Source organism: Delftia sp. CH05, assembly GCF_009827015.1.
Lineage (GTDB): Bacteria > Pseudomonadota > Gammaproteobacteria > Burkholderiales > Burkholderiaceae_C > Comamonas > Comamonas tsuruhatensis.
Map to the genome: position 1 here is coordinate 1 of NZ_WUMG01000010.1, position 53,348 is coordinate 53,348.

Annotated in this window: 60 protein-coding genes (1 of these 60 running past the window's edge); 27 read left to right on the plus strand and 33 right to left on the minus strand. The window is 68.4% G+C overall.

The genetic code is table 11. From position 1 onward, the window contains the following. A partial coding sequence (locus GRX31_RS10495) for a transposase (RefSeq protein WP_160852539.1) occupies positions 1-227 on the minus strand: 227 nt, incomplete at its 3' end. Between the two features lie 288 nt (positions 228-515). Between GRX31_RS10495 and GRX31_RS10500 the strand changes: the two genes are divergently transcribed. From GRX31_RS10500 to GRX31_RS10540, 9 genes are all read left to right on the plus strand, one after another. Further along, entirely contained in the window at positions 516-761 is a 246-nt protein-coding gene (locus tag GRX31_RS10500; protein WP_016453068.1) for a DUF6364 family protein, read from the plus strand. Further along, positions 758-1,195, plus strand: coding sequence for a TA system VapC family ribonuclease toxin (locus GRX31_RS10505; protein ID WP_016453067.1), 438 nt, complete (start codon positions 758-760; stop codon positions 1,193-1,195). The genes GRX31_RS10500 and GRX31_RS10505 overlap by 4 nt, the downstream gene beginning before the upstream one ends. Positions 1,196-1,224: 29 nt before the next feature. Further along, positions 1,225-1,881 carry an aspartate/glutamate racemase family protein gene (locus GRX31_RS10510; RefSeq protein WP_047327134.1) on the plus strand — a complete coding sequence of 219 codons (657 nt, stop codon included), beginning with the start codon at positions 1,225-1,227 and terminating at the stop codon, positions 1,879-1,881. 63 nt (positions 1,882-1,944) lie between these two features. Continuing rightward, positions 1,945-2,514, plus strand: a complete 570-nt coding sequence (gene cobO / locus GRX31_RS10515; RefSeq protein WP_013803210.1) for a cob(I)yrinic acid a,c-diamide adenosyltransferase — start codon at positions 1,945-1,947, stop codon at positions 2,512-2,514. 39 nt (positions 2,515-2,553) lie between these two features. Then, a complete protein-coding gene (bluB, locus tag GRX31_RS10520; RefSeq protein WP_047472489.1) occupies positions 2,554-3,261 on the plus strand; it encodes a 5,6-dimethylbenzimidazole synthase in 708 nt (235 codons plus the stop codon). Continuing rightward, the gene (cbiB, locus tag GRX31_RS10525) at positions 3,258-4,340 is read left to right on the plus strand and encodes an adenosylcobinamide-phosphate synthase CbiB (RefSeq protein WP_160852541.1); all 1,083 of its coding nucleotides are present in this window, start codon (positions 3,258-3,260) and stop codon (positions 4,338-4,340) included. Before bluB ends, cbiB begins: the two co-directional genes overlap by 4 nt. Next, positions 4,337-5,380 (plus strand): aminotransferase class I/II-fold pyridoxal phosphate-dependent enzyme, encoded by a 1,044-nt coding sequence (locus GRX31_RS10530; protein WP_160852543.1) that lies wholly within the window; start codon positions 4,337-4,339, stop codon positions 5,378-5,380. Before cbiB ends, GRX31_RS10530 begins: the two co-directional genes overlap by 4 nt. Then, positions 5,367-6,872: a cobyric acid synthase gene (locus tag GRX31_RS10535; protein WP_160852545.1), complete on the plus strand. Its 1,506-nt coding sequence runs from the start codon at positions 5,367-5,369 to the stop codon at positions 6,870-6,872. Before GRX31_RS10530 ends, GRX31_RS10535 begins: the two co-directional genes overlap by 14 nt. 142 nt (positions 6,873-7,014) lie before the next feature. Further along, the gene (locus GRX31_RS10540) at positions 7,015-7,446 is read left to right on the plus strand and encodes a hypothetical protein (RefSeq protein WP_160852547.1); all 432 of its coding nucleotides are present in this window, start codon (positions 7,015-7,017) and stop codon (positions 7,444-7,446) included. Between the two features lie 94 nt (positions 7,447-7,540). On the opposite strand, the gene GRX31_RS10545 is transcribed toward GRX31_RS10540, so the two are convergent. Continuing rightward, entirely contained in the window at positions 7,541-7,951 is a 411-nt protein-coding gene (locus tag GRX31_RS10545) for a type II toxin-antitoxin system VapC family toxin (RefSeq protein ID WP_017406564.1), read from the minus strand. Beyond that, a complete protein-coding gene (locus GRX31_RS10550) occupies positions 7,948-8,217 on the minus strand; it encodes a type II toxin-antitoxin system Phd/YefM family antitoxin (protein ID WP_160852549.1) in 270 nt (89 codons plus the stop codon). Before GRX31_RS10550 ends, GRX31_RS10545 begins: the two co-directional genes overlap by 4 nt. 230 nt (positions 8,218-8,447) lie before the next feature. Here GRX31_RS10550 and GRX31_RS10555 point away from each other — a divergent pair, with 230 nt between their 5' ends. Beyond that, the gene (locus tag GRX31_RS10555) at positions 8,448-8,819 is read left to right on the plus strand and encodes a hypothetical protein (RefSeq protein WP_016445227.1); all 372 of its coding nucleotides are present in this window, start codon (positions 8,448-8,450) and stop codon (positions 8,817-8,819) included. 18 nt (positions 8,820-8,837) lie between these two features. On the opposite strand, the gene GRX31_RS10560 is transcribed toward GRX31_RS10555, so the two are convergent. From GRX31_RS10560 to GRX31_RS10590, 7 genes are all read right to left on the minus strand, one after another. After that, positions 8,838-10,715 (minus strand): TRAP transporter large permease, encoded by a 1,878-nt coding sequence (locus tag GRX31_RS10560; RefSeq protein WP_160852551.1) that lies wholly within the window; start codon positions 10,713-10,715, stop codon positions 8,838-8,840. After that, on the minus strand, positions 10,712-11,728 hold the full coding sequence (locus GRX31_RS10565; RefSeq protein ID WP_160852553.1) for a TRAP transporter substrate-binding protein: 1,017 nt from the start codon (positions 11,726-11,728) through the stop codon (positions 10,712-10,714). Before GRX31_RS10565 ends, GRX31_RS10560 begins: the two co-directional genes overlap by 4 nt. A 61-nt stretch (positions 11,729-11,789) precedes the next feature. Beyond that, the gene (locus GRX31_RS10570; protein WP_160852555.1) at positions 11,790-13,466 is read right to left on the minus strand and encodes an acyl-CoA synthetase; all 1,677 of its coding nucleotides are present in this window, start codon (positions 13,464-13,466) and stop codon (positions 11,790-11,792) included. Next, on the minus strand, positions 13,463-14,629 hold the full coding sequence (locus GRX31_RS10575; RefSeq protein ID WP_016453058.1) for an acetyl-CoA acetyltransferase: 1,167 nt from the start codon (positions 14,627-14,629) through the stop codon (positions 13,463-13,465). The genes GRX31_RS10570 and GRX31_RS10575 overlap by 4 nt, the downstream gene beginning before the upstream one ends. A gap of 28 nt (positions 14,630-14,657) precedes the next feature. Continuing rightward, positions 14,658-15,503, minus strand: coding sequence for an SDR family NAD(P)-dependent oxidoreductase (locus GRX31_RS10580; RefSeq protein WP_160852557.1), 846 nt, complete (start codon positions 15,501-15,503; stop codon positions 14,658-14,660). Next, positions 15,500-15,928, minus strand: coding sequence for a PPC domain-containing DNA-binding protein (locus GRX31_RS10585; RefSeq protein ID WP_017406556.1), 429 nt, complete (start codon positions 15,926-15,928; stop codon positions 15,500-15,502). Before GRX31_RS10585 ends, GRX31_RS10580 begins: the two co-directional genes overlap by 4 nt. Beyond that, positions 15,921-16,475 carry a PCC domain-containing protein gene (locus GRX31_RS10590; protein WP_016453055.1) on the minus strand — a complete coding sequence of 185 codons (555 nt, stop codon included), beginning with the start codon at positions 16,473-16,475 and terminating at the stop codon, positions 15,921-15,923. Before GRX31_RS10590 ends, GRX31_RS10585 begins: the two co-directional genes overlap by 8 nt. Before the next feature lie 143 nt (positions 16,476-16,618). On the opposite strand from GRX31_RS10590, the gene GRX31_RS10595 reads away from it, so the two are divergent. After that, on the plus strand, positions 16,619-17,530 hold the full coding sequence (locus GRX31_RS10595) for a LysR family transcriptional regulator (RefSeq protein WP_047327144.1): 912 nt from the start codon (positions 16,619-16,621) through the stop codon (positions 17,528-17,530). Here GRX31_RS10595 and otnI read toward each other — a convergent pair. The 10 genes from otnI to GRX31_RS10650 all read right to left on the minus strand — a co-directional run bounded on the left by otnI (position 17,490) and on the right by GRX31_RS10650 (position 26,823). After that, positions 17,490-18,287: a 2-oxo-tetronate isomerase gene (gene otnI, locus GRX31_RS10600; RefSeq protein ID WP_160852559.1), complete on the minus strand. Its 798-nt coding sequence runs from the start codon at positions 18,285-18,287 to the stop codon at positions 17,490-17,492. The genes GRX31_RS10595 and otnI overlap by 41 nt on opposite strands. Positions 18,288-18,322: 35 nt before the next feature. Continuing rightward, positions 18,323-19,606, minus strand: a complete 1,284-nt coding sequence (otnK, locus tag GRX31_RS10605) for a 3-oxo-tetronate kinase (protein ID WP_160852561.1) — start codon at positions 19,604-19,606, stop codon at positions 18,323-18,325. Continuing rightward, positions 19,603-20,523, minus strand: a complete 921-nt coding sequence (gene ltnD / locus GRX31_RS10610) for an L-threonate dehydrogenase (RefSeq protein WP_160852563.1) — start codon at positions 20,521-20,523, stop codon at positions 19,603-19,605. The genes otnK and ltnD overlap by 4 nt, the downstream gene beginning before the upstream one ends. Next, positions 20,520-21,503 (minus strand): D-erythronate dehydrogenase, encoded by a 984-nt coding sequence (gene denD / locus GRX31_RS10615; RefSeq protein WP_160852565.1) that lies wholly within the window; start codon positions 21,501-21,503, stop codon positions 20,520-20,522. The genes ltnD and denD overlap by 4 nt, the downstream gene beginning before the upstream one ends. A 43-nt stretch (positions 21,504-21,546) precedes the next feature. Then, the gene (locus tag GRX31_RS10620) at positions 21,547-22,878 is read right to left on the minus strand and encodes an MFS transporter (RefSeq protein ID WP_160852567.1); all 1,332 of its coding nucleotides are present in this window, start codon (positions 22,876-22,878) and stop codon (positions 21,547-21,549) included. Positions 22,879-23,004: 126 nt separating this feature from the next. Continuing rightward, positions 23,005-23,643: a 3-oxo-tetronate 4-phosphate decarboxylase gene (gene otnC, locus GRX31_RS10625; RefSeq protein ID WP_046988822.1), complete on the minus strand. Its 639-nt coding sequence runs from the start codon at positions 23,641-23,643 to the stop codon at positions 23,005-23,007. Positions 23,644-23,789: 146 nt separating this feature from the next. Further along, positions 23,790-24,557, minus strand: a complete 768-nt coding sequence (locus GRX31_RS10630) for a FadR/GntR family transcriptional regulator (RefSeq protein ID WP_126311813.1) — start codon at positions 24,555-24,557, stop codon at positions 23,790-23,792. Positions 24,558-24,635: 78 nt separating this feature from the next. After that, positions 24,636-25,277, minus strand: a complete 642-nt coding sequence (locus GRX31_RS10635) for a phage tail protein (protein WP_160852569.1) — start codon at positions 25,275-25,277, stop codon at positions 24,636-24,638. 37 nt (positions 25,278-25,314) lie between these two features. Next, positions 25,315-25,815, minus strand: a complete 501-nt coding sequence (locus GRX31_RS10640) for a DUF7151 family protein (RefSeq protein WP_047217678.1) — start codon at positions 25,813-25,815, stop codon at positions 25,315-25,317. Positions 25,816-26,616: 801 nt separating this feature from the next. Next, positions 26,617-26,823: a hypothetical protein gene (locus GRX31_RS10650; RefSeq protein WP_133072888.1), complete on the minus strand. Its 207-nt coding sequence runs from the start codon at positions 26,821-26,823 to the stop codon at positions 26,617-26,619. Here GRX31_RS10650 and cobT point away from each other — a divergent pair. Continuing rightward, positions 26,822-27,928 carry a nicotinate-nucleotide--dimethylbenzimidazole phosphoribosyltransferase gene (cobT, locus tag GRX31_RS10655; RefSeq protein WP_016445237.1) on the plus strand — a complete coding sequence of 369 codons (1,107 nt, stop codon included), beginning with the start codon at positions 26,822-26,824 and terminating at the stop codon, positions 27,926-27,928. The two genes, GRX31_RS10650 and cobT, sit on opposite strands and share 2 nt — an antisense overlap. A gap of 20 nt (positions 27,929-27,948) precedes the next feature. Here the strand turns inward: cobT and pdxR are convergent, their stop codons facing one another. Continuing rightward, a complete protein-coding gene (gene pdxR / locus GRX31_RS10660) occupies positions 27,949-29,412 on the minus strand; it encodes a MocR-like pyridoxine biosynthesis transcription factor PdxR (RefSeq protein ID WP_160852571.1) in 1,464 nt (487 codons plus the stop codon). Positions 29,413-29,517: 105 nt separating this feature from the next. On the opposite strand from pdxR, the gene GRX31_RS10665 reads away from it, so the two are divergent. After that, a complete protein-coding gene (locus GRX31_RS10665; RefSeq protein WP_160852573.1) occupies positions 29,518-30,264 on the plus strand; it encodes a GNAT family N-acetyltransferase in 747 nt (248 codons plus the stop codon). On the opposite strand, the gene GRX31_RS10670 is transcribed toward GRX31_RS10665, so the two are convergent. Beyond that, positions 30,240-31,145 (minus strand): LysR family transcriptional regulator, encoded by a 906-nt coding sequence (locus GRX31_RS10670; protein WP_174538880.1) that lies wholly within the window; start codon positions 31,143-31,145, stop codon positions 30,240-30,242. The two genes, GRX31_RS10665 and GRX31_RS10670, sit on opposite strands and share 25 nt — an antisense overlap. A gap of 143 nt (positions 31,146-31,288) precedes the next feature. Here GRX31_RS10670 and GRX31_RS10675 point away from each other — a divergent pair, with 143 nt between their 5' ends. Beyond that, entirely contained in the window at positions 31,289-32,296 is a 1,008-nt protein-coding gene (locus GRX31_RS10675) for a tripartite tricarboxylate transporter substrate binding protein (RefSeq protein ID WP_160852575.1), read from the plus strand. A gap of 12 nt (positions 32,297-32,308) precedes the next feature. On the opposite strand, the gene GRX31_RS10680 is transcribed toward GRX31_RS10675, so the two are convergent. Continuing rightward, entirely contained in the window at positions 32,309-33,079 is a 771-nt protein-coding gene (locus GRX31_RS10680) for a helix-turn-helix transcriptional regulator (RefSeq protein WP_160852727.1), read from the minus strand. Between the two features lie 187 nt (positions 33,080-33,266). On the opposite strand from GRX31_RS10680, the gene GRX31_RS10685 reads away from it, so the two are divergent. Beyond that, on the plus strand, positions 33,267-33,755 hold the full coding sequence (locus tag GRX31_RS10685) for a DUF3237 domain-containing protein (protein WP_016453040.1): 489 nt from the start codon (positions 33,267-33,269) through the stop codon (positions 33,753-33,755). 46 nt (positions 33,756-33,801) lie between these two features. Continuing rightward, positions 33,802-34,809, plus strand: a complete 1,008-nt coding sequence (locus tag GRX31_RS10690) for a Bug family tripartite tricarboxylate transporter substrate binding protein (RefSeq protein WP_160852577.1) — start codon at positions 33,802-33,804, stop codon at positions 34,807-34,809. Between the two features lie 3 nt (positions 34,810-34,812). On the opposite strand, the gene nth is transcribed toward GRX31_RS10690, so the two are convergent. After that, complete coding sequence (nth, locus tag GRX31_RS10695) at positions 34,813-35,466, minus strand: endonuclease III (protein ID WP_016445245.1); 654 nt, start codon at positions 35,464-35,466, stop codon at positions 34,813-34,815. A 210-nt stretch (positions 35,467-35,676) separates the two neighbouring features. On the opposite strand from nth, the gene GRX31_RS10700 reads away from it, so the two are divergent. Beyond that, positions 35,677-36,747 carry a PDDEXK nuclease domain-containing protein gene (locus GRX31_RS10700; protein ID WP_016445246.1) on the plus strand — a complete coding sequence of 357 codons (1,071 nt, stop codon included), beginning with the start codon at positions 35,677-35,679 and terminating at the stop codon, positions 36,745-36,747. Positions 36,748-36,809: 62 nt separating this feature from the next. Here GRX31_RS10700 and GRX31_RS10705 read toward each other — a convergent pair whose 3' ends face one another. Then, a complete protein-coding gene (locus GRX31_RS10705; protein ID WP_016445247.1) occupies positions 36,810-37,718 on the minus strand; it encodes a LysR family transcriptional regulator in 909 nt (302 codons plus the stop codon). Positions 37,719-37,834: 116 nt separating this feature from the next. Between GRX31_RS10705 and GRX31_RS10710 the strand changes: the two genes are divergently transcribed. From GRX31_RS10710 to GRX31_RS10725, 4 genes are all read left to right on the plus strand, one after another. Then, the gene (locus tag GRX31_RS10710; protein ID WP_160852579.1) at positions 37,835-39,322 is read left to right on the plus strand and encodes an amidase; all 1,488 of its coding nucleotides are present in this window, start codon (positions 37,835-37,837) and stop codon (positions 39,320-39,322) included. Between the two features lie 73 nt (positions 39,323-39,395). Then, entirely contained in the window at positions 39,396-40,382 is a 987-nt protein-coding gene (locus GRX31_RS10715) for a Bug family tripartite tricarboxylate transporter substrate binding protein (RefSeq protein WP_046240333.1), read from the plus strand. A 179-nt stretch (positions 40,383-40,561) separates the two neighbouring features. Beyond that, positions 40,562-41,758: an aminotransferase-like domain-containing protein gene (locus GRX31_RS10720; RefSeq protein WP_160852581.1), complete on the plus strand. Its 1,197-nt coding sequence runs from the start codon at positions 40,562-40,564 to the stop codon at positions 41,756-41,758. Beyond that, on the plus strand, positions 41,755-42,012 hold the full coding sequence (locus tag GRX31_RS10725) for a SlyX family protein (protein ID WP_160852583.1): 258 nt from the start codon (positions 41,755-41,757) through the stop codon (positions 42,010-42,012). The genes GRX31_RS10720 and GRX31_RS10725 overlap by 4 nt, the downstream gene beginning before the upstream one ends. Before the next feature lie 52 nt (positions 42,013-42,064). Here the strand turns inward: GRX31_RS10725 and GRX31_RS10730 are convergent, their stop codons facing one another. The 3 genes from GRX31_RS10730 to GRX31_RS10740 form a co-directional block, all read right to left on the minus strand. Continuing rightward, positions 42,065-42,199 (minus strand): DUF3149 domain-containing protein, encoded by a 135-nt coding sequence (locus tag GRX31_RS10730; protein WP_016445252.1) that lies wholly within the window; start codon positions 42,197-42,199, stop codon positions 42,065-42,067. A 208-nt stretch (positions 42,200-42,407) separates the two neighbouring features. Further along, on the minus strand, positions 42,408-43,835 hold the full coding sequence (locus tag GRX31_RS10735) for a M20 family metallopeptidase (protein ID WP_160852585.1): 1,428 nt from the start codon (positions 43,833-43,835) through the stop codon (positions 42,408-42,410). Next, the gene (locus tag GRX31_RS10740) at positions 43,832-44,860 is read right to left on the minus strand and encodes a tripartite tricarboxylate transporter substrate binding protein BugE (protein WP_047217661.1); all 1,029 of its coding nucleotides are present in this window, start codon (positions 44,858-44,860) and stop codon (positions 43,832-43,834) included. The genes GRX31_RS10735 and GRX31_RS10740 overlap by 4 nt, the downstream gene beginning before the upstream one ends. 189 nt (positions 44,861-45,049) lie before the next feature. On the opposite strand from GRX31_RS10740, the gene GRX31_RS10745 reads away from it, so the two are divergent. Both GRX31_RS10745 and GRX31_RS10750 read left to right on the plus strand, forming a co-directional pair. After that, entirely contained in the window at positions 45,050-46,039 is a 990-nt protein-coding gene (locus GRX31_RS10745) for a LysR family transcriptional regulator (RefSeq protein WP_070081001.1), read from the plus strand. A gap of 109 nt (positions 46,040-46,148) precedes the next feature. Continuing rightward, positions 46,149-46,697 (plus strand): DUF2721 domain-containing protein, encoded by a 549-nt coding sequence (locus tag GRX31_RS10750; protein WP_016445256.1) that lies wholly within the window; start codon positions 46,149-46,151, stop codon positions 46,695-46,697. Positions 46,698-46,728: 31 nt separating this feature from the next. On the opposite strand, the gene GRX31_RS10755 is transcribed toward GRX31_RS10750, so the two are convergent. Beyond that, positions 46,729-47,634: an HTH-type transcriptional regulator ArgP gene (locus tag GRX31_RS10755; protein WP_017404434.1), complete on the minus strand. Its 906-nt coding sequence runs from the start codon at positions 47,632-47,634 to the stop codon at positions 46,729-46,731. A gap of 71 nt (positions 47,635-47,705) precedes the next feature. On the opposite strand from GRX31_RS10755, the gene GRX31_RS10760 reads away from it, so the two are divergent. Further along, positions 47,706-48,356 (plus strand): LysE/ArgO family amino acid transporter, encoded by a 651-nt coding sequence (locus GRX31_RS10760; protein WP_016445258.1) that lies wholly within the window; start codon positions 47,706-47,708, stop codon positions 48,354-48,356. 30 nt (positions 48,357-48,386) lie between these two features. Here GRX31_RS10760 and GRX31_RS10765 read toward each other — a convergent pair whose 3' ends face one another. Together GRX31_RS10765 and GRX31_RS10770 are read right to left on the minus strand one after the other, a co-directional pair. Then, on the minus strand, positions 48,387-48,695 hold the full coding sequence (locus GRX31_RS10765) for a hypothetical protein (protein ID WP_016445259.1): 309 nt from the start codon (positions 48,693-48,695) through the stop codon (positions 48,387-48,389). A gap of 56 nt (positions 48,696-48,751) precedes the next feature. Further along, positions 48,752-49,240 carry an Lrp/AsnC family transcriptional regulator gene (locus GRX31_RS10770; protein WP_016445260.1) on the minus strand — a complete coding sequence of 163 codons (489 nt, stop codon included), beginning with the start codon at positions 49,238-49,240 and terminating at the stop codon, positions 48,752-48,754. Between the two features lie 97 nt (positions 49,241-49,337). Here GRX31_RS10770 and GRX31_RS10775 point away from each other — a divergent pair, with 97 nt between their 5' ends. Further along, positions 49,338-50,240 carry an EamA family transporter gene (locus GRX31_RS10775; RefSeq protein WP_074923036.1) on the plus strand — a complete coding sequence of 301 codons (903 nt, stop codon included), beginning with the start codon at positions 49,338-49,340 and terminating at the stop codon, positions 50,238-50,240. A 93-nt stretch (positions 50,241-50,333) separates the two neighbouring features. Here GRX31_RS10775 and GRX31_RS10780 read toward each other — a convergent pair whose 3' ends face one another. After that, complete coding sequence (locus GRX31_RS10780; protein ID WP_017404430.1) at positions 50,334-51,119, minus strand: MetQ/NlpA family ABC transporter substrate-binding protein; 786 nt, start codon at positions 51,117-51,119, stop codon at positions 50,334-50,336. A 198-nt stretch (positions 51,120-51,317) separates the two neighbouring features. Here GRX31_RS10780 and GRX31_RS10785 point away from each other — a divergent pair, with 198 nt between their 5' ends. Further along, positions 51,318-51,536, plus strand: a complete 219-nt coding sequence (locus tag GRX31_RS10785) for a DUF3820 family protein (protein WP_017404429.1) — start codon at positions 51,318-51,320, stop codon at positions 51,534-51,536. A gap of 40 nt (positions 51,537-51,576) precedes the next feature. On the opposite strand, the gene GRX31_RS10790 is transcribed toward GRX31_RS10785, so the two are convergent. After that, a complete protein-coding gene (locus tag GRX31_RS10790; protein WP_160852587.1) occupies positions 51,577-52,917 on the minus strand; it encodes an aminotransferase-like domain-containing protein in 1,341 nt (446 codons plus the stop codon). Positions 52,918-53,019: 102 nt separating this feature from the next. Between GRX31_RS10790 and GRX31_RS10795 the strand changes: the two genes are divergently transcribed. Then, positions 53,020-53,348 carry the 5' portion of a PaaI family thioesterase gene (locus GRX31_RS10795; protein ID WP_160852589.1) on the plus strand. 157 nt of this gene lie beyond the right edge of the window, so only the first 329 of its 486 coding nucleotides appear in the window; its start codon is at positions 53,020-53,022; its stop codon lies beyond the right edge, outside the window.

A 53,348-nucleotide genomic window follows, 5' to 3' on the forward strand; every position in this document is an offset into this window, starting at 1 on the left:
GGCACGACTGCCTCGCCAGCGGAGACGGCGGTCAAAGCACCTTGCCGTTCGAGCTTGCGCCACTGGAACAGCAGTCCAGCCGAAACGCCTTCCTGCCGAGCGACCAATGACACGCTCATGCCTGGTTCGTAGGTTCGGCGCACCAGCGCCGCCTTCTCTGCGAGAGACCAGCGCCTGCGGCGCTGGTCCTTCACGACTACCTCGATTGACTCCGTATGCCTAGTCATATGCACAGTCCTGTTCCTATCTTCAAAGATAAGCGATAGGACGGGGCCGGGGAATCAGGGGGCTATTTCATCGGGGACGAGGCCAAGGCCATCGTGGACCGCGTGGTGAGGGGCATGATGCCTTCGCCCATCCTTCGCTCATCCCTCGTCCAAGGGCATCTGAAGGGCGCAGGCCGGCCTGGTTGTCCTGCCAGCGGAATTTTTCTAACATACAGAAATCTGTACGAAAGATCTTTGCAAAGGATCTGTGCGAGAAATCTGTACGAAATTCCTGCTCTGGGGGCCGTCATGAAGACCACGCTTGACCTCAACGATGCATTGCTGACCGAAGCAAAGACCTATGCGGCACAGCAGCACACCAGCCTGACGCGCCTGATCGAGGAGGGCCTGCAATTGCGCTTGCGCAAGGCCCAGGCGCCTGCCCGGCGCGTGCGCCTTCCCGTCTACCACGGCAAGGGCGGACTGGCACCGGGGCTGGACGCACTGAGCAACCGCGCGCTGCTGGATGCCGCCGGTCAGCAGGATCAACCATGACGCCCGATGTCAACCTGCTGGTTGCGGCATCGCGCAGCGACCACCCCCATCATTCGGTGGCCCGCGACTGGCTGGAGCAGGCCATGGCCGATGCCAGCCAGGGCGTGCTGCTGAAATTGCAGCCCATGGTGGTGGCGAACTTTCTGCGCCTGGTCACGCATCCGAAGATCTTCGTCAACCCGACTCCTATGGTCGAGGCTTTGCGCTTCGTTGACGCATTGCTGGCATCGCCCGGCGTCGAGCAGGCCGTGCTGGGTGCCGAATGGCCGGCGTTAAGGCAACTGTGCGCCGACAAGGCGCTTTCCGCCAATGACGTACCGGACGCTTGGCTGGCCGCTGCCGCCATCCACCAGGGCGAGCATGTGGTCAGCTTCGATGCCGATTTCAAGCGCCTGCTGCCGCGCTCCCAGTTCACCCGGCTGGCGCCCCAATAATTCCTTTCCTTTTCAGATTCCCCCAATCCATGACCCGCATCGCCCTCATCCACGCCCTCAGCCATTCCGTCGCTCCCATCAACGAAGCCTTTGCGCGCGACTGGCCCGAGGCGGTACGCATGAACCTGCTGGACGACAGCCTCTCGGCCGACCTGGCGCGCAACGGGCGCGGGCTGGACGCCGCCATGCACGAGCGTTTCCAGCGCCTGGCGCAGTACGCCGTGGACACGGGCGCGCAGGGGATCTTGTTCACCTGCTCGGCCTTTGGCCCCTGCATCGAGGCCGTGGCCGCGCGCCACGCGCCGCTGCCCGTGCTCAAGCCCAACGAGGCCATGATCGAGGAGGCCGTGCAGGGCCAGCAGGGGGCCTTGGGTTTGATCTCCAGCTTCGCGCCCACGCTGCAGTCCATGCCGCCGGAGTTCCCGGCCAGCATCGAATTGGTGCCTGCCCTGGCCGATGGCGCCATGGACGCGCTCAACCGCGGCGACACCGCCACGCATGACCGCCTGGTGGTCGAGCAGGCCAGGGCCCTGGCCGCACGCGGCTGCACGCGCATTGCGCTGGCCCAGTTCAGCATGGCGCGTGCCCGCGCGGCCTGCGAGGCCGCCACGGGCCTGCCCGTGCTCACCACGGTGGACAGCGCCGTGCGTGCCCTGCAGCGCCGGCTGGGCGTGCGCCTCGGTTAAAGTGGCGCTCCGCTGCGGCGCATGCCCGCCGCAGCGTGTGCAACTTTTGAGGACGACAGACCCATGCAGATCGAACAGGCCCCGACGGAAAAGCCCTATGAAAAGCCCGAAGGCGAACGCCGTGGCCTGGTGCTGGTGAACACCGGCGACGGCAAGGGCAAGAGCACGGCGGCCTTCGGCCTGGCCCTGCGCGCGCATGGCCGGGGCAAGTCCGTCAAGATCTTCCAGTTCATGAAGGTGCCCACGGCGCGCTTTGGCGAGCACCGCATGTTCGAGCAGCTGGGCATGCCCATCGAGGGACTGGGCGACGGCTTCAGCTGGAAGAGCCAGGACCATGAGCGGTCGGCCCAGATCGCGCGCGAGGGCTGGGAGCGTGCGCGCACCGCCATTCTCTCGGGCGATCACTTCCTGGTCGTGCTCGACGAAATCACCTATCCGCTGATCTACGGCTGGCTGCCGCTGGAGCCCGTGCTGCAGGCCCTGGCCGACCGCCCGCGCCATGTGCACGTCATGCTCACGGGCCGCCGCTGCCCCGAGGAAATCATTGCCGTGGCCGATACGGTCACGCGCATGGAACTGGTCAAGCACGCCTTCCAGGCCGGCATTCCCGCCCAGCGTGGTATTGAGGACTGATGCCGCCTGCAGGCCCGGCCTGCGGCGGACAATGGCGGCATGAGCAGCGAAACGCATTCCCGGGCGCCAGAGACCATTCCCGCCCAACCCTTTGCCGAGGCCGAGCGGGCAGCCGTCTACCGCGCGATCCATGAGCGGCGCGACATGCGCCATTTCTGCGGCGGCGAAGTCGCGCCCGAGGTGCTGCTGCGCCTGCTGCGCGCCGCCCACCATGCGCCCAGCGTCGGCTTCATGCAGCCCTGGCGCTTCATCCGCGTGCGCGATGCGCAGTTGCGCCAGGGCATACACGCCGTGGTCGAGCAGGAGCGCCTGCAGACCGCCCGCGCCCTGGGCGAGCGCGAGGAAGACTTCATGCAGCTCAAGGTCCAGGGTGTGCTGGATGCGGCCGAGGTGCTGGTCGTGGCCATGCCGCCCGGGCGCGATGCCCATGTCTTCGGTCGCCGCACCTTGCCCGAGATGGATGTGGCCTCGGCCGCCTGTGCCATCCAGAACCTGTGGCTGGCCGCGCGTGCCGAGGGGCTGGGGCTGGGCTGGGTCTCGCTGTTCGATCCCGAGGTGCTGGCCGCGCTGCTGCAAATGCCCGTGGGCAGCCGGCCGCTGGCCGTGCTGTGCCTGGGCCCCGTGTCCGCCTATTACGCAGAGCCCATGCTGCAGCAGCAGAAATGGGCCAGCCGTGCGCCGCTGCAGGACATGCTCTACGACGACCTGTGGGGCCAGCGCGCCGCCGGGGCGCCGCCGCAGGCATGAACGACAGCCATTTCTGGCAGCTGTCGGGCGCCGCGTTCAGTCCGCTGTGGTGGAGCTGGCAGGCGCTGTCGCAGCCTGTGTCCGACCCCTGGGCCCGCCACGCCCTGGCCGCCGCGCTGGCCGTGCCCGTGGCCCTGCTGATCGACCGGCTCTGGGGCGAGCCGCCCGTGTGGATGCACCCCGTGGTCGCCATGGGCCGGCTGCTGGGTGCGGTTGGGCGAAGAATTGCCCCACGCGAAGAACATGTGCGCGACTGGCCACGCTTTGCGCTGGGCGCCGTCGCCTGGTGCCTGCTGGCGCTGCTGTTCTTCGCCATCTACGCGTTCATCCAGTGGCTGCTGCCGCCCATGCCATGGTGGCTGGGCGCCTTGGTGCTGGGCGTGCTGCTCAAGCCGCTTTTGTCCTGGCGCATGCTGCGCGACGAGGTGCTGGCCGTGGAAGCCGCACTGCAGCAATCCCTGCCTGCAGGCCGCGAGCGCCTGACCTGGCTGGTCAGCCGGGACACGGCGCAGCTGGACGCAGGCCAGGTGCGCGAAAGCGCTATCGAAACCCTGGCCGAGAACCTCAGCGACTCCGTGCTGGCGCCGCTGTTCTGGTTTGCCGTGGCCGGCCTGCCGGGCGCGGCCCTCTACCGTTTTGCCAACACGGCCGATGCCATGTGGGGCTATCCGGGCTGGCGCGGGCAGGGCGATGACCGGCGCCACTGGCAATGGGCCGGCAAATGGACGGCGCGTGCCGATGACCTGCTCAACTGGATACCGGCGCGCCTGACCGCCTTGCTGCTGGCCTTGTCCGGCCTGGCCGCTGGCCGACGTCCGGGCTGGGGTGCGCTGCGCCAGGACGCGCGCATCACCCCGTCGCCCAACGGCGGCTGGCCCATGGGCGCCATGGCAAGGCTGCTGGGTGTGCGCCTGGGCAAGCCCGGCGTCTACGTGCTCAACCCCGCAGGCTGCGTGCCGCAGGCGGCCGAGCTGCAGCAGGCCGTGGCGCATGCGGGCCGCGTGGTCGCCATGCTGGTGGCTGCAGGGCTGGCCGCCGCCCTGGTCATTGCATGGGCGATGGCAGGAAAGACACCATGAAACCGATCCCAGTCACCCACGGCGGCACGGATGCGCTGGGCGTGCCCGCGCACGATTTCTCCACCAACCGCAATGCCTGCGGACCTTGCCCGCAGGCGCTGGATGCGCTGTCCCAGGCACATGCGGCCCAGTACCCCGACCCGCAGTACACGGCGCTGCGTGCGCGCCTGGCGGACTTTCATGGCGTTACGGCCGGGCGCATCGTCATCGCGGCCAGCGCCAGCGACTTCATCCACCGCATCACCATGCATGCGGTGCGCGAGGGCGTGGCCGTCGCCAGCCTGCCGGCCCACCATTACGGCGACTACGCCCACGCGGCGCAGGTCTGGCGCCTGCCCCTGGCCGCGCGCGACGGCATCACCGAAGCTGGCCCAGGCCTGCACTGGGCCTGCGCGCCATCGAGCCCGCTGGGTCAGCCCGAGGATGTCTGGCCCCTGTGGAGCGAGCCCGCACCGCCCGGCACCTGGCGCGTGATCGACTGCGCCTATGCACCCCTCAGACTGGAGCCGGGCATGGAACCCGCCGTGCCCTCCCAGGTGCGCGATGCCTGGCAGATGTGGACTCCCAACAAGGCCCTTGGCATGACCGGCGTGCGCGCGGCCTACGCCATTGCGCCCGAAGCCGTGCCGCACGACGAGATTGATGCCTTGCGTGCCCTGTCACCCTCCTGGCCCGTGGGCGCCCATGGCGAGGCCATGCTCACGGCCTGGACCGCACCGGCCACCCGGCAATGGCTGGCGCAAAGCCTGCAACGGCTGCGCGATTGGAAGGCGCAACAGATCGATCTGGTGCAGCGCCTGGGCTGGCAGGTGCTGCCCGGCTCGCAGGCCAATTACTTTGTGGCGCGCTGGCCGCAGGCACGGCAGGGCGACGCCATGCAGACGCGTCTGGCCCAACTGCGCGTGCAGGGCATCAAGCTGCGCGACTGCGACAGCTTCGGCTTGCCCGGCTGCGTGCGCATGGGCGTGCTGGCGCCTGCATCCCAGAACGCCTTGCTGGCTGCCTGGCAGCCAATGGAGAAACACCATGCAATCGAGTGAACCCGCCGCCGTGAACCTGCCCTTGCCCGAGCCCGGCCAGCGCCCCGCGCTGTGCGTGATGGTGCTGGGCACCAGCAGCGGTGCCGGCAAGAGCTGGGTGGCCACCGCGCTGTGCGCCTGGTACCGCGCCCAGGGCTACAAGGTGGCGCCCTTCAAGGCGCAGAACATGAGCAACAACGCGCGCGTGGTCTGCGCGCCGGGCGGTGCCTGGGGCGAGATCGGCACGGCACAGTACCTGCAGGCCCTGGCCGCAGGCTGCGCGCCCGATGTGCGCATGAACCCGCTGCTGCTCAAGCCCGAGGCCGACATGCGCAGCCAGGTCGTGCTGCTGGGCCGGGTCAGCGAGGAACTCTCGGCCTTGCCCTGGCGCGGCCGCAGCGCCCGCGTGTGGCCGCAGATCGCCGAGGCGCTGGACAGCCTGCGTGCCGACAACGACGTGGTCGTCATCGAGGGCGCAGGCTCGCCGGCCGAGATCAACCTGCATGCCAGCGACGTCGTCAACATGCGCGTGGCGCGCCACTGCGGCGCGCATTGCCTGCTGGTATCCGACATCGACCGCGGCGGCGCCTTCGCCCACCTCTACGGCACCTGGGCGCTGCTGCCGCCTGACGAACAGGCGCTGATCCGCGGCTTCGTGCTCAACAAATTCCGGGGCGACGCCAGCCTGCTGGCGCCCGCCCCGCAGATGCTGCAGGAGCGCACCGGCGTGCCCACCGTGGCCACCATCCCCATGCAGTTCCAGCATGGCCTGCCGGAGGAGGATGGCGTCTTTGACGACCGTGGCTCTGGAGGAGGCGTGGGGCGCGCCGTGCACACCACCATCGCCATCGTCGCCTACCCGCGCATCAGCAACCTCGACGAATTCCAGCCCCTGCTGCAGGTGTCGGGCCTGCGCGTGGTCTGGGCGCGCACGCCGGCCCAGCTGGCAGGCGCCGACTGGATCATCCTGCCGGGCTCCAAGGCCACGGCTGCCGATCTGGCCTGGATGAGAACCCAGGGCCTGGATGCTGCCGTCGCCGCCCATGCGGCGGCAGGCCGGCAGGTGCTGGGCATCTGCGGCGGCCTGCAAATGCTGGGCGAGGCGCTGATCGACCTGCACGGCGTGGACGGCAACGCAGCCGGCCTGGGCCTGCTGCCGCTGACGACCCTGTTCGCGCCCGACAAGACCGTGCTGCCCGCCAGCGTGCAGCTGCCGCCGCTGCCAGGGGCTTTGGCGGCGCTGTCCGGCGTGCAGGCCCGGGTCTATGAAATCCACCATGGCCAGACCAGCGTGCGCCCCGACATGGTGGCCGCTGGCAGTGCCGGGGCCGAGCCCGTGCCGGGCCTGCTGTGGCACAGCCCTGACGGCCGCATCGCCGGCTGCTATTGGCACGGCCTGTTCGAGAACGCGGACGTGCTGCGCGCCCTGTGGGGTGCCGAGGTTCCCACGCTGGACAGCGTCTTCGCGCGCATGGCCGACGGCGTTCAGCGCTGGTTTGCCACCCAGGCTTGACCCAGGTCGGCCACCGCTTGCGCGTTGCGCGGCAACATGTAGGCCATGGACTGCATGCGCAGCCGTGCTGTACCGATAAATGGGGAGCTGGAAAACACGCATGCTTGGGCCTTGACTTTTTCACGAGGAATGGAGTGAAGCTATGAAGAATCCATGGATCCGTCCCCTGCAGCTGTGTATTGGCGCTGCCGTCCTGGGCATGGCCGGCCTGGCCACCGCCCAGCCCGGCCCCGGGCCTGATGGCACGCCGCCACCGCCCCCCGCCGCGGAAAAGGCCAAGCCCCATCACCACCACAAGAAGCACGCCGAGCACAAGGGGCCCGCCAAGCGCGGCTATGACCGCCGCGACCCTGCCCAGCACGAGGCCGCCGCCGTCCAGGAGCAATCGCGCCGAGGCGGCGTCCAGTCGGGCGACAACTTCCAGCGCAATGCCGTGGCCCGCTGCGATGTCTTCAAGAACGAAGGCGACCGCCGCTCCTGCGTGGAGCGCATCAAGGACGGCCAGGTCAGCGGCTCCGTCGAAGGCGGCGGCGTGCTGCGCGAGTACACGGAGCAGGTTCCTGTAAGGCAATAACAGCGCTGGCTGTTGTTCACCTGAGAAAACCCGCCGGGCCACGAAGCCGGCGGGTTTTTTTGCGGGCGAATGCAGGCGGCAGCGGCGGCTGCATTCAGGCCAGAAGCACCACATTCAGGCCATGAACCCTCTGGAAGGCAGCGTCCCCCGTCAAGAGCCTGTGGTGTGGTCCCAGTTGCAGGCAACTGGCGGCGTGCAGGGCATCGGGGGTCCGCAGCCCATGCCGCGCCCGGATCGCGGTGGCCAACTCCACCACCTCGCGGCTCAGTTCCACCCAGATCAGGTCCGCCCGGGCAAAGAAGGTGTCGAAGACCGCCAACGCGGCCGAGTCATTCGACTTCAAGGGGCCGGTGCGGCATTCCAGCCAGGACAGCCGGCTCACAGCGGATGCCATGCCCGGATAGGCCGTATGCAGCGCCTGGAGCCCGGCCCGGGCACGGCTGGCAAAAGGCTCTCGGGCCTGCAGCAGGTAGATCAGTGCGCTGGCATCAAAAAAGGCGATCACCAGTCGCGCTCCCCTGACAGGAATGCATCGATCTCCGCCTTCTCGCGGGCGCCTGTGGTGGGTTGCGACAGCAGCCATTGCACCGCTGTCATGCCTTGGTGCGGCTGCGGAGCCTGCTCCAGCAGTTTCCGGTACTCCTGCTCGGACAGCACCACCGCGGTTGCCTGGTTGCGCTTGATCAGGTGGACAGGGCCATGCCGAAGTCCATCCTCAATGGCAGCCATGCCGCGGCGCTTGAGTTCTGCGGCAGTCAAGGTGTTGTGCACGCTGGCTCCTTATCGGCATCGATGTGTTGAATGGTACTGAATTCGGTATCGAATCTCAAACGCGGATACCGGTGATGTGCGAGGGGCATGGAGAGTCCGCCACCACGCCCCTGTCCACCGGATTTGACCTGGGTCATACAAACCCATTCCACCCGCCCCGGACCGGCGCGCACCGGCAAGGCATTTCTATGATGGCGCCGTACTTCCCATATGGAAAAAGGATTCATCCCATGCAAGCCTTCCGGATCGTGGTCATTGGTGCGGGGCAGACCGGCACTCCCTTGCTGCAGCAATTGCTGGACGCGCCCTTCGTGCAGTTGCTTGGGGTGGCCGACCTGGACCTGGACCAGCCCGGCATCGCACTGGCGCGCGCGCGTGGCGTGCCGGTTACCACACGGTTCATGGATCTGGTGGATGCAGCGGTCGACATCATCATCGACGTGACCGGCTCCCCCCAGGTGCGCGAGTCGTTGCGCAGCAAGATGGTGGAGACCGGCAACACGCACACGCTGATCATGCATGAGGCGATTGCGCTGCTGATGATGTCGCTGTCGGCCGGCCGGCTGGTGACCAGCAAGCACAGCGATCTGGAGTATTCCTGAACGCAGGCGGCCGCGCCTCTACAGAAATCCGATCGACAGCCAGGGCACGGCCGCCACCGCCACCGTACCCAGCAACAGCGCCAGCAGGTAGCCCACGATGGGCCGCAAGCCCTTGTCCGGGTGGATCTGGCCTATGGCGCAGGCTGCGTAGTAGCCCACGCCCAGTGGCGGGGCGAACAGGCCCAGGCCCATGGCGAGCACGACGACGATGGCGTAGTGCACTTCATGGATGCCCAGGTCGCGTGCGATGGGAAACAGCAGCGGGCCGAACAGCACGATGGCGGGTATGCCTTCCAACACCGATCCGAGGATGACGAAGATCAGTAGCGAGACCGCGAGAAACGCGGGTGCCCCGCCGGGCAGGGCGGCCATCGCCTCCGCCAGCGAGCGCGAGAAGCCCGATTGGGTCAGGCCCCAGGCCATGGCCGTGGCAGTGCCGATGATGAGCAGGATGGCGCCCGACAGCGATGCCGTGGCCACGAGCATGGGCCCCAGGCGGCGCCAGTCGAACTGGCGGTAGATCAGCAGACCCGCAATGGCCGCGTAGGCAATGCCCAGGGTCGAGACTTCGGTGGCCGTGGCCACGCCCTCGACCACGGCCGCGCGGATCACGAAGGGCAGCGCCAGTGCCGGCAGGGCGATGAAGCCTAGCCGCGCGATCTGCGACCAGGGCTGGCGCTGTGTCTGCGGCGGCTGGTCATGGCGCGAGCGCCACCAGACGACCACACACAGCGACAGGCCCAGGGCCAGCGCCGGCAGCAGTCCGCCCGTGAACAGCGCTGCAATGGACACGCCCGTGACCGAGCCGATGGTGATCAGCACCAGGCTGGGCGGCACGGTTTCCGTCTGCGCGCCCGTGGCTGACAGCAGGGCCACCAGATCGCCTTCGTCCGCGCCGCGCTTGCGCATTTCGGGGAACAGGGCCGGAGCCACGGCCGCCATGTCGGCCGCCTTGGAGCCCGAGATGCCCGAGACCAGGTACATGGCCCCCACAAGCACATAGGACAGGCCGCCGCGCACATGGCCGAGCAGGCCCGCGAGAAAAGCCACCATGGCGCGCGCCATGCCCGTCATCTCGATCAGCAGCCCCAGGAAGACGAACAGCGGAACGGCCAGCAGGATGAGGTGGGACATGCCTTCGTCCATGCGCCCGACGATCACGGGCAGGGCGGTGTCCGTGGCCAGGGCCAGATAGCCGAGCGTGCCCAGGCCGAAGGCAAAGGCAATGGGCACGCCGCCGAACACGCAGGCCGCGACCACGCCGACGAAGAAGACCAGCAGGTTCAGGCGCCCCAGGTCCTCGAAGAGGCCGAAGATGCCGTTTGCCAGCACGAACGCCGCCATGACGGCGGCCACCACGGCCAGTGCCTTCCAGGCCGCCGCCTTTTCGCCGCTGCGCACCAAGCGCAGCACCGAGAAAACAGCCATCAGCACGATGCCGGCGGGCAGTGCCGCAGCGCGCCAGATGTTGGAGATTTCCAGCGCGGGCGTGGTGATGAAGCGCTCGTCCGCTGCCCATTCCCAGGCGGGCCAGGCCACCAGGGCGAGAAAGGCCAGCGTGGCACAGGTGCCGATGGCATCGAACAGGGCTCGGCGCGCAGGCGACAGGCGCGAGAGCAGGGCCGTCATGCGCATGTGCTCGGCGCGCCGCAGTGCGATCACGGCACCCAGCATGGCCAGCCAGATGAAGAGCATGGAGGTCAGTTCATCCGCCCAGACCAGTGGCTGGTGGAAGACAAAGCGTGCCACCACTCCCGCAAACAGCACGCCGATATCGGCCAGCACCAGCAGGCCCGCCGCGCAAGCCACGGCCGCGCCCATCCAGCGGTCGATGCGGTCCCACGCGGTCCAGGCATCGTGCGGGGTATGGGCGGGCTTGTCCTGGGGCGCAGTCATGCCAGCGCCCCGACGCTGCGCTCGAGGATGGCCCAGGCCTGGTCACCGTGCTTGCGCTTCCATTCGGCGTAGAAGCCGGCCTTGCGCAACCGCTCACGGAAGGCGGCGGTGTCGGCAGTGTTGAAGGCCAGGCCCTTGGCGGCCAGCTCCTTTTGCAGGCCGGCGTTGAGCTCGGCGACATCGTCGCGTTCGCGCAGGCCTGCGGCATTGATGTGTCGCGCCACGATGTCGCGCAGGTCTGGGGGCAGTCTTTCCCAGGCGCGGCGGTTGGCCAGGAACCAGAAACCGTCCCACATGTGGTTGGTGAGCGAGCAGTACTTCTGCACCTCGTAGAGCTTGGCCGTGGAGATGATGGCCAGCGGGTTCTCCTGCCCGTCCACGATCTTCGTCTGCAGCGAGGAATAGACCTCGGCAAAGTTGATGGACGCGGGCGCGCTGTCCAGCGCCTTGAACATCGAGGTCCACAGCGGAGAGACGGGCACGCGGATCTTGAAGCCCTGCAGGTCGGCGGGACCCGCGATGGGGCGCGTGGAGGAGGTGATCTGCCGGAAACCGTTGTCCCAGATGCGCTCCATGGCCACCAGGTTGGCCTGGGCGATGCGTGCGCGGATATGGGCGCCCAGCTCGCCGTCCATGGCCTTCCAGACACTGTCATAGCCGTCGAATGCAAAGCCCACGCCGCTGATGGAGGCTGCCGGCACCAGGGTGGACAGGATCAGGCCCGACAGCGTGAAGAACTCCACGCCGCCCGAGCGCAACTGGCCCAGCACATCGGTGTCCGAGCCGAGCTGCCCATTGGAGAAGACCTGGATGTCCACCCGTCCACCGGTCTCGGCCAGGATGGCCTGCGACATCTGCAGGGCCCGGATGTTCATGGGGTGCGTGGCGGGCAGGTTGTTGGCGTACTTGTAGCGGAATTCGGCCTTGCTGGCGAAGGCGTTGCGCTGTGAAAGGGCCAGTGGAAGGGCGCAGGCTGCGGCACCGTGCAGCACGTGGCGTCGGGAAAGGGTCATGGCTTGTCTCCTGAGTGTTGTCTTTGTGTCGTTCGGGCGCAAGCTGCGCGCGGGGGGCGCATCACGGGGTCGGGGCGGCCTGCTCCTTTCCCTGCGTCATGTTCTGCAGCAGGCGTTCGCGTATGTCCTTCTTGACCACCTTGCCGTAGCCCGAGCGGGGCAGGGCGTCCCAGAAGTGGAACTGGCGCGGCCAGCGGTAGCGCGCGCAGCGGCCCTCCAGGTGCGCCAGCAGCGCCTCGGCCGTGAGGTCTCCAGCGGTGGCATCGGCACCCTCCCGCGCGACCACCACGGCCACGCCGATCTCGCCCCAGGTGGCGTCGGGCATGCCGAGCACGGCGACCTCGGCCACGGCGGGATGGGTCAGCAGCGCCTCCTCGATTTCGCGCGGATAGACGTTGGAGCCGCCCGAGATGTACATGTCCGATTCCCGCCCCGTGATGTAGAGCAGGCCCCGCTCGTCCAGCCGCCCGAGATCGCCCGTGTGGAACCAGCCGCCCCGAAAGGCCTGGGCCGTGGCCTCGGGGTTGTCGTGGTAGCACGCAAAGACGGCGGGGCCGCGGCAGCAGATCTCGCCGATGGCGCCCGTTGGAACGGGCTGCAACCGGTGGTCGAGGATGGCGACCTCCATGCCCGTGCGCGGGCGCCCGCAGGTTCCGATCAATGTGTCGGCGGTGCCGGTGCTGCCGTCGCTGTGCCCGTCGTCCAGTGCGTGCATGGAGGGCGTCAGCACGGTGATGCAGCCCGTCACCTCGCCCAGGCCGAAGTACTGCACCAGCACCGGGCCCAGCTTGTGCAATGCGCGCTGCTGGTCGGCGTGGTACATGGGCGCGCCCGCATAGACCACGTAGCGCAGCGATCCGTGGTCGAAGCGGTCCACCGCGGGGTCTTCCACCAGCAGCTTGACGATGGTGGGCACGGTGAAGAGATTGGTGACCCGGTGCCGCTGCACCAGCTCCCAGACCTCGGCAGGGTCCAGCCGGTCGGCGGTGGGCAGCACTGTGGCCGCACCGCGCGCCACGTTGAGCAGGGCATGTATGCCTGCGCCGTGCGACAGGGGTGCCACGGCAATGGAGCAGTCGCGCTCGTCCGTGCCCGGGATCAGGTCGGCAAGGTGGTTGGTCACCACGAAGGCCATCTGTCCATGGGTGAGCATCGCGGCCTTGGGCCGGCCTGTGGTGCCGGAGGTGTAGAAGAACCACAGCGGCGTATCGGCATGCACATGGGCTGTAGATGCGGGAGCGCCTGCGTTGTCATGCAGCAATTGCTCGTAGTCCTGCTCGCCCTGGCTTTCGCGAGGCCGGCCGATGGTGATCACATGCCGCAGCCGTGGCGAGGCGGCGCGCACGGCGTCCACATGGCCGGCGAAGCCCTCTTCGGCCAGCATGGCGGTGGCGCCGCTGGCGTGGCCCAGCCAAGCCACTTCGGATGGTGTAAGCCGGAAGTTGACCGGCACCCAGACGGCGCCGAGCCGGAAGGCGGCCCAGCAGCTTTCAAACAGGGCAATGCCGTTGCGAGACTGCACCAGCAGGCGGTCACCGGCCTGCATGCCCAGCGCGCGCAGGCCTTGGACCAGCGCATTGACGCGCGCATCGATCTGCACCCAGGTCCAGCGGCGGTCGCCCTGGATCAGGCCGGGCCTGTCGGGAAACAGGGCGGCCGTCTGCGACAGCAGCAGCGACAGGTTGGCTGCCTGGGGCGCGGGGGCTGCAGCGATGTCCGCAGGTGCAAGCCTGTTCATGCGGCCTCCAGCACGCTCAGGTAGTTGGCCACGGCCGCACCACCCATGTTGAAGACGGCGCCCAGCCGGGGCGCGGGCAGTTGCATGGCCCCGGCCGAGCCTGACAGCTGCATGGCCGCCATCACATGCTGGGAAACGCCTGTCGCGCCTATGGGATGGCCGCGCGACTTGAGTCCTCCCGACGGGTTGACCGGCAGCCACCCGTCGCGGCATGTGCTGCCGTCGAGGATGGCGCGCGCGCCTTGGCCATGTGGCGCCAGGCCCATGGCCTCGTATTCCAGCAGTTCGGCCATGGTGAAGCAGTCATGTGTTTCCACGAAGCCCAGGTCGGCCAGCGTGGCGCCTGCGTCGGCCAGCCCGCGCTGCCACGCCAGGGCGGCGCCTTCGAAGCGCGTGGGGTCCCGCCGCGACAGGGGCAGGAGGTCGTTGACCTGGGTGCGCGAGCGCCAGCGCACGGGCGCCACGCTGGCATTGCCGCAGGCCTGGCGCGAGATGACCAGGGCGGCCGCGCCGTCGGAGACCAGCGAGCAGTCCGAGCGCTTGAGCGGGCCTGCGACGAAGGGGTTCCTGTCCGAGGCGTGGCGGCAGAAGTCCAGGCCCAGGTCACGCCGCATGTGGGCGAAGGGGTTGTGCACGCCGTTGGCATGGTTCTTGGCCGCGATGGCTGCCAGTGCATCGCTCTGGTCGCCGAAGCGTTCGAAATAGCGGGTGGCGATCTGCCCGAACACGCCTGCGAAGCCCGCCGGTGTGGCAGCTTCCTCCTTCACGTAGGAGCAGCGCAGCAGGATCTCGGCAATTTTCTGCCCAGGCTGGGCGTTCATGATCTCGAAGCCCACCACCAGCGCGCAACGTATGCGGCCGGACTGCACGGCGTCGAGCGCAGCCCAGATGGCAGCCGAGCCGGTGGCGCAGGCGTTCTCGCTGCGCGTGGCGGGCACATGGCGCAGTTCAGGCACGGCCAGGGCCACCAGGCTGGCGCTGAAATCCTGGGGCAGAAGGCCGCCATTGAAGTGGCCGACGAAGATGCCGTCGATGTCCCGGGGCTCCAGGCCGGCGGTTTGCAGTGCCGGGTCGATGGCGTCACGCAGCAGTTGCTCGGCATCGGCTGCGGCATGCTTTCCGAAGGGCGTGTGGCCCCAGCCGATGATGCGGGGTGGGTTCATGGCGTGGCTCCTGTGGTGCGGGCGGTGTTCAGGACTGCGCGGACTGCACGGTTGCCGGTGCCTTGGCCAGCCGGCGGCGCAGCGTGGGCAGACCCACGCCTGCGGCATCGAAGCCGCCGTCGACGGCCAGCACCTGGCCGTTGATGAAGCTGGCCGTATCGCTGCACAGAAAGCCCACGGCCTCTGCCATTTCCTGTGGTGTGCCATAGCGGCCCAGCGGGATGGCGTCGTGGTAGTCGGAGCGTATGGCGACGCTGTGCACGAGCTTGGCCATCTCGGTCTCCACCGGCCCCGGTGCGATCACGTTGACGCGCACGCCCAGATTGCCCAGTTCCACCGCATGCTGGCGCGTCATGTGGATGAGGGCGGCCTTGCTCGTGCCATAGGCCACGCGCAGCGTGCTGGCCCGCAGGCCCGAGATGGAGGCGATGTTGACGATGGCTCCGCCGCTGCCGCCGTGGCCTTCGTTGCGAGCCATCCGGGCACCGAAGGCTTGCGTGCAGAGAAAGGCGCCGTCGAGGTTGGTGGCCATGACCGTGCGCCATTCCTCGAACGATGTCTCCAGCACGGGCTTGAAGACCGCCACGCCGGCGTTGTTGACCAGCGCATCCACGCGGCCCCAGCGCGCCATGACGGCGGTGGCGGCCTCGTCCACCCGCTGCGGGTCCGAGACGTCGCAATGCTGGCACAGCAGCCGGGCCGGGCAGTCCATATCCTGCGCCGTGCGCTCCAGCGTTTCACTGTCGATGTCCAGCAGCGCTACGCGCCAGCCCCGCTGTAGAAACCATTCGCCGATGGACCGGCCTATGCCGCGCGCCCCTCCAGTGACCACGGCGACGCGTGCGGGGGATGGATGGGAATCTCGTTGGTTCATGGACAGGCTCCTGGATCCGGGGTCAAGGCAGAAGGGGTTTGGGGAAGCCACTCTTCGAGGGTCAGCTCGAAGGTGATGCAGACGGGGTTGGCTCCGGCCACGAAGGGGCCGCCATGCACCTGGCCGGTGGTGTCGGCGACCACGCCGCTCAGGCAGGCACGCAGCGAGCCGTCGTCCTGGCAGCGCACCTCGCCGGCGAGGCTGACCACCTCGATGGCCGGCCCGCGCAGCAACAGGCAACCGCCGTCGGCGCGCGCCAGGCAGGCATCGACCAGGCTGCCCAGGGCGCCGCGCACGAAGGCGTTGCGAAAGCCCTGCAGCGCGCAGAGCTTTTCCACGCTCAGCACCAGATCTTCGTTGGGGGCAATGCGTGCGTAGGCGACGCGGCCCATGCGGCCTGACTCGACCATGCGGGCCTCAGCCATGGCAGACCTGCGCGGCGGCCGGACGCATCAGGGACATGCGCGTTTCAGGGTCGTAGGCGATGCGCAGTCCGAACCCGTCCAGCGAGGTCGCCAGGGCGCTGACGGGCGCATTGACGATGCGGCAGCGCTGCGTGAGCACATGGCCGCCGAGCAGGTGGCCCTGTGCGCTGGAGAAGACGGCATGGCAGTGCACAGCCGGATGCCCTGTTTCGGCGCAGCCGAGCGTGGCGTTGCCGAACAGCAGCCTGGCGGACTGCAGTGTCGCGGGCGGGCCGTAGGTGGCCACGACATGGCCGCTGCGATCGGGTGGCGCCACGCAGAAATCCAGGTCTTCGAGATCGCCTTCCAGCAAGGTCAGCGAGGCACTCTCGACGCTGGCCGATGACAGTGCGCCGACGATGGCGTCGAACAGCGTCAGCCCGGGCGCCAGGGCCAGCCGCATGTGGCGCGCAGCGGGCGCTTGCCGGTGATCCAGTCGCACGGCGCTGCAGGGGCCGGGATGTATGAGGGTGCGTGGCCTGGGCAGGCCCGCGAGGCGCTCTGGCATGTTTGTCTCCTGCTGCTGCTTTGTATTCAGCTTGTGTTGTCCTGGGCGCGGGATGGTGCGTACAGGCCTGCAGCGCAGTCTAGGGATCTGGTTCAATGCAAGGAAATTTGCAATTCATATGGATCGATTTGCGGAGGCTATGAATGGACATGCGACATCTGCGGTGCTTCGTGGCCGTGGTCGAGGAGATGCACTTCGGTCGCGCGGCCGAGCGCCTGCACCTGACCCAGCCCCCCGTGAGCCTGGCCATCAAGGAGCTGGAGGAGGAGCTGGGCGTGACGCTGCTGGAGCGCACGTCGCGGCGCATCGTGCTTACGAAAGCCGGGGAGGATGCGTTGCGCGACGCCCGTGCCGTGCTGGCCGCTGCCGACACCATGCGGCGTCGCGCACGCGAGACCTCGCAGGGGCTCATGGGCTCCATGTCCATCGGGTTCATCAGCCTGCCGGCCTACTCCTTCCTGCCGGAAACGCTGAGGCGCTTTGGCGAGGACTATCCGCAGGTCCGGCTATCGCTGCAGGAGGGCACGACCGACCAGATTGCACATGACATCGAGAGCGGGCGGCTGGATATCGGCCTGGTATTTCGCACGCCGGACCTGCCCGCGTCACTGGACTCTGTGCTGGTGCGCAGCGAGCCGCTGGTGGTGGCCTTGCCCGAGTCCCACCCGCTGGCCCGCAACCGGCGCATCGCGCTGGAGAAACTGGCCCAGGAGCGTTTCCTGGGCTTCGAGCGCCACCAGGGGCCGTTGATGTTCGATGCCATCGTCTCCACCTGCATGCGCCACGGCTTCAGCCCCCGGCTGTTCGCGGCGCGGCAGATGCACACCATCGTCAGCCTGGTCTCTGGCGGTTTGGGCGTGGCGCTGGTGCCCGCCTGTGTGCAGGCCCTGCACCGTGAAGGCGTGGTCTACCGGCCCTTGCTGGGGGAAAGGACGGCCGTGGAGACGGTCGCCGTCTGGCGGCGTGCCGATGATTCGCCGCTGGTGCGTGCGCTGCGGGGGTATCTGCCTGGATCTACAGCCACTCCTTCATCCACCCCAGCCCCTCGCTGGTAGCGTGCGCGGCCGCGCCGCGCGCGGGGCGGTATTCGCAGCCTATCCAGCCGTCGTAGCCCAGCTGGTCCAGCAGGCGGAACAGGTAGGGGTAGTTGACCTCGCCCACGTCGGGTTCGTGGCGTTCGGGCACGCCTGCGATCTGCAGGTGGCCCACGCGGCCCGTGGGCAGGTACTGGCGGATCTTCATGGCGAGGTCTCCCTCGACGATCTGGCAGTGGTAGAGGTCCATCTGGACCTGGACATTGGGTTCGGCAATGTCGGTCAGCAGGGCGTGGGCCTGGTCCTGGCGGCTCAGGAAGAAGCCGGGCATGTCGCGGCCATTGATGGGCTCCAGCAGGATGGCGATGCCGTGGGGCGCGGCCAGCCGTGCGGCGTGGCGCACGTTGGCGATGTAGGTGGCGCGCAGGGCATCGTCGCTGGCGCCTTCGGGCTTGAGGCCGGCCATCACGTGGATGCGTGGGCAGCCCAGCGCGCGGGCATAGGCAATGGCGCGTTCCATGCCCTGGGCGAATTCCGCCTCGCGCCCGGGGATGCAGGCCAGGCCGCGCTCGCCCGCGTTCCAGTCGCCGGGCGGGGCGTTGAACAGTACCTGCCGCAGGCCGTGGTCCTGCAGGCGGCGGGCCAGTTGCTCGGGCGCGAAGTCGTAGGGGAACAGGTATTCGACGGCCTGGAAGCCGTCGCGCGCGGCGGCCTCGAAGCGGTCAAGAAAATCCAGGTCGTTGTAGAGCATGGACAGGTTGGCGGCGAAGCGGGGCATGAAGGCTTTCCTGAAAACGGAGGCTGAGTGTGGCATCAGGCGCGCTGCAACGCGCCGAAGGCCTTGGTGAAGAAGTCCGTGGTGCCGAAGTTGCCGGACTTGAGCGTGAGGTGCAGCCCCTGCGGCGCCAGGGGCGAGGCGGCATGGCACCAGGGCACGCCAGGGTCGATCTGCGGCCCTATGCGCATCTGCTCGATGCCCAGCGCCTGCACGCAGGCGCCCGAGGTTTCGCCACCGGCCACGACGAGCTGGCGCACGCCCATCTCGACCAGCCCCCGGGCGATGGCGGCGATGGTCTGTTCGACCAGTGCGCCGGCCTGCTCCACGCCCAGGCGGCCCTGCACGGCCTTGACGGCCACGGATTCGGCGGTGGAGTAGATCAGCACCGGGCCGCTGGCGATGTGCTGGCGGGCCCAGGCCAGGGCCTTGCCGGCTTCGTCCTCGCCGGCGGCGATGCGCAGGGGCTCCAGCGCCAGGGCAGGGCGCCCCGAGGCGATGAAGTGCGCCACCTGTGCATTGGTGGCCACCGAGCAACTGCCCGAGACGACCGCCTGCAGGCCGGTGGCGGTTGGCAGGGCAGCGGCCTGGGCCGTGGGCTGTATGCCGAAGTTCGCGGGCAGGCCGATGGCCACGCCCGAGCCGGCCGTGACCAGGGGCATGCCGGCCAGCGCCGGGCCCAGGCGCAGCAGGTCGTCGTTGGAGACGGCATCGACCACGGCCATGCCCACGCCCTCGGCCTGGAGTGCGGCGATGCGCGCGCGGATGGCGGCTTCGCCCTGCGCGACGGCCACATGGTCGATCAGCCCCACCTTGCGCCGTGTCTGCGCCTGCAGCACGCGCACCAGGTTGGCATCGGTCATGGGGGTGAGGGGGTGGTTGCGCATGCCGCTGTCGCTGAGCAGCACATCGCCCACGAACAGGTGGCCCTTGAAGACGGTGCGCTGGTTGTCGGGGAAGGCCGGCGTAGCGATGGTGAAGCCACAGCCCAGCGCGTCCATCAGCGCATCGGTCACGGGGCCGATATTGCCCTGCGGCGTGCTGTCGAAGGTGGAGCAGTACTTGAAGTAGATCTGCGGCGCGCGGCCATTGGCGCCCTGGGCCTGCAGCCATTCGAGGGCCTGCAGCGATTGCGCAATGGCGTCGGCCGGCGCGATGGTGCGCGATTTGAGCGCGACTACGACGGCGTCCACGCCCTCGTCCACCGGGCCGGCGGGCACGCCAATGCTTTGCACCACGCGCATGCCTGCGCGCACCAGGTTGTTCGCCAGGTCGGTGGCGCCCGTGAAGTCGTCGGCTATGCAGCCCAGAAGAAGGGTCATGGGGATTCCGATGGAGCCGGAGGCAGGGTGATGCCCGGGAAGATCTTGATGACGGCGCTGTCGTCCTCGCGGCCATGGCCGGCGGTGGATGCCTGCATGAACATCTGGTGGGCCGTGGAGGCCAGGGGCAGCGGGAATTTGCTGTGGCGCGCGGTGTCCAGCACCAGGCCCAGGTCCTTGACGAAGATGTCCACGGCCGACAGCGGGGTGTAGTCGCCGGCCAGCACGTGGGCCATGCGGTTCTCGAACATCCAGCTGTTGCCGGCGCTGTGGGTGATGACCTCGTAGAGCGCGGCGGCATCGACGCCTTCGCGCAGGCCCAGGGCCATGGCCTCGGCCGCTGCGGCAATGTGCACGCCGGCCAGCAGCTGGTTGATGATCTTGACCTTGCTGCCCGCGCCCGCGCTGTCGCCCAGGCGGTAGACCTTGGCGGCCATGGCGTCGAGCACGCCTTCGCAGGCGGCATAGGCCTCGGGGCGGCCTGCCGTCATCATGGTCATCTGCCCGGACGCGGCCTTGGCCGCGCCGCCGGAGATGGGCGCGTCAATGTAGTGCACGCCCTGCGCCTGCAGCCTGGCCTCCAGCGCCACGGACCAGTTGGGGTCCACGGTGGAGCACATGATGAAGACGGAGCCGGGCTGCAGCGCGGGGGCGATGCCGCCTTCGCCGAACAGCACGGCCTCGGTCTGCCGGGCGTTGACGACCACGCTGACGATGATGCGGCAAGCGGCGGCCATGTCGGCCAGCGTGGCGCAGGCCGTGCCACCTTCGGCTGCGAAGGCGGCTGCGGCCTCGGGGCGGATGTCGTGGACATGCACGTGGTGGCCGGCGCGGCGCAGGCTTTGCGCCATGCCGGCGCCCATGGCGCCCAGGCCGATCACGCCGACGGCGCGGGGTGTGGCGGTGGTGTGGTTCATGGCTGGCGTGGGGGTGTCAGGTCATCGGCGATGTAGGCGCGCACGATGGCCGCAAAGTCCTCGTCGCCGCGCAGGCCCAGCCGGTTGGCGCGCGTGGTATCCCAGCGGCCGGGCCAGCTGCCGACGATGCGCTCGACCTTGTCGTCGGGCTGCCAGCTCACGCGGTTGGCCACTTCGTCGCCAGCCACTTCGCGCAGCGCGCGCACCATGTCGCCTGCGCTGACGGACACGCCAGGCAGGTTGATGGGGCGGCGGTCGGCGACGGCGCTGGCATCGAGTTCGCAGCCTGCGACCAGGGCCTCGACGGCGCGGCGTGGCGACAGCAGCCACAGGCGCGTGGTGGCACCCACGGGGCAGTTGGCCGCCTCGCCGTTGAGGGGCTCGCGGATGATGCCGCTGGCAAACGAGGAGGCGGCCGCATTGGGCTGGCCCGGGCGCACGCTGATCGTGGGCAGGCGCAGCACGCGGCCGTCGACAAAGCCGCGCCGCGTGTAGTCGGCCAGCAGCAGCTCGGCAATGGCTTTTTGCGTGCCGTAGGAGGACTGCGGGTTCAGGGCCGTGCCGTCCAGCACGGTGTCGGGCAGGTCGCCCCCGTAGACGGCCACCGAGCTGGTGAAGACCACGCGCGGCATGTGGCCCACGGCGCGGCAGGTCTCCAGCAGGGCGCGCGAGGCATCGAGGTTGATGCGCATGCCCAGGTCGAAGTCGGCCTCGGCCTGGCCGCTGACCACGGCGGCCAGATGGAAGATCACGGCCGTATCCTGGTCTATGGCGCCGCGCAGCATCTGCGGGTCGGCAATGTCGCCCACCAGGGAGCGCACGCGCGTGTCGTCAATGGCATGGGTGGCCACCACGTCGAGCAGGTCGATCTGGTGGATGGGCCTGCGGGCGCCGGCCAGCGTCAGCGATCCTTGTTCAAGCAGTTTGCGGGCCAGGCGCTGGCCCAGGAATCCGGCGCCGCCGGTGATCAGTACTTTCATGTGTCTTGGGGCTTGGAGCTTGAAGGATGGGAAGAAGGGCCGGTCAGCGGTTGACCATCTTTGCGGGGGTGAGCCAGACCGCGAGGGCGCCCACCACGAGCACCCCCGCCAGCACGAACATGCCAGCCTGCGTGGACTGGGTCAGGTCCTTGAGGTAGCCGATCATGTAAGGGCTGGCGAAGCCCGCGAGGTTGCCGACCGAGTTGACGATGGCAATGCCCGCCGCCGCCGCCGTGCCCGACAGGAAGGCCGTGGGCAGCGACCAGAACAGCGGCGCGCAGGTCAGCACGCCGGCTGCGGCCAGCGACAGGAAGATCAGGGAAAGAACCGTGTTGTCGGCGAAGAAGGCCGTCATCGCAAAGCCCACGGCGCCCATCAGCGCGGGCACGATCAGGTGCCAGCGGCGCTCGCGGCGCCTGTCGGCGCTGTGGCCCATCAGGTTCATCACCACGATGGCGCACAGGAAGGGGATGGCACTGAGCAGGCCGATGTTCAGCGCGCCCGTGACGCCCGTGGACTTGATCAGCGTGGGCATCCAGAAGGTCAGCCCGTACTGGCCGGCGACGAAGGCGAAGTAGATCAGGCACATCCACCAGACGCGGCGGTCGGCGAAAACGGCCTTGAGCGAATGCTTCTGGGCACCTGAGTGCTGCTGGTCCAGCTCGATCTCGCGCGCCAGCAGCTGCTTTTCGGAGGCCGTCAGCCACTTGGCGCTGGAGATGCCGTTGTCCAGATAGAAGATGGTCACCACGCCGATCACCAGGGCGGGAATCGCCTCGATCAGGAACATCCACTGCCAGCCGTGCAGGCCATGGTCGCCGTGGAAGGCCTGCATGATCCAGCCCGACAGCGGGTTGCCGAAGATGCCGGCCACGGGGATGGCCGACATGAACAGCGCCACGATCTTGGCTCGCCGGTGGGCCGGGTACCAGTAGGTCAGGTACAGGATCACGCCGGGGTAGAAGCCCGCCTCGGCCAGGCCCAGCAGAAAGCGCAGGATGTAGAAGCCCGTGGGCGTTTCCACATACATGAACATGGCCGACAGAATGCCCCAGGTGATCATGATGCGGGCGATCCAGACGCGCGCGCCCAGGCGGTGCATGAGCAGGTTGCTGGGCACCTCGAAGAGGAAGTAGCCGATGAAGAACACGCCTGCGCCCAGGCCGAACACGGTCTCGCTGAAGCCCAGGTCCTGGGACATCTGCAGCTTGGCAAAGCCCACGTTCACGCGGTCCAGGTAGGCGATCACATAGCACAGCATCAGGAACGGCACGAGGCGCCAGAACACCTTGGCGTAGGCGCGTGCCGTCTCCGGAGAGTCGGCCTGGGCAGGGTGGGCCCCGACCTGGCCGGATGCGATATCCGTTGTCGTCATTTCAAGTCTCCCTTGGGTTCGCCGCTTGATTCGCCGCTTGGTGCGCCGCTTGGTGCGCCGCCTGGCGGCTGCGCGGCTGTGGATGGGCTGGGTGGTGGAATGCGGCCGTGGGCGCCGCGGTGCAAATCAGTAGCGCGCCCCGAAGGTGGTGCGCAGCTCGTCGATGGCGGCCGCGTCCAGGGGCTGCGGCCGGGGATGGGTCATGAGCCAGAGCCTTGCGGTTTCCTCCAGCTCTTCCAGCACATGGCTGGCCTGCTCCACCGAGCGTTCCCAGACCACGGGGCCCAGGCGCTCGAACAAGGCGCCGCGCACCTGGCCGGCCAGCGCGGCCACCTCGGCGGCGGCCTGCGGATCGCCGGGCCGGCGGTAGCGGATCAGCGGGATGCGGCCCACCTTCATGACCTGGTAGGGGGTGATGGGCGGCAGCACCTCGTCCTCGCGCCAGACGCCGGACAGCGTCAGCGCCACCAGATGCGTGGAATGCGTGTGGATGACGGCACGCGCCTCGCCGTCATTGCCGTAGATGCCCCGATGCAGGACCAGGGTCTTGGAAGGCTTGGCGCCGCTGACCCACTGCCCGCCGGCATCGACCTTGGACAGCTCGGCCGGGTCGAGCCGGCCCAGGCAGGCGTCGGTGGGGGTGATCAGCCAGCCGTCATGCAGGCGGGCGCTGATGTTGCCGGCAGCGCCAACGGTGTAGCCGCGCTGGTAGAGGCTGGCGCCGGTGGCGCAGATCTGCTCGCGGATGCGGGATTCGTCGCTCATGGGTGAACGCCCAGGCAAAGGCCGGGTGTGCCTGGTGCAAAAAGAGATGTCACTGATATTGTCATCAGGTCATCATACAAATTTTGCGCAAAAACCCAAACAAGGTGAAAACCCTTGGCCATGCGCCAAGGGGTGGTTTCGGAGGTTCAGGGCTTGGCGGCCAGGATGTCGCGGGCCAGGCGTTCGCCGTCCTGCTGCCAGAAGCTGGCGTCGGCGCGGTGGATGCGGTCTATGGCGTTGCCCATGTGCGTGGCGGCGGCCTTGCGCGCGGCCTTGGGGTCGCCGGCCTCGATGGCCAGCACGATGCTGTGGTGCTCGCGTTCCACGGCCTTGCCGAAGTCCTCGCGCCGCGCCTCGTTGGCGCGCGTGATGCGCATGGCACCGCGCAGGAACTGCGACAGGTAGTCCAGCGTGCTGATCAGGAACGGGTTGCCCGAGGCCTGGGCAATGGCGCGGTGAAACGCCATGTCTTCCTCCACGCCGTCACGGCCCAGCCGCACGGCCTCGGCCAGGGCGCTCTCCGCATCGTGGATGCGCTGCATATCCTCTTCGCTGCGCCGGCGCGCCGCGAGTTCGGCCACCTCGGTCTCCAGTGCGCGGCGCACCTCGGTGATCTGGATCAGCGCATTCCTGCCAGCCGCCGGCAGGCCTTCGAAGTCCAGTGGCTCTATGCCTGCCGCCTTCACGAACACGCCGCTGCCCTGGCGCGATTCCACCAGGTTGCGCGACTTGAGCTGGGACACCGCCTCGCGCACGACGGTGCGGCTGACCTCGAGCTGCTGCACGAGCTCGGCCTCGGTCGGCAGCTTCTGCCCCGGCTGCAGGTTGCCGGCGCGGATGCGCGCCTCCAGCTGCCGGGCAACCTGGTCCGCAAGCTTGAGACCGGGCTGGATGGCAGAGAAGGAAACCGTCATGGAGGTGGGGGCTGGGGAGACACGTGTGGCAGTGATTGTCTCAGAACGGTGCGGCACTCAGGCCCTCGCGCCCGGCAGTCAAGGCCGGGGTGGATAGATCCCGTCCACCACAATGCACCACTGCATACTCAGGTAGGGGTCGCGTATGGAAAAAGGCTGACTGCCCCCTGCAACTCCTACGCTGACGTTCGCTGAATTGCCAAGAGTCACGTCGGCTGTCGCAGTTTCCCGATAGATGCCTGCATTCTGCGCCTGGGCCAGCATTCTGCCGGGAGCGGGTGTGGCATGGGTCGCTTCCTGGGTACTGGCGGGAACGCTTGAGGTGACAACGGCCGCGTGCGTATGCGCGGGCATCTGGGTCTGCGTCAGCGTCTGGGTCTCAGTGCCGCCGATCTGGCCCAGGCTGGTGGGGTACAGCCCCGGGCCGCTGCCTGTGCCCACGGGAACACGTCCTTGCAGATCGGGGAGTCTGAAGGTGATCTGGCCGTCGCCTCCATACGTCGTGCCAAGTAGCGAGAACAAAGGGGTATTTTGGCTGATTGCGAGCGTCTGGCCTGCGGCCGGCAACGTGCTTCGAGGGCAGAAGTTGCCCGCGAAGAGAAAAAGTTCACCGACGTAAGATTCTGATCCTGCGTGGGCTGAAGGCATGAAGGACGCTGACAGCGTGACGGCCAGCGCGAGAGCGGTTTTGCGCGGCAAAGAGGTTGAGTTCTGGGACATGGCGGAATCCTGGGAGGCTATAGGGGCGTAGCTTGTATCAACGGGCGAGCATGAAGCAGATGCGATCCAGCGTCTCTTTCTCCGGGTCCACCCAGCCAGGCGCCAGAGCGATGCCGGCAACGGGGTCCCCCGTTGCCGCGATGGCCACGGCCCGGCCCTTGTTGGTGCGACTGTCCAGCAGCAGGGTGTAGCTGCCCGGGGCTACGGCGGGGTTGAAGGCGATCGTGAAGGGGCCGCTCGCGCCATTGCGTGCTGCTGCATAGCCTGCACCACTGCGGATAACGGCCTTGGTGGCGTCGCCCGGATCGGGTGCAACGCAGCCGTGGCGCACTTCGGCCAGACCTGTGACACCACCCATGCCCGTCGGTCCCATGGGACCCTGCGGGCCCACCGAGCCTTGGAGGCCGTTGCATACATAGCTGGTGCTGGTGATCTCTGCTGCATCCAGTACGCCGTTGCGGTTGGTATCCAGGCCCTGGCTGATGCGCTGACCGCCCGTGGCGCAGGTGGCGCCAGCAGCTTCTACCTGGGTCACCATCAGGGATTCCCGGCCATCGGTGCCCGCCGCGCCGACCGCTCCCGGGCTACCTGGCGCGCCTGCCGCGCCTGTAGTGCCGGCAGGTCCGGTGGCACCGGCAGGGCCGGTAGCGCCCGTGGCTCCCGTAGCGCCGGCCGGTCCGGTGGCACCGACGGAGCCCGTGGCTCCGGCAGCGCCTGCCGGCCCCGTTACTCCGGCAAGCCCTGTGGCGCCGGTGGGCCCCACAGAGCCTGTGGCACCGGCGGGGCCTGTGGCGCCGGTAGCACCTGCCGGTCCTGTAGCGCCGGTAGGGCCTGCGTCGCCTCTGGGTCCTTGCGCGCCCTGCGTGGAGGCGGGATCGCAACGGCCCAGACTGCCGCTGGCGTCATGGCATACGTGGCTGGTGGATGTGGCGGGTGTGCCTGGCAGCCCGGGCAGTTGCACCTCTCCCGTGGGCTGTACGCGCAGCGCCGGGGTGTTGGGTGTGGAGTAGATGATCACGCCGCCACCCGCGGGGGGCGTGAGGCTGATGTCCGCCGCCCCGGCAGGACCGGTAAGCAGGGCGAGGACGGCGGTGGTGGCAAGGGCCACCGGACCGGCCGAAGTGGGGGGCAGTGGCCGACGGACAAAAAGAGGGGAAGGCATTTGACGGATGGCTCCTGTCGGCTAGGCCTCCGGCAGGGGCGCGGTACTTGGCGGCGCTGCCAGGGCTGTCCGGGTGTGCGAGGTGACCTGGCCTGATGTTGCGCAGGTCCAGGGCAAGGTAATGGGTAAGGTGGCTGGATTGGTACCGATTCTGCGAAATTGTGGATTTTTGCAAAATCACTGAAACTTGGTAAATTGAAATTGACTATTTGCCAGGACTGTGGTTTTCCAGTGCAGCCTGGCAATGGTCCGTTGCTGCTTGCATGGGCGCAATGCAGGTTTGCTGCTGTTGCAAGCCGCGTCTGCAGGATTCTTGCGGGCCTGCGCGGCGCGCGATACTTGCGCTTTTGCCATCTGCCTTACCGGGCCGAGCCCTTTTTCCATGCGAACCCCCACTACCGACTCTGCGGCCGCCGTGCCCGCCATCGCCTCGCTGGCCGATGCCGCCTTCACCCAGCGCGTGCAGCACGCCATAGACCACAAGACCAAGCCGCTGGGCGCGCTGGGGCGGCTGGAGCAGCTGGCGCTGCGCATTGCCTGCATCCTGGGTCAGGACAGGCCGGTGCTGCAGCAGCCGCAGATGCTGGTGTTTGCGGCCGACCACGGGCTGGCGGCGCGTGGCGTGTCGGCCTATCCGGTGGATGTGACCTGGCAGATGGTCGAGAACTTCATGGCCGGCGGCGCCGCCGTCAGCGTGCTGGCGCGCCAGCATGGGCTGGCGCTGAACGTGGTGGACTGCGGCGTGGCACGCGACTTTCCCGCGCGCGAGCAGGACCCTGACGACAAGCTTCCCCAGCCCGGCCAGCCGCGCCTGTGGCGCCGCAAGCTGGGCTACGGCACGCGCGACTGCAGCCAGGGCCCGGCCATGACGGCCACCGAATGCGCCATGGCCCTGCGCAACGGCGCGGCCCTGGTGCGCCAGTTGCCGGGCAATGCGCTGCTGCTGGGCGAGATGGGCATTGGCAATACCTCCAGCGCATCCTTGCTGCTGGCGCGGCTGTGCGGCGAGCCCTTGGCCGAGGTCACGGGTGCGGGCACCGGCCTGGATGCAGCCGGGCTGGCGCGCAAGATCGGGGTGCTGCAGGAGGTGCTGCAGCTGCACGCGCAGGCCACGGAACCACTGGACGCGCTGGCGGCCATGGGCGGCTTCGAGGTTGCCACCATGGTGGGCGCCGTGCTGCAGGCCGCCGCCGAGCGGCGCGTCATCGTGGTCGATGGCTTCATCACCACGGCCGCCGTGCTGGTGGCCAGCCGCCTGCAGCCGGCCGTGCTGGAGCGCTGCGTTTTCTCGCACCGCTCGGGCGAGCCCGGCCATGTGCGCATGCTGGCCCACCTGGGTGCCGAGCCGCTGCTGGACTGGCAACTGCGCCTGGGCGAAGGCTCGGGCGCGGCCCTGGCCTGGCCGCTGCTGGTGTCGGCCTGCGCCATGCTGGGCGAGATGGCCAGCTTTGCGCAGGCCGGGGTGAGCACGCGCTCGGAACAGGCATAGCCGCTGGAGCCGCGGCGCGGCTAGCGCGGTAACGCAGCTGCCGCCAGCTTGCCCAGCCGCCTGACCAGCGCGCCGAAGCGCGCGGCATCGGTGTTGCCATAGCCGATCACCAGGCCGTTGTCCTGGGGCAGCGGTGCCAGGGCGAAGGACGACAGGGCGCCCGGGTTCATGCCGGCGCGGCGCGCCTGCTCCACGATGGCGCGGTCGGACAGGTCCGGCGGCAGCCGCACGGTCAAATGCAGGCCGCCGTGGCCACCCAGTACCTCATGCTCCACGCCCAGTTGCGTGGCCAGTGCCTCGCGCAGGGCTACCTGGCGCTCGCGGTACAGGCGCCGCATGCGGCCCAGGTGGCGCGAGAACTGACCGCTGTCCATGAAGTCCGCCATGGCCAGCTGCTCCAGGCGGTGGCCGCCGCGCAGCATCTCCTGCACGGCGGATGCCGCGCTGGTGGCCAGGGCCTGCGGCAGCACCACAAAGCCCAGGCGCAGTGCCGGGAACATGGTCTTGCTGAAGGTGCCCACATAGAGCACGGGCGCGTCCGGCACCTGGCCCTGCATGGCGGCGATGGGCGTGCCCTGGTGGCGGAATTCGCTGTCGTAGTCGTCCTCGATGATCCAGGCCCCCGCGCGGCGCGCGCGCTCCAGCAAGTCCAGCCGGCGCGCCACCGACAGCACGGCGCCCGTGGGATATTGGTGCGAGGGCGTGATCTGGATCAGCCGTGGAGGATGGCTGTCCCACAGGCCGGGGGCGATGGCTGCGCCATCGGCATCCACGCGCAGTGTGCTGACGCACAGGTCTCCCCCCGCAAAGGCCGACTTGGCGCCCCGGTAGCCGGGCTCCTCCAGCCAGGCATGGTCACCCGGGTTGGTGAGCAGTTGCACGCACAGGTCCAGCGCACCCTGGGCGCCTTCGGTGACGATGATGCGCGAGGCATCGCAGCGCACGCCGCGCGAGATGCGCAGGTGCTGCGCAATGGCCTGGCGCAGTGCGGGCTCGCCCGCAGGGTCGCCATAGTCCAGCGTGGCGCTGGCGGGAAGGCGCAATGCGCGGTCCTGCGATCGGCGCCAGGCGGGCAGGGGGAACCTGTCCAGGGCGGGCGTGCCCGGCGTCAGGGGCAGGCTGCGGTCCAAGGCGTGGCGTGTGGGCGCGATGCGGTCCAGGCGCCGTGCCGTGCGGGGTGCGCAGGGGGGCGGGGCGGCGGCCTCGGCGGCTGCCATGGAATGGGTGGACACAGCCGCCACGCGCGTGCCCTGCCGGTCGGCGACCACATAGCCTTCGGCCGCCAGTTGCTCGTAGGCGATGAGCACGGTGTTGCGCGAGACTCCCAGATCCTCCGCCAGCGAGCGCGAGGCCGGCAGGCGGTCACCGGCCGGCAGCCGGCCCGCCAGGATGGCCTGCTTCAGGCGCTGGATCAGCTGGTGCTGGCGGGGAGCCGCTCCAGGGCCGGATTGCAAGGGACTGGTCAGCAGGTCGGGGGCGTGCATGCAATGGAGAGCGTGGCACCATGAAATAAGGGGGATATGGCGCTTTCAATGATGCCACGCGGGCGCTATCGTGGCCCTGCCAAATGACCTGACCAGGAATCTCCCATGCCCCCCGCACTCAACGCCCACTCCCAACCCGTAGGCCACGACCTTCCCAACTGGACCCCGCGCCAGCGCCCGCCGCGCACGCCCATGCAAGGCCGCTACTGCCGGCTGGAGCCGCTGTCCGCCGCGCGCCATGCAGCCGATCTGTTCGATGCCTTCAGCCAGGCGCCGGACGCCAGCGACTGGACATACATGTCGGTAGGCCCCTTCGCGGATGCCCAGGCCTATCTGCGCTTTGCCGAGGCCGCCCAGGCCAGCGATGACCCGCTGCACCACGCCGTCATCGACCTGGCCACGGGCCGTGCCATCGGCTCGCTGGCGCTGATGCGCGTGGACACGGCCAGCGGCGTGATGGAAGTGGGCTTTGTCTGCTACTCGCGCCAGCTCAAGCGCACGCGTGCGGCCACCGAGGCGCAGTTCCTGCTGATGCAGCGCGCCTTCGACGAGCTGGGCTACCGCCGCTACGAGTGGAAGTGCGACAGCCTGAATGCGCCGTCGCGTGCCGCAGCGGCGCGCCTGGGCTTCCGGTTCGAGGGGGTGTTCCGCCAGGCCGTGGTCTACAAGGGCCGCAGCCGCGACACGGCCTGGTTCTCCATCATCGACAGCGAATGGCCGGCGCTGCGCGCGGCCTACCAGCGCTGGCTGGAGCCGGCCAACTTCGATGCGGGCGGCGGGCAGGTTCTTTCGCTGTCCAGCCTGATGGAGCCGGGAGCGCAGCCGGCTCAGGAGCCTGCCGGCGTGGCGTAGTAGGCCTGCAGCACCTCGATCAGGGCCTGCGCATGGCGCGGCAGCCGGCCCTGGTCGCGCACGAGGATGCGGCGCTCGCGCACGCTCCAGGCATCGGTCAGCTCGATCAGTGCCAGCCGCATGCTGTCGCTGTTGCGCCGTGCGGCGCTCTCGGGAACGATGCCGATTCCCACGCCGGCGCCGATCATGCGGCACATGGCGTCGAAGCTGGACAGCTGTATGCGCAGCTTCATGGGCTTGCCCAGGCGCTCGGTCACACCTGCCAGAAATGTCTGCAGCGTGCTGCCCTGCTGCATGCCGATGGCGTCCTCGTCCAGCGTCTCGGCAAACGCAATGCGCTTGCGCCGCGCAAATCGGTGGCCGCGCGGCGTGGCCAGCACCAGCCGGTCGGTGCTGAAGTGGATGGTCTGCAGGCCCAGCGTGTCCACCTGGCCGGCCACGATGCCCAGGTCGGCCCGGCCATCGAGCACGCCGCGCGCGATCTCGGCGTTGGGCCGCTCCTGCAGGTCCACATTCACGCGCGGGTGGTCGGCAAGAAAGGCCGGCAGTATCTCGGGCAGGAAATCGGTCACGGCCGTGGTGTTGGCAAACACCCGCACATGGCCGCGCAGGCCGGCGCCGTACTCCTGCAGGTCGTGGCGCAGCTGCTCGGACTGCAGCAGCATGCCGCGCGCGTGGTGCAGGAAGGCTTCGCCGGCCGGCGTGGGCCGCACGCCTCGCGCCTCGCGGTACAGCAGGGGCATGCCCGCCTGCTCCTCCAGCGCCTTGATACGCAGGCTGGCTGCGGCCAGGGACAGGTGCTGCCTTTGCGAGGCGCGCGTGAGGCTGCCCAGTTCGGCGGCATGCACGAACAGGCGCAGATCCGTCAGGTCGAAATGCATGAGGGGCATGAAGGGCGAAGAGGGCATGGGCGGGGTCAAGGCTTTGTCAATTTCGAAGGCCGGGTCAGGAAATGCGCGATTGTGCGCTGGCCCGGCACGGGCAACCATGCGGGCTTGCGACAAGAACAAATGGAGACATGACCATGCCGGATTCTTCCTTTCCCCTGCCGTCGAGCCTTTTGCGCCGCCGAAGCCTGGTGGCCGCCGCACTCGCCTTGCCCCTGCTGGCCCATGCCCAGGCCTGGCCCGCGCGGCCCATCGTGATGATCGTCCCGCAGGCGCCGGGCGGCACCAACGACATCGTGGGCCGGCTGGTCAGCCAGAAGCTGGCCGAGGTGCTGGGCGCCAGCGTGGTGGTCGAGAACCGGCCCGGTGCGGGCGGCAACATCGGCACCCAGGCCGTGGCCAAGGCGCCGCGCGACGGACATACCCTGCTGATGACCATCAGCAGCAGCCAGGCCATCAACCCCGCGCTGTACCGCAAACCGGGTTTCGATCCGGTGAAGGACTTCCGGCCCATCGGCCTGATCGGCTCCGTGCCCAATGTGCTGCTGGCCCATCCCGGCTTTGCGGCCAAATCCGTGCCCGAGCTGATCTCCATGGCCCGGGGCCGGCCCGACGAGTTCCGCTATGCCTCGGCCGGCAACGGCACGCTCAACCATCTGCTGGGCGAGATGCTCAACAGCATGGCGGGCATCCAGCTGCAGCATGTGCCCTACAAGGGCGTGGCGCCCGCGCTCAACGATGTGCTGGGCGGGCAGGTACCGCTGCTGTTCGGCAGCCTGCCGTCAACGCTGCCCCATATCCAGGCCGGCCGGCTGCGCGCGCTGGCCGTGAGCGGCGCGGCGCGATCGCCGCTGCTGCCTGATGTACCCACCATTGGCGAAACGGTGCCCGGCTACAACGGCACGCTGTGGGTAGGGCTGTTTGCTCCTGAAGGCGTGCCCGCGCCGGTGCTGGCGCAGTTGCAGGACGGCATGGCCCGCGCGCTGGCGGCCGGCGATCTGCGCGGCAAGCTCGAAGCCTCGGGCGTGGAGCTGGCCGGGCCGGCGGACAGGCCCGTGCCACCCGCCCAGATGGCGGCCCTGCTGCGCGAGGACATCGCCAAGTGGGCGCGCATTGTGAAGGACTCCGGCGCCTCGCTGGACTGAGCCCCGGCCCTTTCAGCCCTGCGGCTCCATGGCCAGCGCGAACAGCTCGCTGCGAAAGTGGATGCCCAGCCGTGCAAAGGCGCGGTTGCGGTAGGTCTTGACGGTGGGCAGGCTCAGGCACAGGTCGCAGGCAATGCCCTCATGCGTCATGCCCTGCAGCAAACGGGCGCAGACATCGAGTTCGCGCGGCGTAAGGCCGGGCTGTGCCTGCAGCAGGCGCATGCGCAGGGCGGGCAATGTCTGGCGCTGTCTGGGCTGGAGGGCTGGGGACGCCGATGCCGCAGCCACGGCGGGCTGCGCCTGCGTCAGCGCAATGTGCTTGTGCGCCAGGGCCAGCAGCACGGGCGCCATGCTCTCGAAGCAGCCGATCTGCGCATCGCCCAGCGCCCTCTGGTGCTGGTGGCGGTAGAAGTTGACGGCAAACACACCGCCGTCGTCCTGGTGCTCGACGATGGATACGCGCTCGGCCATGCCGTGCGCGTCGTAGACCAGGGCGCGGTGCTCGCCTTCCACCTCCTGGGCCGTGATGTGGCACAGCGCCGTGCTGCGTGCCGGCGCTGTGCCGCCGTGCTTCCACGTGCTGTCGCGCAGATGGGGGCCTGAGAGATAGGCGCGCCAGCACTCGCGTGTGGTGTCGCGCGCCTCGCTGCTGGCCGACAGGAACAGCTGCGGCCGGCTGCGCTGCCCCGTGCGGTAGACCGACCAGGAGGCGACAGGCAGCAGCGCGTTCATGGCCTGCAGCACCTGCAGGGCGAAGCCCGGCCCACCCAGGCTGGACACCATCTGGCCCAGCGCATGGCTGGACGCCTGGCCGGGCAAGGCGCTGGCGTCAAGGGCGGGGGAGGGGCAGGTCCAGTGTCTCAAGGGATGGCAGGGGCAGGCAGGGCGCTGTCATCTTCCGGGATGACGGCCTGCCCGGGCAATGGTGCTTATGCTAGGTCCCGATCCCATTCACCGGAGCCCCAGAACCATGCCAGATGACGTGCCGCAGCTTGCGGCCTTGCCCGATCCGCGCTTTCGCTTCTTCGCCGACCTGAGCGTGCAGGTGGGCCCGCCGCAGGAGGTCGGTGCCACGGCGCACGGCGGGCGCCGGCTGATCCCCATCCTGGGCGGCACGGCCCGGGGCGACGGCTGGAGCGCGCGCGTGCTGCCCGGAGGCGCGGACTTCCAGCGCATCGTGCACGGCGGGCTGGCCGAACTCGACGCGCGCTATGTGCTGGAGACCGATGCCGGCGACCTGATCTATGTCTGCAACCAGGCCCTGCGCAGCGGCGACCCGGCGCACATGGCCAAGCTGGCACGTGGCGAGCCCGTGGACCCTGCACATATCTACTTCCGCTGCGCGCCCCGCATGGAGACGGCCAGCCGTGCGCTGGCCTGGATCAACGAGCGCCTGTTCTTCGGCACCGGCGCGCGCCATCCCGATCGCGTGCAGATGCGCTTTCACGAACTGCTCTGAGGGGGCCTTCCCCGCTTCGATACCTACAACACAGGAGACACAACACATGAACAACCCTGCATCCAAGGCGCGCCGCGCCGCCGTGGCCTGCACTCTTGCCGCTGTGCTGGCCACCGGCCTGGCTCCCTGGGCCGCGGCCAGCGCCCAGCCTGCTTTTCCGAGCAAGCCCGTGCGCCTGCTCGTCGGCTTTCCTGCGGGAACGGGGCCGGACATCGTGGCACGCCTGCTTGCGCAAAAGCTGTCCGAGCAATGGGACAACCTGGGCGTGGTCGTGGACAACAAGCCGGGCGCTGGCGGCCTCATCGCCGCCAGCGAGGCGGCACGCGCCGTGCCTGACGGCTACACGCTGATGCTGGGCGAGACCGGCCAGCTCAGCATTGCGCCCAACACCTACCAGCGCCTGCCCTACGATCCGCAAAAGGACTTTGCGCCCGTCAGCCAGGTCGTCACCTCCGACTTCGTGCTGCTGGTCAATCCGCAGAAAGTGCCGGCCCGCAATGTGCCCGATTTCGTGGCCTGGGCGCGCCAGCGCAAGGAGCTGTTCATCGCCACCTTCGGCGCCGGCACGCCAGGCCACTTCGGCGCCTTCATGTTCGGCAATGCCGTGCAGCTCAAGCCCGAGCCCGTGCACTACAAGAACACCAACGATGCCCTGGGCGGCCTGTTCAGCGGCGACGTGCAGGCCGTCTTTGCCACGGCGGCCCTGGCCGCGCCCCAGGTCAAGGCCGGCAAGCTCACGGCCCTGGGCAGCACGGGCGCCACGCGCACCCAGTCCATGCCCGATCTGCCGACCATCCGGGAGCAGGGCTATCCGTCGCTGGAGTTCAATTCCTGGTTCGGCGTGGTCGCGCCCGCCAAGACACCGCCCGAGATCGTGGCCAGGCTGCAGGCCGACATCGTGCGCGCCCTGCAGCAGCCCGACAGCCGCAGCCGGCTGGAAGAGGCCGGTTTCCGCGTGACGGGCACCACGGGCGGCGAACTCGCCCGCATCATGCGCGCCGACACTGTCACCTGGGGCAAGGCCGTGGCGGCCACGGGCTTCAAGGCCGATTGAAGCTCAGCGCTTGCCCGCAGCCGGCGCAGGCGTCTTGGGCGAGTAGTCGCAGTACGGCGCCACCACGCACTCCCAGCAGCGCGGCTTGCGGGCCTGGCAGACATAGCGGCCCAGCAGGATGAGCCAATGGTGCGAGTCCACGGCATAGGCCGGCGGCACGCGCTTCATGAGCTGCATTTCCACCGCCAGCGGCGTCTTGCCCGGCGCCAGGCCCGTGCGGTTGCCCACGCGGAAGATGTGCGTGTCCACGGCCATGGTGGGCTGGCCAAAGGCGACGTTGAGCACCACGTTGGCCGTCTTGCGGCCCACCCCGGGCAGGGCTTCCAGTTCCTCGCGCGTGCGCGGCACCTGGCCGCCGTGGCGCTCGACCAGGATCTGGCAGGTCTGCATCAGGTGTTTGGCCTTGCTGCGGTACAGGCCGATGGTCTTGATGTAGCCCTCCAGCCCTTCAAGTCCCAGGTCCAGGATGGCCTGGGGCGTATTGGCCACGGGAAACAGCTTGCGCGTGGCCTTGTTCACGCCCACGTCCGTGGCCTGGGCCGAGAGCAGCACGGCAGACAGCAGCTCGAACACGTTGGTGTATTCCAGCTCGGTCTGGGGCGAGGGGTTGGCGGCCTTGAGTGTGGCGAAGAAGGGTTCGATGCTGGTGGTTTTCATTGTGGGAAGCGCGTGTCCATCGATGTGGCGAGCATTGTCGTGCAAGTGTGATTTCTAGGACTGTTCTGGTTTTTGATGTCTGCGAGGGCCAGATCGTCTGGTTATGCCGTTGCGGCGTTGACGTGCTGGGGCCGCATGGCAATAGTGGGCCGGATCGATTCCGCCGACACCACACATACAGACAACACGCCACCAGGAGGGGGCGACCGCATGGCCACTCGCAAGATATCCGTTTCTCCCGCGATCGCGGCGGCGCAGACCCTGCTGGGTGATGTCCGCGACCTGATCGAGGCCGCGCGGCTTCGGGTGGCTTCCACCATCAACAGCGAAATGACCCTGCTGTACTGGCATATCGGCCAGCACATCCATGACTGCGAATCCGAGGTGCGGCAGGCCGGCTGCAGCGACAAGGTCCTGCCCTCCCTGGCCGGGCATCTGGTCCAGGGCTATGGCGGCAGTTTCTCGGAAAAGAACCTGTGGCGCATGGTGCAGTTCTCCACCACCTTTCCTGATGAGCCCCTGGTCATCTCGCCCACGCGGCAGTTGAGCTGGGCGCATTTCATCGCGCTGATTCCGCTCAAGGACGCCCTGCAGCGCGAGTACTACGCCAGCATGGCGAGCATTGAGCGCTGGAGCGCCCGCACGCTGCGCAGCCGCATCGATTCCCGGCTGTACGAGCGCACCGTGCTGTCCTTCGATGCGGACACGCTGGTCGCGCAGGAGCCCACGCAGCGAGCCACCGAGCGCATGTCGCCAGCGCTGTTCATGCGAGACCCCTACATCCTCGACTTCCTGGGGCTGCACGATGCCTGGCAGGAGGGCGACCTGCAGGCGGCCGTCATCCGCGAGATGGAAGCCTTTTTCCTGAAGTCGGGCATGGGCTTCAGCCTGGTGGCGCGACAAAGGCACATGCAGATGGATGACCAGGATTTCCAGCTTGACCTGCTGTTCTACCACCGCAGGCTGCGGCGGCTGGTGGCGGTGGAGCTGAAGGTGGGCGAATTCGCGGCCGAGGACAAGGATCGGATGGAGCACTACCTGCGCTGGCTGGATCGGCATGAGCATGAGCCGGGCGAGGATGCGCCGCTGGGCATCATGCTGTGCTCGGGCAACAGCTCGGAGCAGATCGAGCTGCTGGAGCTGGGCCGCGGCGGCGTCCAGATGGCCGAGTATCTGCCCGGCCTGCCTGCTCGCCATGTGCTGGCCCAGCGGCTGCGGGAGGCCACGCGCCGGGCGCAGTGGCACTGGGCACAGTGCCACCTGGAAGTCGGGCAGGGCTGAGCACGGGCGCTGGCCTGCAGTCCATCCCTTCCGTCTTTCTCTGCTTCTTCTACTTCGTCTTCTTACCCGGGAGGCAGCAGCTCCCGCAGATGCTCCACGAAGGCCCGCACTCCCTTGGACAGCGTGCGGCCTGCCAGCGTCTGCAGCTCGATGGCGCGTGCATTCATGCCGCGTTCGCGTATGGGCACCGCATGCAGTTCGCCACGGCGCACACGCTCGCGCATGGTGACCTCACCACCCAATGACAGGCCGCCGCCATGCAGCACGAAGTGCACCAGGGTCTCGAACTGGCCGCTGACCAGGGCAGGCTCGAACACCAGGCGCCGGTGGCTGCAGGCAATGTCGAACAGCTGGCGCGCGGTGTTGGCGTCCTCGGGCAGGGCAATGGCATGGGGATGCATCTGGGCCAGGGTGATGCTGGCATGCCGGGCCAGTGCGTGGTCGGGCCGCATGATGGCGACCACGGGCGAGACCTGGCGGTGCCAGACCTCGATATCGCGTGCCGCCGCACGGCTGTAGGTCAGGCCGACATCGGCCTCGCCGCCCAGCACGGCCTGGGTCACGGCGGCAGGTGCTTCCACGCGCAGGTGGAACTGCATGCCCGGGTACTGTTCACGAAACAGCGCCATGGCGCGCGGCAGGAATTCGATGGCAAAGCCGCCCGAGCTGCACACGCGCACCACGCCCCGGCGCAGGCCCTGCAGGGCCTCGATATCCGAGACCACGCGGTCGGCCTCCAGCGCACCGCGGCGCGCGTGGGCGGCCAGCAGCTCGCCTGCCGGGCTGGGCGCCATGCCGCGCGGGCGGCGCTCGAACAGCGGCACGCCCAGCATCTCTTCCAGACCGGCGACCTGGCGGCTCACGGCCGAGGGCGAGACGTTGAGCCGCGCGGCGGCATCGCTGACCGAGCCGCTGCGCACCACTTCGAGAAAGTAGCGCAGGGCCGTGTCCTGAAGGCGGTTGGAAAGCATGTGGCTCCCATTTATGGTTTGCGGAAAACGCAACGATAAGCCGAGAAAATGGCGATTGTCGAAATATTTGCGCCTGCTTATGCTGACTTCGTTCTGTCACAAAAACGAGGAAATCCATGGAGTCAAGCGCAAGCGCCGCTGCGCTGCAGCCGGGTCTGGCCACCGGGGGCGGTGCCGTGGTGGAGATGTCGGCCGTCGCGCTGTCCAAGGCCATCCACGGCCGCGAGCTGTCCTGCCTGGAAGTGCTGGATGCCTACTGCGCCCAGATCGACCGGCTCAACCCCGTGGTCAACGCGCTGGTGGCTCCGCTGGACCGGGACTGGCTGCGCGGCCGCTCCCGCGAGCTGGATACGCTGCTGGCGCGCGGCCAGAGCCTGGGGCCGCTGCACGGCTTTCCGCAGGCGCCCAAGGACATCATGCCGGCCGCAGGCATGGTCACGACCAAGGGATCGCCGATCTTCGCGAACCAGCTTTCGCAGGCCGATTGCGTGGTGTTCGAGCGCATGCGCGCAGGCGGTGCGCTCTTCGTGGCACGCAGCAATTCGCCCGAGTTCGGCCTGGGCGGGCATACCTACAACCCGGTCTACGGGACCACGCGCAATGCCTTCGATCCTTCGCGATCGGCAGGCGGCAGCAGCGGCGGGGCGGGCGTGGCCGTGGCGCTGCGCATGCTGCCCGTGGCCGATGGCTCGGACATGATGGGCTCGCTGCGCACGCCGGCCGCCTTCAACCATGTCTACGGACTGCGCACCTCGGTGGGCTGCGTGCCGCATGGCCCCTCGGAAGAGGTGTTCTTCCAGCAGTTCAGCGTCGCCGGCCCCATGGCGCGCGACATCCCCGACCTGGCCCTGCTGCTGTCCGTGCAGGCAGGCTTTGATGCGCGCCTGCCGCTGACCCGCCGCAGCGAGCCGCCCAAAGACTGGACCGCACAGCTGCAGCGCGACTGCAAGGGCCTGCGCATCGGCTGGCTGGGGGACCTGGGCGGGCACCTGCCCACCGAGCCTGGCCTGCTGCAGACCTGCCGGGCGGCGCTGCGGCATTTCACGGCCGCAGGCTGCACGGTGGAGGAGGCCGTGCCGCAGTTCGATTTCGAGCGCCTGTGGCGCGCCTGGATCGACCTGCGCAGCTTCAGCGTGGCCGGCGCCAACGCCGCCTTGTACAACGATCCGGCCAAACGCGCCCTGCTCAAGCCCGAGGCCGTCTGGGAAATCGAGCGCGGCCTGGCGCTGCCGGCCATGGCCGTCTATGACGCGGCGCGCGTGCGCTCGGCCTGGTATGAAACATTGCGCCGCCTGTTCGACAGCTACGACTTTCTGGTGCTGCCTTCCGCCCAGGTCTTTCCCTTCGACGCAGCGCTGGACTGGCCTCACGCCGTGGACGGCCGCGAGATGGACACCTACCACCGCTGGATGCAGACCGTGGTGCCTGCCACCATGGCCGGCCTTCCGGCCCTGGCCGCGCCTGCGGGCTTCGGGCCGCAGGGCTTGCCTGCCGGGCTGCAGATCATCGGCCCGGCGCAGGCCGACCTGGCCGTGCTGCAGATCGGCCATGCCTATGACCAGGCCAGCGGCTTGTCGCGCGTGCGCAGCCCGCTGCTCGACTGAAGACTGACGACTGAATTGCCGCATTGAGCTGTTCCCAGGTTCCCGTTCCCTCGTTCCCCAGGAGATCCGTGCCATGGCCTTGTCCCGTTCCCGTTTTCTGTCGTGCCTGATGGCCGGCGCCGCTACGCTTGCCTTGCCCTTGGCGCATGCCCAGGCCCAGTCCTACCCGGATCGCCCGATCAAGCTGGTCGTGCCCTTTGCGCCCGGCGGCGCCACCGACATCCTGGGCCGCCTGCTGGCCACATCGCTGGGAGAGCGCCTGGGCCAGCCCGTGGTGGTGGAAAACCGTCCCGGCGCGGGCACCGTGGTGGCGGGCGCGCTGGTGGCCAAGGCGCCGCCCGATGGCTACACGCTGCTGCTGGGCGCCAGCACCACGCTGACGCTGAACCCCGTGATCCGCAACCCGCTGCCCTACGATCCGCTGCGCAGCTTCACGCCGCTGGGCTTGGTGGCCGACATGGGGCTGGTGCTGGTGGCGCACAACGAAACGCCTGCACGCACCCTGCCTGAACTCGTGGCCCTGGCCAAGGCCGATCCGGACAAGCTGTCCTACGGCTCCTTCGGCACGGGGTCGTCGGTGCACTTCGGTGGCGAAATGCTCAAGACCGCCACGGGCATGCGCATGGTGCATGTGCCCTTCAACGGCAGCTCGCCCAGCCTGACCGCGCTGATGGGCGGCCAGGTGCAGGTGGCCGTGGACACGGTGGTGGCCACCACGCCGCTGATCAAGGCCGGCAAGATCCGTCCCATCGCAGCCCTGGGCCCGCAGCGCCTGGCCCTGCTGCCCCAGGTGCCCACCGTGGCCGAAAGCGGCTACCCCGGCTTTGCCATGGACACCTGGTTTGCCTTCCTCGCCCCGGCCGGCCTGCCCGCTCCCATCCAGAAGAAGCTGGAAAAGGCGCTGGCTGACACCATGGCCGAGCCGGCCATGAAGAAGAAGCTGGTGGACATCGGCCTGTCGCCCGCATGGGGTCCGGGCAGCGCGCTGCAGGAGCGCATCGAGCGCGAACTGCCGCAGATGCGCGCCGTGGCCGCCAGGGCCGACATCAAGGTGGATTGAACGCAGCTGCCTTCCGGGAGAGAGGGGGCAGAGATGGCGTCGTCCCCCTTGGGGGGCGCCGTGCAACGGGAAGGCGCGAAGCGACTCAGGGGACTTCTAATCGTGCAGGAAAGCTGCGGCAGGATTGGCGACAATGCAGGCTTCGCCTTTTCATCGCATCGACAACGAGAATCCTGCCCATGCAATTCGCCGACCGTCTGAACAACGTAGAAACCTCCGCCATCCGCGAGCTGTTCAAGCTGCTGGGCAAGCCCGGCATCATCAGCTTCGCGGGTGGTTTCCCGGACAGCGCCATGTTCGACGTGGCCGGCATCAGCGCCGCCTCCCAGGCAGCGCTGCAGCAGGAGCCGGGCGCCGCGCTGCAGTACGGCGCCACCGAGGGCTACCAGCCGCTGCGCGAGCAGATCGCCGCCTTCATGGCCGGCAAGGGCGTGCGTGAGCTGGCCCCCGAGCAGCTGGTGGTCACCACGGGCAGCCAGCAGGCGCTGGACCTGCTGGGCAAGACCATGATCAACCCCGGCGACAAGGTCATCGTGGAAGGCCCGACCTTCCTGGCCACCATCCAGTGCTTTCGCCTGTACGGCGCGCAAGTCATCAGCGCGCCCATCGATGCCGAAGGCGCCCAGGTCGATGCGCTGGAAAAGCTCATTGCCGAGCACCGCCCCAAGCTGGTCTACCTGATTCCCACCTTCGGCAATCCCAGCGGCGCCATGCTGAGCCTGGATCGCCGCAAGAAGGTGCTGGAGCTGGCCGTCAAGTACCAGACCCTGGTGGTGGAAGACGATCCCTACGGCGACCTGTATTTTGGCGAGGCGCCACCTCCCAGCCTGCTGGCCCTGTCCAGCCAGGTGCCCGGCAGCCGCGATTGGCTGGCGCACTGCGGCTCGCTGAGCAAGGTGCTCAGCCCCGGCCTGCGCATCGGCTGGCTGGTGGCCCCGCCCGAGCTGCTGGCCCGCGCCGTGATGTGCAAGCAGTTCAGCGACGCCCACACCAGCACCTTTGCCCAGGCCACGGCCGCGCAGTACCTGAAGTCCGGCGCCATGCCCGCCACGCTGGCCCATGTGCGCGAGGTCTATGCGCGCCGCGCCAAGGCCATGGGCGATGCGCTGCGCGAGCACCTCGGCGATGCCGTGGAATTCCTGCAGCCCCAGGGCGGCCTGTTCCTGTGGGTGCGCCTGACCGGCAAGGGCGGCGCGCTGGCCGATGCCGGCGAGCTGGCCAAGCGGGCCATCGCCCAGGGCGTGGCCTTTGTGCCGGGCGCGCCGTTCTTCGCGCAAAACCCCGATGCCACCAGCTTCCGCCTCTCGTTCGCCACGGCCGACGAGGACAAGATCCGCGAAGGCATCGCCCGCCTGGCCCAGGCGCTCAAGGCGTGAGCGTGGCTGGGGACAACGAGCGCAGCGGCGAACGCGACGAGGCCCAGGCCCTGCAGGCGCGCGTGATGGAGCTGGAGATCAAGGCCAGCTACACCGACGACCTGCTGGAGCAACTGAACCTGACCATCTACCGCCAGCAGCAGCAGATCGACCGGCTCCTGGACGAGCTGCGCGACCTGCGCCGACGGGTGCCGGAGGGCGGGCCTGCCGGCGATGCGACCCATCTGCGCGACGAGCTGCCCCCGCACTATTGAGTGCGCAGGGCTGCATGCGAATGCCCAGGCCAGGCCCTGCCTGGGCATCTTTTCATTCAAGCGGCTTGTTGGCCACGTGCTTCATCTTGCCCAGGAACAGGCGCAGGAAAAAGCCCGCCATGATCAGGATGAAGACGATGACGCCCAGGCTCATCAGCCCGTAGTCGGTGGAAAAGAGATCGATCATCAGCTTCACAAGTCCTCCTGTGGTTTGTAGGTATCGGTGGGGTCCCGATCCGACTATCGCCGTGGCATGGCGTGGAGGGCTTGTGATGGGTCAACGCGGCGGCGGGGCGGGTTTGCGGCAGCGCAAAGGGGCAAGCCCCTGCAAGCCCGGGCAAGCCCGGGAACTGGGCATGGGGTAGGAGTCGATCATCCAGGGCGAGCCAAGCCCATCACCCCCGCATGAACGGCAAGGGCACCTCCGCAGGAATCGGGCAGGCATAGGGCCTGCCGCCGCGGCGCTCGAGCAGCTCCGCCTTGGCCTCGGCCATGCGCTCGGGCCGCTGCAGCAGGGCGATGGCGGTGGCGGCCATCACCTGGGCGGCGCGCACCATGCCGGCGTGGGCCAGGCCGGACTGGCCTTGCGAGACCATCTGCCAGGAGTGCAGCGGCGTGCCGAAGGCGTAGCAGGCCACCCAGGCCTGGACGGTGGGCGTGATCCAGCTCACATCGGCCACGTCGGTGGAGCCGAACAGGGTGCCCTCCACAGCGGGATCGTAGGGCGCCAGGCCCTCGAACACGGCCGGCACCTTGCCGCGCAGCACGCTGGCCAGCGGGCGGCTGACCTGGTCTACGTCGTTGCTGTCCAGCGTGGCCTGGAAGTCTCCGGCCAGGCGATGCAGGCCGGGGTCCACGCGCAGCGGGCCCAGGGCCTGCATCTGTTCGTACATGACCTGGTTCAGCGTGCGGTTCTGCAGCAGGTTGGAGCAGGCCTTGTCGAAGACGATCTCCAGCCGGCAATCCGTCATCAGCGCTGCGCCGCGCGCCACGTTCTGCACGCGCTCGTACAGTGCGGCCGCCTCGTGGTTGCGCGCGGCCCTCACCAGGTACAGCACCTCGGCGCGCGCCTGCACCACGTTGGGCGACAGGCCGCCCGAGTCGGTGATGGCGTAGTGCACGCGCGCATCGGTGGGCATGTGCTCGCGCAGGTAGTTCACGCCCACGTTCATCAGCTCCACGGCGTCGAGCGCGCTGCGGCCCAGGTGGGGGGAGTGCGCGGCATGCGAGGCCTTGCCGTGGAAGACGAACTTCGCCTGGATATTGGCCAGCGTGCTCTGGCTGAACACGCCGGAGAAGCTGGCCGGGTGCCAGGTCAGCGCCGTGTCCACATCGTCGAAGACCCCGGCGCGCGCCATGAAGGTCTTGCCCGATCCGCCTTCTTCGGCAGGGCAGCCGTAGTAGCGCACGCGCGCCTTGGCGCCGCTGCGGCGCAGGTGCTCCTGCAGCGCGATGGCCGCGAAATGTGCCGAGGTGCCCAGCAGGTGGTGGCCGCAGCCGTGGCCGGCCAGGCCCGGGCTGTCGGTGGACGGCGTGCAGACCAGGGCGCCGCTTTGCTGGTTCAGGCCCGACAGTGCGTCGTACTCGCCCAGGAACGCCAGCACCGGGCCCTCGTCGCCCCATTCGGCCAGAAAGGCGGTGGGAATGCCGGCCAGGGCGCGTGTGATGCGAAACCCGGCCTGCTCCAGCGCATCGATGTGCAGCTGGGCCGAAGCCGTCTCGGCATAGCGCAGCTCGGCCAGCGACCAGATGCTGTCGGCCAGGGCCGCCATGCGCGCGGACTGCTGCTGGAAGAAATCCTGGAGATGATCGACCGCGCTCATTCCGGCTTCACTCCTGCCTTGTCCAGCAGCGCCTTGTTGCGCTGCAGTTCGCTGGCGATCTGGGCCGGGAAGCGGCTCTGGTCCATCTCGGTGACCGATGCGCCCAGCAGCTTCAGGTGCTTTTGCACCTCGGGCAGGCGCACGGCCTTCGTGGACGCTTCCTGCAACTGCCGGACGATGGCGGGCGGCGTGCCGGCCGGCACGACCAGGCCGAACCAGCTGATCCCCAGCTCGTTGAGCTGCGCATAGCCCAGCTCCTTGAAGGTGGGTACATCGGGCAGATCGGGCGAGCGGCTGTCGCCCGACAGTGCCACGGGGATGAGCTTGCCGCCCTTGATCTGGGGCATGGCCGAAGGCAACTGATCGGTCATCACCTGCACCATGCCCGCCAGGGCGTCGTTGAGCGCCGGGCCGTTGCCGCGATAGGGCACGATCTGGATCTGGGTCTTCATGGTCTCGTTGAAGGACGCCACCATCAGATGGCCCAGCGTGCCCAGGCCCGGCACGCCCGCACTGTAGGCGCCGGGCTGGGCGCGCAGCCTGGCCAGGAACCCCGCGAAATCCTTGACGCCCATCTTGGGATGGACCATGTAGACCGATGGCATGGTCACCAGGTTGGCCACGGGCAGGAGCCTGCCTTCCAGCCTGGCGGCGCGCGTATACAGCGAAGGGTTGATGGTGGCCGTGCTCACCGTGGCCATGCCGATGGTGTATCCGTCTGGCGCCGCCTGGGCAATGCTTTCGGTACCGATCAGGCCACCCGCGCCGGCCTTGTTGTCCACCACCACGGGCTGGCCCAGCGTGCTGCGCAGGCCTTCGGCGATCACGCGCGCGACGATGTCGGTGGAGCCGCCGGCCGCAAAGGGCACGATGAGCTTGACGGGCTTGCTCGGATAGGCGTCGGCCGCATGGGCCGTGCGGGCCAGGGTAAGGCCGCACAGCGCGGCGCAAAGGCCCGCGCCCAGGGAAAGCAGGGTGCGGCGCGGCAGGTGAGAGAGAGGCTGTAAGAGGGGCTTGGCTTGCATGGCATGGACTCCATCGACGGGGAGGGAGCCGCAGCCTGGGCCGTGCCGGCTCCCGATGCAGGCGACTATAGAAATCCTGCCGCCCGCGTGGGCCACGGTATTTGTGCCAAGCTATAAGCCGTTCCGATAGCTTGCCCTTCGCCGCCTGTGGCGCGCCAGGGCCTGCCTGGGGAAAACACCGAGATTCCCATGAGCCACGATTTTGACGACCGCGAAGGCCTGGACGATGCGGCCACGCCCCAGGGCCGGCTGCTGTTCTCGCGCCTGACCAAGCATGTGCGCCTGCGCCAGCTGCAGCTGCTGGTGGCGCTGCAGCAATGCGGCTCGGTGGTGCAGGCCGCCGCCACGCTGCACATGAGCCAGTCGGCAGCCACCCAGGCGCTGGCCGAGATGGAGCGCGTGCTCGACATCCGCCTGTTCGAGCGCCATGCGCGCGGCATACGCCCCACGCTGGCCGGCCAGACCCTGGTGGACACGGTGCGCGGCGTGCTGGCCGCGCTGGAGGAGGTGGCGGAATCGCTGGCCGCCATTCGCCGGGGCGCCGCGGCCGCGCTGCGCCTGGGCGCCATTCCGGCGGCAGCCCTGGCCATTCTTTCGCCCCTGCTGGCGCGGTTCTATGCCGAGCACCCCGAGGTGCATGTCGATGTGCACGAAGACGCCAGCACCCGGCTGCTTTCCCAGCTGCTGGGCGGCGGGCTGGACGCGGTGTTCTGCCGCGAGCCGGCGCTGCTGCCCGGCCCCTTCGTCTTCGAACCGCTGCTGGCCGACACGGCCGTGGTGGTGGCCGCACGCTCGCATGCACTGGCCGGGCGCCGTGGCGTGCCGCTGCAGGCCTTGACCGGCGCGCGCTGGGTGCTGCCCACGGCCAACATCGCCGTGCGCGGGATTTTCGAGGCCGAGGTGCTCCAGGCACTGCCCGATGCGCCCTGGTTTCCTGTCTCCACCGTTTCCCTGCCGATACTGGAAGGCCTGTTGAGCCAGCCCGGCGCCGTGGCCCTGGTGCCGTTGAGCATCGCGCCGGGCCTGCAGACCCATGCGCGCGTGTGCCGGCTCGACGTGCAGCTGACGGGCCGGCTGGCGCCGCTGGGCGTGGTCCGCCGCCGCGACCGGGCGCCCGCCCTGCTGGACCAGATGCTTTCGCTGTGCGCGCAGGTTCTGCCGTCACCCCCGGCGCGCTGAAAGCGGGCGGCATGGCTTCTTGCGGCCCCCGGTTGCGGCCACAATACTGTCCGCGCGAAAACACGGCAGCACGGCCGGACCAGACAACAGAAAGCACGCAGAGGACCGCATGATCAATTGGTCGCTAGACGCCGATACCGTCACCCACAGCATCCAGCTGGCGCTGGCGCCGGTGTTCTTCCTGACGGCCGTGGCCGGCATGATAGGCGCCGTGGCCGGGCGGCTGGCCCGCATCATCGACCGCGCGCGCAAGCTGGAGGAACTGCTGCGCACGCCGCAGGAGGAGGAATTCATCGCGCGCAGCCTGACCGAGCTGCACTTTCTGCGCAAGCGCGGCCGGCTGGCCAATGTCTGCATAGGGCTGCTGACCGTCTGCGGCTTTTGCATCGGCCTGACCATTGCCCTGCTGTTCCTGGGCGAGGCCTACGGCATCAACGGCCATGGCTATGCGGTGCTGGGCTTTCTGTTCGGCGTGCTGATGTTTCTCTCGGCCCTGGCCTGCTTTCTCTGGGAAACCATCATGGCCACCAGCCTGCTGGACTTCCACACCCTGACCCGCGTGCGCGCGGCCGTGCGCACCATACAGCGGCCGGAACGCAACGACCAGGCCCAGGCTGAGCCGTCCACCCCGGCAGACGACACCGGCCGCCAGCCCTGAGCCGGGCGCGGACGGCGCCGCCGTCGCCCCCTCACTCCATCGGGTCAAGACAGGCGGCTGCCGCCTGGATCACGCAGTCCGTCAGCCGCTGCAGGCTGGCCTGCGCATTGCGCGCATGGGCCCAGTACATGGGAATGTCCAGATCGTTGCCGGGCAGCAGCTCCACCAGGCTGCCTTCGGCCAGTTGCGCGCCGATCATCAGCGGCGGGTGCATGCCCCAGCCCATGCCCAGCTCGCAGGCCCGCGTATAGCCCTGGTTGGACGGCAGAAAGTGGCGCGGCGTGCTGCGCCGGCCTTCCGCGCCCAGGCGCTGCAGCCACTGGTCCTGCAGGCTGTCCTTGCGGCCGTAGCTCATCATGGGCGTGCGTGCCATGGCCTCGGGCGTGATGCCGTCCTTCAGGTAGCGGCGGATGAAATCGGGACTGGCGGCCGCCACGTAGCGCATGCGTCCCAGCGGCCAGGTGTTGCAGCCCGGAATGGCCGAGGACGTGGCCGTGACGGCGGCCAGCACCTCGCCCTCGCGGATGCGCTTGGCCGTGTGGTCCTGGTCGTCGATGCTGATGTCCAGCAGCTCGTTGCCGTCGCGCGTGAAGGCGGACATGGCGTCCATGAACCAGGTGGACAGCGAGTCGGCATTGACGGCCAGCTTGAGCGTGGGCAGGGCCGTCTGGCCCTCGGGCACCAGTTCGGGGTTCTTGCGGCGCAGGTCGTTTTCCAGCAGGGCGACCTGCTCCACATGCAGGCACAGGCGGCGGCCTGCCTCCGTGCCTGAACAGGGCTGGCCGCGCAGCACCAGCACCTGGCCCACGCGCTCTTCCAGCAGCTTGATGCGCTGGGAGACGGCCGAGGGCGTGACGTGCAGCTTGCGCGCCGCGCGTTCGAAGCTGCCTTCGCGCACCACGGCTGCCAGGGCTTCGAGTCCGGCGTAGTCGAGCATTTAGGTATTCTTCATTTGATTGAGTAAATGTAATTTTACTTAACCATTTGCGAGCCAGACAATCCCTGCCCATGTGGACTGCAAATGTTTCTTCTTCCTGGCTGGCGGGCTTCACGGTCTGCCTGTCGCTCATCGTCTCCATCGGAGCCCAGAACCTGTATGTGCTGCGCCAGGCCGTGCACGGCCAGCATGTACGCGCCTGCGTGGCATGGTGCGTGGTCAGCGACGTGGTGCTCATCGGCCTGGGCGTGGCGGGCATGGCCCGGCTGCTGGGCGACAACCCCGATCTGGCCCGCTACCTGACCCTGGGCGGCGCCCTGTTCCTGCTGGCCTACGGCCTGATGGCGCTGTGGCGCATGGCCATGGCGCCCGATGCGCAGCTGGCCGCCTCGGGCGGGCAGCTGGCGCCGCGCGGCCTGCTGGGCGTGGTCTCCACGCTGGCCGTGATCACCTTGTTCAACCCCCATGTCTATCTGGACACGGTGCTGCTGATGGGCTCCATCGGCGCGCGCCAGGAAGGCGCGCTCAAATGGGTGTATGTGATTGGCGCCGCTTCGGCCAGCCTGTCATGGTTCGTGCTGCTGGCCTTTGCAGGCCGCCGCCTCAGGCGCCTGTTCGAGAAGCCGCGTGCCTGGCGGATTCTCGATGGCCTGACGGGGGTGATGATGCTGGCGCTGGCCTGGTGGGTGGCCGGCAGCGTCTGGGCGCCGGCCGGGGCCTGAGCCGGCCTGGGCCGGCCAGAGGCGGCAGGCTCAGCCCGCCGCCTGCTCCGGCTCCGGTGCCCAGGTGCCCACGGCCTCGATGAGGTTCCAGCTGTTGCACTCGATGCAGTAGTGGCCGGTGGTGCCGGTCTTCTGGCTCTCGGCCTCGATCACCACGCGGTGACCATGGCGCTGGGCCGGCGACAGCGGACGGATCTTGTCGTACTTGAACTGCTCTGCCAGATCGCCGCGAAAGGCGATGGTGATGCGGTCGCGCTTGGGGAAATAGTCGTTCTCGTACTTGTCGAGGGTGCGGATGGCCACCAGATTGGCCATGCTGTCCGGATGCGGTGCGCTCATTGAAGTCTCCCTGCCTGTGATGGCGTTCTATGTTCAAAACGATCTGATGACGGTGGTCAGGCATCCGTGGCTTGCGGCTGCAGCGGTAGCTGCAGCCCGGTCTTGACGCGTTCCAGCGCTATCGAGGTGGTGTAGCGCCGGATGTTGTCGTCCCCCGCAAACAGCCGAGCCGCCAGCGCCTGGTACTCCTCCATATCGGCAGCCGTGACGATCAATGAATAGTCGGCTTCACCGGTCACGTAATAACACTGCTGTACCGCGTCCTCCCGATCCACGCGTGCGCGAAAGGCCTGCGACAGATCGGGGCGCTCGTTGACCAGCTGCACGTTGATGAGCACGGTCAGCGGCCGGCCTATGCGCGCCGGATCGACCACGGCCACGTTGGCCGCGATCACGCCCAGCTCCTGCAGCCGCTTGATGCGCCGCTGCACGGCCGGCGCGGAAAGGTGCACGCGCTCGGCGATGAGGCGCTGTGGCGTGAGGTTGTCGCGCTGCATCACGTCGAGAATGGCGCGGTCGAAGGAGTCCAGGGCGATGGCGGGCATGGGCGGCTGGCGGCGAGAAGAGGAAAAGAGCGAATATTGCGTGAAGCGGCTCAAAAACGAGCTGTTTGCGCGGTGGGCTTGCAATATCGTACGCGCCATGACAACAAACATCACATGGAACCGCGCCTGGCCGCTGCTGGCCGTGCTGGGCTCGGTGACGGCGCTGGGCGTGGGAACGTCACTGGCCAAGCAGCTTTTTCCGGTGCTGGGAGCCCAGGGCACCTCGGCATTGCGCGTGGGCTTTGCCGCGCTGATCCTGGTGGCCATCTGGCGGCCCTGGCGCTGGACGCTGGCGCGGCCTCAGGTCTGGGCGCTGCTGCGTTTCGGCGTGGCGCTGGGCGCCATGAACCTGCTGTTCTACATGGCGCTGCGCACCATTCCCTTCGGCCTGGCCGTGGCCATCGAGTTCTCGGGGCCGCTGGCCGTGGCCATCTACCACTCGCGCCGGCCCGTGGATTTTGTCTGGCTTGCGCTGGCGGTGGCGGGGCTGGCCCTGATCCTGCCCATAGGCGGTGCCAGCGCCGGCGCCCTGGTGCTGGAGCCCGTGGGCATTGCCTGCGCCGTGGGCGCGGCCATCTGCTGGGCGCTGTACATCCTGCTGGGCCAGCGGCTGGGCAGCATTCCCAGCGGCCAGGCCGTGTCGCTGGGCCTGGTGTTCGCCGCCATGGTGGTGGTGCCCTTCGGCGTGGCCGAGGCGGGGGCCAAGCTGCTGCAGCCATCCATACTTCTTTTCGGGTTGATGGTTGCGGCCATCTCCAGCGCCTTGCCCTACACGCTGGAGATGATGGCGCTGCGCCGCCTGCCGCCCGCCACCTTCGGCATCGCGCTGGCAACGGAGCCCGCGATAGCCGCCCTCATGGGCATGCTGCTGCTGCATGAGCAACTGGTGGGAACGCAGTGGCTGGCCATTGCCTGCATCATGGGCGCGGCCATGGGCAGCGCCATCACGCGGCCGGCTGCTGCGGCCAAGGCGCCGGCGGAGGTGGCCTCCGCAGGCTGAGGCAAGGAATGCCAGCCACAAAAAAAGCGCTGCCCCGGCAGCGCTTTTTTTTTCGCAACGGTCGCAGCCGGCAAGGCTGCGGCCACCTCGCATTCAGAACGCGGGAACGACGGCGCCCTTGTACTTCTCGACGATGAACTTCTTCACATCAGGCGTGTGCAGTGCGTTCATCAGCTTGGCGATGTTGGGATCGTTGGCGCGGTCCTGGCGCGACACCACGATGTTGGTGTAGGGCGAGTCGGCACCTTCGATGAACAGCGCATCCTTGGTGGGATTGAGCTTGGCCTCGATGGCGTAGTTGGTGTTGATCAGCGCCAGGTCCACATCGCCCAGTGCGCGCGGCAGCAGCGGGGCTTCGAGTTCCTTGAACTTGAGCTTCTTGGGGTTCTTGGCCACATCCAGCGGCGTGGGCGTCAGGCTCTTGGGGTCCTTGAGCTCGATCAGGCCCTGCTTGGCCAGCAGGATCAGGGCGCGGCCGCCGTTGGAGGGGTCGTTGGGGATGGCAATGGTGGCGCCGTCCTTCAGGTCCTTGACGTTCTTGATCTTCTGCGAGTAGCCGCCGAAGGGCTCCACATGGACCTTGCCATTGGGCACGGCCACCAGCGAGGTCTTGCGGTCCTTGTTGTAGCTGTCCAGGTAGGGCTGGTGCTGGAAGAAGTTCACGTCCAGCTGCTTGTCCTCGACGGCCGCATTGGGCTGCACGTAGTCGCTGAATTCCTTGATCTGCAGATCGATGCCCTGGGCCTTCAGCGCGGGCTTGATGTGATTGAGGATTTCTGCATGCGGCACGGCCGTGGCACCGACCTTGAGCACGTCGGCGGCCTGGGCTGTCAGTGCCAGCGTGGCAATCGCGATTGCGGAGAGGGCTTTCTTCAACATGACCGGAGGACTTTCTTCAACGGGTTGCGATAAAACGCCGCCGGCCCGGGAGAACGGCTCCGCGTCGGGCTTGGCGGCAGGCAGGCGCATAGTCTAGTGCTGCGCCAGGGGCCGCGTTGAACATTTTTGATATTTGGTTATAAGGCTGTGGTTTTTTATGCGGATTCTTGCGATGGCGCAGCGCGTACCATCGCCGCCATGGACTCCGAAATGCTGCAAAAGCTGGTGCAGGTGCAAATGCCCTATGGCAAGTACAAGGGCCGGCTGATCGCCGATCTTCCCGGCAACTATCTGAACTGGTTCGCACGCGAGGGTTTTCCCAAGGGAGAGCTGGGCCAACTGCTGGCGCTGATGCAGGAGCTGGACCACAACGGCCTGTCGCACCTGCTGCAGCCGCTGCGCGACGGGCGGCGCTGAAGCGCAAGGCCCCTGAACCGGGCCCTGGCCCGGCACAGGCTCAGGGCGGAAAGCCTTCCACGGTATCCCGCAACTGAACGAGTACGGCCTCCAGTTGCGGCAGAGGCACTGAACCCAGTCCCAGGCGCAGCGCATGCGGGGCATGGGGAGTCGTTGCGTAGGCGTGGGCCTGCGATACGGCGATGCCGCACTGGGCCAGCGCCGTGGCCACCCGGTCCATCCGCAGCTCCCCGGGCAGGCGCAGCCAGAGGAAGAGCGAGCAGGGGTGGGTCAGCATCTGCATTCCTGCCAGCGCCTTGCGCGCAATCGCCTGCCGGCGCCGTGCCTCCTGCCGCATGCGTTGTTCCTGCTGCCGCACGGAGCCGCTGGCCATCCAGCGCGTGGCCATGGCCGTGACCAGGCCCGGCATGCTCCAGTGGCTGGCGCGCACCACGGCCTTGACGCGGCCTGCCCATGCCTGGGGCACCACCATGAAGCCGAAGCGCAACCCGCTGGCCACGCTTTTCGAGAGGCTGGATACGTGAATGCAGCGCTCTGGCGCCAGCGTTGCGAGGGCTGCGGGCGCCTTGCCTGCCAGAAAGGCATAGGCAGCATCCTCGATCAGCAGGCAATCGTGGCGCCTTGCGATCTCCACCAGGCGCTGGCGCTGCGCCAGCGGCATCACCCATCCCAGGGGGTTGTGCAGCGTGGGCATGGCATGGATGGCGCGTATGCGCCGGCGTGCGCACAGCCGCTCCAATGCATCGAGGTCGGGACCCTCGTCAAGGGCAGGGACCGGCTGGAGGTCCAGGTCCTGGAGCTCGGCCAGCATCCTGAAGCCCGGGTAGGTCAGCGCGTCCACGGCCACCGCATCGCCGGGCCGCAGCAGCGCACGCACGGCAATGTCCAGTCCTTGCTGCGCGCCGTTGACCAGGAAGATGCGTTCCGGCTCGGCAGCCAGGCCGCGTTCGCGGGCAAGGAAGTCGGCCACGATGCGCCGCTCGTGCAGCCGGCCGCCGGGCGGCTGCTGGTGCATGAGCGCAGCCAGGTCGCCCGAAGCAGCCAGCTCGCGCAGCATGGAGCGCAACAGCCCGGCCTGCCCCGGCCAGGTGGGATGGTTGAAGGACAGGTCGGCCGTGTCCGAACTCAGGCGGGATTCGTCGCTGCCATCCCATTCGCGCTGCTGCGGCCGATCCCGCACAAAGGTGCCGCGCCCGGTTTCGCCGATGACCAGGCCGAGGGAGGCCAGCCGCGCATACACCTTGCTGGCGGACGCCACGGCCATGCCATGGCGGGCCGCGAGGTCGCGGTGCGTGGGCATCAGCGTGCCGGGGGCGAGCCGGCCGGCGCGGATGTCTTCGGCCAGCCGTTCAGTCAGCAGAGCAACGCGAGAGGCAGCCATGGAGTGTAGTTAGGACAATTTTTTGATTGTTCCAGTCTAGGTCATCACACTGGCGAGACGGGCATTCCCGGGCCTTGCCCTCCCGCTCCAGACAGGAAATCCATGCATCTTCCCAGCACTTATCTCCCCGTGCTCGACTATCTGCAGCGGCAGATCGAAGGGCGGCTTGCCGCAGACGAGGCCACGCACATGCGCTATCCGACCGCGATCTCGCAGATGCTGGGGTTTCGCATAGTGGCCGTCGGCGAAGCCATGGCCGTCGTGGAGTTCGACGCCGATGCGCAGCGCCATGGCAACCAGCAGGGCACGGTCCATGGCGGGATGCTGTGCGAACTGGCCGATGCTGCCATAGGCACGGCGCATTCCACTTTGATGGAGCCAGGCCAGAGTTTCACCAGCATCGACCTGAAGGCGGCCTTCCTGCGCCCGGT

Coding starts and splice junctions, on each gene's coding strand:
- GRX31_RS10500 (WP_016453068.1), top strand. CDS start 516: ATGAAGACCACGCTTGACCTCAACGATGCATTGCTGACCGAAGCAAAG.
- GRX31_RS10505 (WP_016453067.1), top strand. CDS start 758: ATGACGCCCGATGTCAACCTGCTGGTTGCGGCATCGCGCAGCGACCAC.
- GRX31_RS10510 (WP_047327134.1), top strand. CDS start 1,225: ATGACCCGCATCGCCCTCATCCACGCCCTCAGCCATTCCGTCGCTCCC.
- cobO (WP_013803210.1), top strand. CDS start 1,945: ATGCAGATCGAACAGGCCCCGACGGAAAAGCCCTATGAAAAGCCCGAA.
- bluB (WP_047472489.1), top strand. CDS start 2,554: ATGAGCAGCGAAACGCATTCCCGGGCGCCAGAGACCATTCCCGCCCAA.
- cbiB (WP_160852541.1), top strand. CDS start 3,258: ATGAACGACAGCCATTTCTGGCAGCTGTCGGGCGCCGCGTTCAGTCCG.
- GRX31_RS10530 (WP_160852543.1), top strand. CDS start 4,337: ATGAAACCGATCCCAGTCACCCACGGCGGCACGGATGCGCTGGGCGTG.
- GRX31_RS10535 (WP_160852545.1), top strand. CDS start 5,367: ATGCAATCGAGTGAACCCGCCGCCGTGAACCTGCCCTTGCCCGAGCCC.
- GRX31_RS10540 (WP_160852547.1), top strand. CDS start 7,015: ATGAAGAATCCATGGATCCGTCCCCTGCAGCTGTGTATTGGCGCTGCC.
- GRX31_RS10555 (WP_016445227.1), top strand. CDS start 8,448: ATGCAAGCCTTCCGGATCGTGGTCATTGGTGCGGGGCAGACCGGCACT.
- GRX31_RS10560 (WP_160852551.1), bottom strand. CDS start 10,715: ATGACTGCGCCCCAGGACAAGCCCGCCCATACCCCGCACGATGCCTGG.
- GRX31_RS10565 (WP_160852553.1), bottom strand. CDS start 11,728: ATGACCCTTTCCCGACGCCACGTGCTGCACGGTGCCGCAGCCTGCGCC.
- GRX31_RS10570 (WP_160852555.1), bottom strand. CDS start 13,466: ATGAACAGGCTTGCACCTGCGGACATCGCTGCAGCCCCCGCGCCCCAG.
- GRX31_RS10575 (WP_016453058.1), bottom strand. CDS start 14,629: ATGAACCCACCCCGCATCATCGGCTGGGGCCACACGCCCTTCGGAAAG.
- GRX31_RS10580 (WP_160852557.1), bottom strand. CDS start 15,503: ATGAACCAACGAGATTCCCATCCATCCCCCGCACGCGTCGCCGTGGTC.
- GRX31_RS10585 (WP_017406556.1), bottom strand. CDS start 15,928: ATGGCTGAGGCCCGCATGGTCGAGTCAGGCCGCATGGGCCGCGTCGCC.
- GRX31_RS10590 (WP_016453055.1), bottom strand. CDS start 16,475: ATGCCAGAGCGCCTCGCGGGCCTGCCCAGGCCACGCACCCTCATACAT.
- GRX31_RS10595 (WP_047327144.1), top strand. CDS start 16,619: ATGGACATGCGACATCTGCGGTGCTTCGTGGCCGTGGTCGAGGAGATG.
- otnI (WP_160852559.1), bottom strand. CDS start 18,287: ATGCCCCGCTTCGCCGCCAACCTGTCCATGCTCTACAACGACCTGGAT.
- otnK (WP_160852561.1), bottom strand. CDS start 19,606: ATGACCCTTCTTCTGGGCTGCATAGCCGACGACTTCACGGGCGCCACC.
- ltnD (WP_160852563.1), bottom strand. CDS start 20,523: ATGAACCACACCACCGCCACACCCCGCGCCGTCGGCGTGATCGGCCTG.
- denD (WP_160852565.1), bottom strand. CDS start 21,503: ATGAAAGTACTGATCACCGGCGGCGCCGGATTCCTGGGCCAGCGCCTG.
- GRX31_RS10620 (WP_160852567.1), bottom strand. CDS start 22,878: ATGACGACAACGGATATCGCATCCGGCCAGGTCGGGGCCCACCCTGCC.
- otnC (WP_046988822.1), bottom strand. CDS start 23,643: ATGAGCGACGAATCCCGCATCCGCGAGCAGATCTGCGCCACCGGCGCC.
- GRX31_RS10630 (WP_126311813.1), bottom strand. CDS start 24,557: ATGACGGTTTCCTTCTCTGCCATCCAGCCCGGTCTCAAGCTTGCGGAC.
- GRX31_RS10635 (WP_160852569.1), bottom strand. CDS start 25,277: ATGTCCCAGAACTCAACCTCTTTGCCGCGCAAAACCGCTCTCGCGCTG.
- GRX31_RS10640 (WP_047217678.1), bottom strand. CDS start 25,815: ATGGTGACCCAGGTAGAAGCTGCTGGCGCCACCTGCGCCACGGGCGGT.
- cobT (WP_016445237.1), top strand. CDS start 26,822: ATGCGAACCCCCACTACCGACTCTGCGGCCGCCGTGCCCGCCATCGCC.
- GRX31_RS10650 (WP_133072888.1), bottom strand. CDS start 26,823: ATGGAAAAAGGGCTCGGCCCGGTAAGGCAGATGGCAAAAGCGCAAGTA.
- pdxR (WP_160852571.1), bottom strand. CDS start 29,412: ATGCACGCCCCCGACCTGCTGACCAGTCCCTTGCAATCCGGCCCTGGA.
- GRX31_RS10665 (WP_160852573.1), top strand. CDS start 29,518: ATGCCCCCCGCACTCAACGCCCACTCCCAACCCGTAGGCCACGACCTT.
- GRX31_RS10670 (WP_174538880.1), bottom strand. CDS start 31,145: ATGCATTTCGACCTGACGGATCTGCGCCTGTTCGTGCATGCCGCCGAA.
- GRX31_RS10675 (WP_160852575.1), top strand. CDS start 31,289: ATGCCGGATTCTTCCTTTCCCCTGCCGTCGAGCCTTTTGCGCCGCCGA.
- GRX31_RS10680 (WP_160852727.1), bottom strand. CDS start 33,079: ATGGTGTCCAGCCTGGGTGGGCCGGGCTTCGCCCTGCAGGTGCTGCAG.
- GRX31_RS10685 (WP_016453040.1), top strand. CDS start 33,267: ATGCCAGATGACGTGCCGCAGCTTGCGGCCTTGCCCGATCCGCGCTTT.
- GRX31_RS10690 (WP_160852577.1), top strand. CDS start 33,802: ATGAACAACCCTGCATCCAAGGCGCGCCGCGCCGCCGTGGCCTGCACT.
- nth (WP_016445245.1), bottom strand. CDS start 35,466: ATGAAAACCACCAGCATCGAACCCTTCTTCGCCACACTCAAGGCCGCC.
- GRX31_RS10700 (WP_016445246.1), top strand. CDS start 35,677: ATGGCCACTCGCAAGATATCCGTTTCTCCCGCGATCGCGGCGGCGCAG.
- GRX31_RS10705 (WP_016445247.1), bottom strand. CDS start 37,718: ATGCTTTCCAACCGCCTTCAGGACACGGCCCTGCGCTACTTTCTCGAA.
- GRX31_RS10710 (WP_160852579.1), top strand. CDS start 37,835: ATGGAGTCAAGCGCAAGCGCCGCTGCGCTGCAGCCGGGTCTGGCCACC.
- GRX31_RS10715 (WP_046240333.1), top strand. CDS start 39,396: ATGGCCTTGTCCCGTTCCCGTTTTCTGTCGTGCCTGATGGCCGGCGCC.
- GRX31_RS10720 (WP_160852581.1), top strand. CDS start 40,562: ATGCAATTCGCCGACCGTCTGAACAACGTAGAAACCTCCGCCATCCGC.
- GRX31_RS10730 (WP_016445252.1), bottom strand. CDS start 42,199: ATGATCGATCTCTTTTCCACCGACTACGGGCTGATGAGCCTGGGCGTC.
- GRX31_RS10735 (WP_160852585.1), bottom strand. CDS start 43,835: ATGAGCGCGGTCGATCATCTCCAGGATTTCTTCCAGCAGCAGTCCGCG.
- GRX31_RS10740 (WP_047217661.1), bottom strand. CDS start 44,860: ATGCAAGCCAAGCCCCTCTTACAGCCTCTCTCTCACCTGCCGCGCCGC.
- GRX31_RS10745 (WP_070081001.1), top strand. CDS start 45,050: ATGAGCCACGATTTTGACGACCGCGAAGGCCTGGACGATGCGGCCACG.
- GRX31_RS10750 (WP_016445256.1), top strand. CDS start 46,149: ATGATCAATTGGTCGCTAGACGCCGATACCGTCACCCACAGCATCCAG.
- GRX31_RS10755 (WP_017404434.1), bottom strand. CDS start 47,634: ATGCTCGACTACGCCGGACTCGAAGCCCTGGCAGCCGTGGTGCGCGAA.
- GRX31_RS10760 (WP_016445258.1), top strand. CDS start 47,706: ATGTGGACTGCAAATGTTTCTTCTTCCTGGCTGGCGGGCTTCACGGTC.
- GRX31_RS10765 (WP_016445259.1), bottom strand. CDS start 48,695: ATGAGCGCACCGCATCCGGACAGCATGGCCAATCTGGTGGCCATCCGC.
- GRX31_RS10770 (WP_016445260.1), bottom strand. CDS start 49,240: ATGCCCGCCATCGCCCTGGACTCCTTCGACCGCGCCATTCTCGACGTG.
- GRX31_RS10775 (WP_074923036.1), top strand. CDS start 49,338: ATGACAACAAACATCACATGGAACCGCGCCTGGCCGCTGCTGGCCGTG.
- GRX31_RS10780 (WP_017404430.1), bottom strand. CDS start 51,119: ATGTTGAAGAAAGCCCTCTCCGCAATCGCGATTGCCACGCTGGCACTG.
- GRX31_RS10785 (WP_017404429.1), top strand. CDS start 51,318: ATGGACTCCGAAATGCTGCAAAAGCTGGTGCAGGTGCAAATGCCCTAT.
- GRX31_RS10790 (WP_160852587.1), bottom strand. CDS start 52,917: ATGGCTGCCTCTCGCGTTGCTCTGCTGACTGAACGGCTGGCCGAAGAC.